The following is a 55881-nucleotide window of genomic DNA, read 5'->3' on the forward strand; positions in this document are numbered from 1 at the left end:
AGTGGGTCAAGCGACCCAGTTCGGGGCGACGAGGCCCCGATGATCCGGAGGGCGAGGATGCCGATGGCCGAGACGACGAGGATGCCGGCGTTCCCGGCCGGATTCCGCTGGGGCGCGGCCACCGCCGCCTTCCAGATCGAGGGCTCCCCGCACGCCGACGGCCGGGGCGCCTCCATCTGGGACGTCTTCGCCGCCGAACCCGGCCGCATCCTCGACGGCCGCGACGCGAGCACGAGCGCCGACAGCTACCGCCGTTTCCGCGACGACGTCGCGCTCCTCGCCGAGCTCGGCGTCGACGAGTACCGCTTCTCGATCTCCTGGCCCCGCATCCAGGCCGACGGCCGCGGCCCCGCGAACCCGGCCGGCCTCGACCACTACGCGCGCGTCGTCGACGCGCTCGCCGAAGCCGGCATCAGCCCGCTCGTCACGCTCTACCACTGGGACCTGCCGCAGGCGCTCGAGGACGAGGGCGGATGGCTCGCCCGCGACACCGCGGCGCGCTTCGCCGAGTACGCGGCGCTCGTCGTCGACGCGCTCGACGACCGGGTCGGCCGCTGGATCACCCTGAACGAACCGGCCATGACGACCCTGCAGGGCTACGCCCTCGGCGAGCTCGCGCCCGGCCGCACGCTCATGCTCGGCGCGCTGCCCACGGTGCACCACCAGCTGCTCGGCCACGGCCTCGCCGTGCAGGCGATCCGCGCCGCGCGCCCCGGCGCCGAGCTCGGCATCACGAACAACCACACCCTCGTCGAACCCGCCTCCGAAGCCGAGGGCGACCTCGCCGCGGCCGGCGCCTTCGACGCGATCTACAACCGCATCTTCGCCGAGCCGGTGCTGCTCGGCCGGTACCCGGATCTCGCGCCGCTCGGGCTCGAGGCGTTCCCCGGCGTCGAGGACGGCGACCTCGAGCTCGTCTCGGCCCCGCTCGACTTCTACGGCGTGAACTTCTACAACCCCACCCGGGTGGCGGAGGCCGCGCCCGACTCGCCCTTCGCCGAGGCCGGGCTGCCGTTCGAGCCCGTCGAGATCCCGGGCGTGCCGGTCACGGGCTTCGGCTGGCCCGTGGTGCCGGAGGCCTTCGAACACCTGCTCGTCGGCCTGCGCGACGCCTACGGCGACGCGCTGCCGCCGCTCGCCATCACCGAGAACGGGGCGTCCTACCCCGACGAGGTGGTCGGCGGCCGGGTCGCGGATGCCGAGCGCATCGCCTACCTCGACGGCCATGTGCGCGCGGTGCACCGGGCGATCGAGGCGGGGGTGGACGTGCGCGGCTACGACGTGTGGTCGCTCATCGACAACTTCGAGTGGGCCGACGGCTACACGCAGCGCTTCGGGCTCGTGCACCTCGACCTCGACACCGGCGAGCGCACCCGCAAGGACTCCTTCGACTGGTACCGCCGGCTGATCGCCGAGCAGCGCGCGGGCTGACGCGCGGTACGGCGGCCGCGCCGCCGGCCCCGCCGGCCCTATTCGACCGCGAGCAGCGCCGCCCAGAGGTCGGCGCGCGCGTGGAAGCCCGAGAGGTCCCGGCCGAGCAGCCGTTCGGCGAGCCCGACCCGGCTGCGCACGGTATGCCGGTGCACGCCGAGCGCCTGCGCGGTGGCGTCGAACTGGCCGCCGTTCTCGAGCCAGGTCCGCGTCGTCGCGACGAGCGTGCTGCCGTTCTCGCGGTCGTACTCGGTGAGCGGGGCGAGCGTGGCCCGCGCCACCGCCCTCGCGTCGGTGCGGGCGAGGAAGGCGAGCACGCCCTGCCGGCTGATGTCGTCGAACCACGCGACGCCCGAGCCCGCCTCGCGGGCGCGCTCGTAGCCGCGCACGGCCTCCTCCTGCGCGTCGGCGAGCTGCGCGAGCGAACTCGGATCGCTGACGCCCACGGCGAGCTCGAACTCGGCGGCGAGCTCCTCGGCGAGCTCGGCGGCGTCGGGCTCCTCGGCGAGCACGACGACGTGCTCGGCCTCCCGGCCGAAGAAGAGGCGGCCGCCGCGCTCGTCCACCCGCAGCTCGAGGAGCTCGACGAGCCGGTCGATGCCGTCCTCCGGCGCGCTCGTCACGAGCACCCGGAGCGGCGCCTCGGGCAGCGGCCCCCACATCTCGCCCGCGACGTCCGCCGCGAGGCCGACGTCGCCCGCGAGCAGCGAGCGCAGCAGGCCGGAGCGCAGGTGCCCGCGGGCGCGGTCGAGGTCGCGGTTCTGCTCGAGCGCGAGCCCGGCGAGCGCGATCACCGAGGTGACGACCTCGCGGCCGGCCTGGTCGAGCTCGGGGGAGTCGCCGATGGCGAGCACGCCGCGCAGGGCGCCGCCGGAGCCGAGGGTCTGCAGCGTCATCCGCTGCGGCCGCCCCACCGTGCCGCCGGCCTCGACCGCGCGGCTCGCCCGCTGCCCGCGGCGCAGCATGGTGCGCGCCTCGCCGACGACCTCGCCGAGCGCGGGCTGGCCGAGTCCGCCGAGCGGGAACTCGCGGTCGAGGCCGCCCGTCGAGTCGATGAGGCCCACCCAGGCGCCGAGCCGCTTGGAGAGTTCGGCGAGCGTCGCCGAGAGCCCGTCGGGGCGGAGTGCGGCGAGCGAGATGGCGCGCTGCGCCTGCAGGGCCCAGGCCTGCCTGGCGTAGGCGTCCTCGGCGATGAGGTCGGCGACGGTGCGCGCGATCGCGATGAACGGGGTGCGGTAGGGCACCTCGAAGAGCGGCAGTCCGGAGGCCAGGCACGCCTCGACGAGGGCGGCGGGCGTGCCGGCGCGGGTGACCTCCGTGCCGAAGCCGAGCGCGGCGATGCCGGCGTCGCGGAGCCGGGTCACGTAGGCGCCGACGTCGGCGGCGCCGCCGGGCCGCGGTTCGCGCTCCTCGCCGAGCCAGGTGCCGGTGGTGAGCAGCACCTGCCCCGCGTCGAGGAACGGGGTGGGGTCGACGAGGTCGGAGCTGTGCGCCCAGGTCACCGGGGCGGCGAGCGCGCCCTCGGGCAGCGAGTCCGCCGGGGTGAGCAGGCGGAGCATCAGCTCGGGGCGGTCGAGCAGGGTCTGCACGGTGGGCTTCACGGCGGCTCCTCGGAGGGCTCCTCCGTCGACGGCGCGAGCTCGGGCGGGGGCACGAGCTGGTGTACGCCGCGTCGAACGGATCAGCCCCGAGTGTACAGCCGGGCCCTGCGTGCTCGGCCTACGTGACGAGACCCCGGCGGGCGAAGCGCGGCTCGCGCCAGCGCCCGCTCGCGAGCACGTCCTCGAGGGCGTCGACCGCGTCGCAGACGTCGGCGTGCGAGACGTAGAGCGGCGCGAAGCCGAAGCGGACGAGGTCCGGCGCGCGGAAGTCACCGATCACGCCGCCGTCGATGAGGGCCTGCATCACGGCGTAGCCGTCGGCCGCGCCGATGCGCAGCGACACCTGGCTGCCGCGCCGGGCCGATTGCCTCGGCGTCACGACCTCGACGTCCCAGGCGCCGAGCCGGGCATCGACGAGGGAGATGAACAGCTCGGTGAGCCGCAGGCTCTTCTCCCGCAGCGCCTCGAGGTCGACCTCGGCCCAGAGCTCGAGGCTCGCCTCGAGGCCCGCGAGCGCGAGCAGCTGCGGCGTGCCGACGCGGAACCGGCCGATGCCCTCGGCCGGGGCGTAGCCGAGCTCGAAGGCGAACGGCCGGGCGTGGCCGTGCCAGCCGGTCAGCGCGGGCCGCGCCTCGGCCTGGTGCCGTGCGGCGACCCAGATGAAGGAGGGCGAGCCGGGCCCGCCGTTCAGGTACTTGTAGGTGCAGCCGACCGCGAAGTCCGCACCGGCGGCGTTCAGCTCGACGGGCACCGCGCCGACCGAGTGGCAGAGGTCCCAGACGACGATCGCGCCCGCCTCGTGCACCTGCCGGGTCACCTCGGCGAGGTCGTGCATCCGCCCCGTGCGGTAGTCGACGTGGGTCAGCACGACGACCGCGACGTCCTCGTCGAGCACCTCGGCGAGGGTCGGCCCGTCGTCGGCGATCAGCCGGCGCTCGAGCGGCGCGTCGCCGCCGAGCAGCTCCTGCACCGACTCGAGCACGTACAGATCGGTCGGGAAGTTGCCCCGCTCGGCGACGATCGCCCGTCGCCCCGGCCGCAGCCGCGCCGCCGCGACCACGGCCTGGAACAGGCTCGCCGACGTCGAGTCGCCGAGCGTCACCTCGCCGGGCGCCCCGCCGATGAGCGGCGCGATCCGGTCGCCGAGCACGAGCGGCTTCTCGAACCATCCCGCGTCGTTCCAGCTGCGGATGAGCCCCTGCCCCCACTCCTCGGTGACCACCCGGGCGACGTGGGACGCCGTCGCCCGGGGGAGCGCACCGAGGGAGTTGCCGTCGAGGTAGACGACCCCGTCCGGCAGGACGAAGCGCTCGCGGAAGTGCGCGAGCGGGTCGGCGGCATCGAGCGCCGAGCAGGTGCTGCGGTCGATCGGCTGGCGGGCCTGGGTGTCGAGGGTCATGCGCTGCTCCGGAGCTCTCGGTGGGACGTGCGGGGTCGGTGGGTGGATGGATGGCGCGGCGGCTTCCGCTCAGCGGCCGAGGAAGCGGCGCGCGTTGCCGTGCAGGATGGCGGCCTTCTGCGCCTCGTCGAGGAAGTCGGACCGCTCGACGACCGACCCGACCGGCCGCTCGCCGAGCGGGTACGGGTAGTCGCTGCCGACCATGACGCGCTCGGCGCCGAGCGTGTCGACGAGCAGCCGCAGCGCGGCCGGATCGAACACGACGGAGTCGACGCTGAAGCGGTCGAGGTACGCCGAGGGCGGCCGCTCGCTCACTCCGACGAGGTCGGGGCGCTGCTGCCAGGCGTTCTCGAAGCGGCCGAGCCAGAAGGCGAAGGAGCCGCCGCCGTGGGCGAAGGCGATCCGCAGCGACGGCGGCACCCGGTCGAACACGCCGCCGAGGATCATCGCGATGATCGACAGGTGCGTCTCGGCGGGCATCCCGGTGAGCCAGCGCGCCATCCAGCGCTCCAGCCGCGGCGAGCTCGGCATGTCCCAGGGGTGCACGAAGACGGGGATGCCCCGCTCGGCGCAGTGCTGCAGGAACGTGACGGTGCCCGCGTCGTCGAGGTCGCGGTCGCCCACGTGGTTGCCGATCTCGACGCCCGCGTGGCCCGAGGCCATCGCGCGGTCGGCCTCGGCGCACGCGGCGTCCGGGTCCTGCAGCGGCACCTGCGCGAACGGGATCAGCCGTCCGCCGCCGGGCGCGCAGATCTCCAGCGTCAGCTCGTTGAAGATGCGGGCGACCTTCGCGGCCTGGTCGCCGGTCTTGTCGTAGGAGAAGAAGACCGGCGTCGGCGAGACGACCTGCAGCTCGACGCCGTCGGCGTCCATGTCCGCGAGCCTCGTCTCGGCATCCCAGGCCTCGGCGCCCACGCGACGGAACTCGACGTCCCCGAGCAGGATCATCGCCTCGCGCTCCGAGTCGACCCGCAGCGACGGCCAGACCCCCGGCCCGGCCTGCGTCCGCAGGTCGGGCCAGGCGCTCGGCACGGAGTGCGTGTGGACGTCGATGGTTCCCAAGGGGCTCAGCCCTTGCCCGGGTGGACCGTGCCGCACTGCGGGCAGGTGCGCCCCTCCTCGCTCTCGTAGAACTCGCGGAAGACGGGCGGCAGGTCCTCGACGATGTCGCGCACCTGCAGCTCCACCTCGTGCACCTTCGTGTTGCAGTTCGGGCAGAACCAGGCGAACTTCTCGAGCGTGCCCTCCTCGCGGATGCGCTCGATGACGATGCCGATCGAGCCGGGCTCGGGCCGCTGCGGCGAGTGGAAGACGTTGCCGGGCAGCAGCCACATCTCGCCCTCGCGGATGTCGATCCGCTTGGGGCCGTCCTCCGTCTGGATGTTCACGTGCATGTTGCCGCGGTACTGGTAGAACCACTCCTCGTAGGGGTCGAAGTGGAAGTCGGTGCGCTGGTTCGGGCCGCCGACGACCTGGACGATGAAGTCGCCCATGGGCTCCCAGGCCTGCTTGTTGTTCACCGGCGGCTGGAGCAGGTGCTCGTGCTCCTTGATCCACGCGGCGAAATCGATGACGGGTGGGATGGTGCTCATTTCTCCTCCTCGAGAGTGGCGGTCGTGCTTCGGTCGGTGGTCGGGCGCAACGCGATCCCCTGGATCTCGAGGCGCAGGTGTGGGTGCGGCAGGGCGTGCACCGCGACGGTGGTGCGCGCGGGCCCCTGCTCGTCGAAGTACTCGGCCCACACCGCGTTGTACGCGGCGAAGTCGTTCATGTCGACGAGGTAGCTCGTCGCCTGCACGAGGTCGGAGAGCTCGCAGCCGGCTGCGGCGAGCACCGCACGGAGATTCTCGATCACGGCGCGCGTCTGCACCGCGATGTCGAGGCGCGTCGCCCCGAACTCGTCGGCGTCGGCTCCTGCGATGGTGTTGTCGGGGCGGCGGCTCGAGGTGCCCGAGACGAACACGTAGTCGCCGGCGACCCGCGCGTGCGGGAAGCGGCCGCGCGGCACCGCGCGCCCCTCGGCCAGGATGCCCCGGTCGTCGTCGGTCATGCGGTCTCCTCCTTCGCTGCGGACGTCGTCGTGCCGATGCGGACCGAGACCCGGCCGAGCCCGGTGACGGATGCCTCGACGAGTCCCCGAGCGGGCACTGGCACGGCCGCGGTCGCGGCGCCCGCGAGCAGCACGGTGCCGGCGCGCAGCGCGAAGCCGTGCGCGGCGGCGAGCCGGGCGGCCGCAGTGAGCGCGCGCCTCGGGTCGCCCAGGATCGCGCCCGTCGAGCCGATGGCGGTCTGCCGGCCGTCGAACTCGAGTGTCACGGCCCGGTTGTCGAGGCCGTCGCCGAGCGCCGCGGGCGAGGTCCACGGGCCGATCACGAAGCCGGCGGCCGAGGCGTTGTCGGCGACGACGTCGTCGAGGCTGAAGCGGAAGTCGCGGAAACGGGAGTCGATGAGCTCGAGCGCCGGGGCGACCCCCGCGACGGCGGCCATCGGGTCGCCCGCGGCCGAGGCATCCAATTCGGCGCCGAGCAGGAAGGCGAGCTCCGGCTCGACCCTGGCGTGGATCGCGCGGCTCGGGTCGAAGACCCCGCCGTCCTCGATCCGCATCGCATCGGTCAGGGTGCCGATGATGACGTCGTCGACGCCCATCTGCACGGCCTTCGCGCGGCTCGTGAAGCCGAGCTTCACACCGACGGCGCGCTCGCCGCGGCCGAGCCGGCGGGCGATGAGGGCGTGCTGGGTGGCGTAGGCGCGGTCGAGCCCGATGGGCGCGTCGCCGGCGAGCTGCGAGATGGGCGAGACGGTGCGCTGCGCCTGGTCGAGCGCCGCCGCGAAGGCGGACGCGGCGGTCACGCCGCGCCTCCGCCCGAGGCGGCGTCGCGCGCGGCGACGAGGTCGAGGGCGACGTCGACGATCATGTCCTCCTGGCCGCCCACCATGCGCCGTCGGCCGAGTTCGACGAGGATGTCGCGGGGGTCGAGGCCGTGCCGCTCGGCGGCGCGCTCGGCGTGCAGCAGGAAGGACGAGTACACGCCGGCGTAGCCGAGGGCGAGGGTCTCCCGGTCGACGCGGACGGGTCGGCGCTGCAGCGGCCGCACGAGGTCCTCGGCGGCGTCCTGCAGGGCGAACAGCTCGCAGCCGTGCTGCCAGCCGAGCAGCTCTGCGACGGCGACGAACGCCTCGATCGGCGTGTTGCCGGCGCCCGCGCCCATGCCGGCGAGGGAGGCGTCGACGCGGGTGGCGCCGTGCTCGACGGCGGTCACGCTGTTGGCGACGCTCAGCGAGAGGTTCTCGTGCGCGTGGATGCCGATGCCGGTGCCCGGCTCGAGCACCTCGCGGTACGCGTCGATCCGCTCGGCCACGTCGTGCATCGTCAGCCGGCCGCCGGAGTCGGTGACGTAGACGCAGTGCGCCCCGTACGACTCCATGAGCTTCGCCTGCCGGGCGAGCCCGGCCGGGTCGTTCAGGTGGCTCATCATGAGGAAGCCCGACACGTCCATGCCGTGCTCGCGCGCCCAGCCGATGTGCTGGGCGGCGACGTCGGCCTCGGTGCAGTGCGTCGCGACGCGCACGCTCTGCACGCCGAGGTCGCGGGCCCGGGCGAGGTCGTCGATCGTGCCGATGCCCGGCAGGATCAGCGTCGTCAGGCGCGCCCGCTCGAGCACCGAGGCGGCCGCCTCGATCCAGTCCCAATCGCTGTGCGCGCCCTGCCCGTAGGCGACGCTCGAGCCGCCGAGGCCGTCGCCGTGGGCGACCTCGATGGCGTCGACGCCGGCCGCCTCGAGGGCCGCGGCGATCGTGCGCACCTCCTCGACGGTGTAGCGGTGGGCGACGGCGTGCATGCCGTCGCGGAGGGTCACGTCCTGCACGTAGACCCGGGGCGCGTCCGCGGTCATGCCGGCACCTCCGTCAGCTGGGCCCGGCGCCGCTCGGCGACGAGCCGCTCGGCGGTGCGCAGGGCGGCCGAGGTCATGATGTCGAGATTGCCCGCGTACTCGGGCAGGTAGTGCCCGGCGCCGGCGACCTCGAGGAGGATCGTCACCCGGGTGCCGCGGAAGGGCCGGTCGAGCGCGGGCACGTAGGCCTCGTCGACGGCGTCGAACTGCACCCGTTGCTTCAACCGGTAGCCGCCGACGTAGCCTGAGACCGCCGCGACCATGTCCTCGACCGAGCGGCGCACGGCGTCCTCGTCGAGCGGGCCGTCGGCCCCGTCGACGAGGCAGTAGACCGTGTCCCGCATCATGAGGGGCGGCTCCGCGGGGTTCAGCACGATGATCGCCTTGCCCCGTTCGGCGCCGCCGATCTGCTCGATCGCGCGGGCCGTGGTCTGCGTGAACTCGTCGATGTTGGCGCGCGTGCCGGGGCCCGCCGACTTCGAGGCGATCGAGGCCACGATCTCGGCGTAGGCGACGGTGGCGACCCGGGAGACGGCGGCCACCATCGGCACGGTTGCCTGGCCGCCGCAGGTCACGAGGTTCACGTTCGTCGCCGCGAGCTGCTGTTCGAGGTTCACGACCGGCACGACGTACGGGCCGATCGCGGCGGGGGTGAGGTCGACCATCAGCCGGCCGTGCGCGCGGACGACCTCGTCGTTGCGCACGTGCGCCCCGGCGGAGGTCGCGTCGAAGACGAGCGCGACGTCGGCGAACTCGGGGAGGGCGACGAGCCCGTCGACGCCCTCGTGGGTGGTCGCGACGCCGAGCCGGCGCGCCCTGGCGAGGCCGTCGGAGTCGGGGTCGATGCCCGCCATCGCCGCGACGTGCAGCTCGGCGGACAGCCGCTTCACCTTGATCATCAGATCGGTGCCGATGTTGCCGGAGCCGATGATGGCGATGCCGACGGTGCCGCCGGTCGCGGTGCCGCCCGTCCCGGTGTCGTCCGTGCTCATGCCGCCGCCTCCGTCTCGTCGAGGGGTGCGAGGAAGTCGGCGCGCACCTCGCCGAGCCCGTCGAGCCGGGCGTGGAAGACGCCCGGCGTCGCGGCGACCATGGGGCCGAGCGCGCCGGACAGCACGATCTCGCCCGCGCGCAGCGGCCGGCCGTGCCGGGCGACCGCCCGCGCGAGCCAGGCCACGGCGATCACCGGGCTGCCGAGGCAGGCGCTGCCCGCGCCCGTCGAGACGGGGTCGCCGTCGACGTCGAGCCGCATCCCGGCCGCCGCGAGGTCGAGCCCGTCGAGCTTGCGGGGCACGGTGCCGAGCACGACCGCCCCGCTCGAGGCGTTGTCGGCGATCGTGTCGGCGATGCGGATGCTCCAGTCGGCGATGCGCGAGTCGACGACCTCGATCGCGGGCAGCACGAACTCGGTGGCCCGCAGCACGTCGGCGACGTGCGTCGTGGGGGAGTCGAGGTCGCGGCCGAGCACGAAGGCGACCTCGGCCTCGACCCGCGGCTGCAGGAAGCGGTCGAGCGGCATCGGCTCGCGGTCGGCGACGACCATGTCGTCGAGGAGCACGCCGTAGTCGGGGGAGTGCACGCCGAACTGGGCCTGCACGGCCGGCGAGGTCAGGCCGATCTTGCGGCCGACGAGCCGCCGGCCCTCCGCGATCCGCCGCTCGATGCCGAGCGATTGCACGGCGTACGCGGCATCCTGGTCCTCCGCGCCGATGAGCTCGCGCACGGGCGCGCACGCCGTGCGCGACGCGGCCGCCTCGCGCAGCCGCGCGTCGGCCGCGCGGATCGCCTCGTCCGTCGCGCTCACAGCTGCACGCACACGTTCGTCGGCTCGGTGTAGAACTCGAGCGAGTGGTGGCCGCCCTCGCGGCCGATGCCGGAGAGGCCGACGCCGCCGAAGGGGCTGCGGAGGTCGCGCAGGTACCAGGTGTTCACCCAGGACATGCCGACCCGCATGCGCTGCGCCACCCGGTGGCCGCGGGCGAGGTCGCTCGTCCAGGTGACGGCGGCGAGCCCGTAGTCGGTGTCGTTCGCGAGCGCGATCGCCTGCTCCTCGGTGTCGAAGGGGATGAGCGCCGCCGCCGGTCCGAAGATCTCCTCGCGCACGGTGCGGTGCGAGTGGTCGAGCCCGGTCCAGAGGGTCGGCTCGATCCACGCGCCGCCGTCGAGCTCCGCGCCGAGCGACGGGACGCCGCCGCCGGCGAGCACCGTCGCGCCCTCCTCGAGCGCGAGCTCGAAGTAGGAACGCACCTTCTCGCGGTGCGCCTGCGAGATGAGCGGCCCGGTCGTCGTCGCCGGGTCCTCCGGGCGGCCGAGCCGCAGCCGGCGGGACTGCTCGGCGAGGCCCGCGGCCACCTCGTCGAACACGGCGCGCTCGACGTAGATGCGCTCGGTGCAGAGGCAGACCTGGCCCGTGTTCAGGTACGTGGAGCGGGCGAGGCCCGCGATCGCGTGGTCGAGGTCGGCGTCGGCGAAGACGACCGCCGCGTTCTTGCCGCCGAGCTCGAAGGAGACGGGGCGCACCCGCGGGGCGACGGCCCGCATGATCGCCGAGCCCGTCGAGGACTCGCCGGTGAAGGTCACGCCGTCGATGCCGGGATGCCGGGTCAGCGCCTCGCCCGCCGAGCCCGCGCCGAAGCCGTGCACGACGTTCACGACGCCGGCGGGCACGCCCGCCTCGACGAGGATCTCGGCGAGGAGCGTGGCCGAGGACGGCGTCTCCTCCGAGGGCTTCACGACGACGGCGTTGCCGGTCGCGAGGGCGGGGGCGAGCTTCCAGGTGAGCAGCAGCAGCGGCAGGTTCCACGGCACGATCACGGCGACGACGCCGAGGGGCTTGCGCACCGCGTAGTTCAGGGCGCTGCGGCCGTCGGGCAGCTCGGTGAGGTACGAGTCGAGGCCCGCGGCCGAGACGGTGTCGGCGAAGGAGCGGAAGTTCGCGGCGGCCCGGGCGACGTCGAGCTCGCGGGCGAGGGTCTCCGGCTTGCCGGTGTCGCCCACCTCGGTCGCGACGAGCTCCTCGGCGCGGCGGTCGATGACGTCGGCGACGCGGCGGAGGAGGCGGGCGCGCTCGGCGACCGACATCCGCCCCCAGGGGCCGTCGAGCGCGGCGCGCGCCGCGGCGACCGCGCGGTCGACCTGCTCGGCGCCGGCCTCGTGCACGAGCGCGATGCGGCTGCCGTCCACCGGGTCGAACTTGTCGAAGCCCGCCACGCCGTCGACCGGCACGCCGCCGATGAAGTTGCGGATCGTGCGCGGCGCGGGCCCCGCCTCGGGGGTCGCGGCGGTCGGCAGCGACGTCGTCTGAGCTGGCATGGCCTCAGGCTAGGAAGGACCAGGGATGCCGACAAATACTCTCTTGCTGCGCTGCCATGCCCATCCGGCTATAGTTCCCCGCATGGTCACCGATCGACTCCTGGACGGCCGGCTGAAGATCCGGCATCTCGTGCTCGTCACCGCCATCGCCGACGAGGGCACGCTCGTCCGCGCGGCCGAGTCGCTGCACATCACCCAGCCCGTCGTCACCCGCGGCCTCCGCGAGGTCGAGGAGGTGCTCGCCGCCCCGCTGTTCGAGCGCCTGCCGCGCGGCGTCACCCCGACGCCCTACGGGCAGGCCTTCATCGAACGGGCGCGCTCGGTGCTCGCCGAGCTCCGCGCCGCGGGCGAGGAGGTGCGCCTGCTGCGCGCCGGCCAGCTCGGCACCGTGACGGTCGGCACCCACCTCGCCGGCTCGAACCTCCTGCTGCCGCGCGCGATCGCCGGGCTCAAGGCGGAGCATCCGAAGCTCACCGTCGTCGTGCGGGAGGGCACGCCCGACGCGCTGCAGCAGTGGCTGCTCGCGGGCGACCTCGACCTCACCGTGGGCCGGCTCTCACCGACGGTGCCCGTGCGGCTCGAGCAGGAGCGGCTGCACCAGGAGCCCATCCGGCTCGTGGCGCGGGCGGGCCATCCGGTGCACGGCGGCCGCGGCACCGCGCTCGCCGAGCTGCTCGCCTACCCGTGGATCTTCCCCGTCGCGCAGACCGCGCTCCGGGCCGAGCTCGAGGCGGTGTTCTTCCAGGAGGGGCTGCCGCTGCCGGCCGATCGCGTGGAGTGCACCTCGATGCTGACGCTGCGCAACCTCCTCGTCTCGACCGACGTCATCGCCGCGCTGCCGATGTTCATCGCGGTCGACGACCGGGAGCTGCGCATCCTGCCGACGGCGCTGAGCTCCATCCGGCGCTCGGTGGGCGTCACGCTGCCGAAGGACCGCGCCCCGTCACCGGCCGCGGCCGCGCTGCTCGGGCACCTCCGCGAGGAGGGCGCGAAGCTCGCCGAGCTCGAGGAGGCGTTCGCGCGGGGCGAGGCCGGGCCGCGCGGCTGATATGCCCTCCCGGTCATAGCTCGAAGCCGAAAGGATATTGGACAGCATCGCTCGGGCTGGCGACGCTGAAGGGGACGGCGCATCGAGGCGCCGCAGTTCCCAGCCGATTCTGGAGGCGACATGGCCGGCTCTCCCTACGTTCCCGACGCGAAGAAGTACCGCCCGGAGGATTTCCAGCGCGTCCCGGGCGAACCGGCCGATCCCGACCCCGCCAGCTGGGGCATGCAGCCCGACGGCACCTTCCTGCCGCCGGCGCACACGCCCTCGGTGCCGCGCGACGTGTTCGTCGACTGGCCCGGCCAGCTCGACTACCGCGACCCCGAGGCCTACGCGCTCAACGCCACCGCGGAGGCGTTCTACCCGATCGTCGTGAACACGAGCCACTCCTGGCAGTGCATCTACGACTGGGACGGCGTCCGCTACATGCTGCACTACGGCGGCGGCAACCACTGGAAGCTCTACGACATCACCGACCCGCGCAACCTCACGATCGTCGACGAGGAGCAGTGGGGCTGGGGCGACCCCCGCCCGCAGTTCGGCGCGACCACCGTGCAGTGGAACGAGCGGCTCGGCAAGTACCTGGCGATCCAGGCGAGCGAGACGCCCCGCTACTTCCTCAAGGGCCGCGTCGCCAACAAGTGGATCGACGACACCGTCGAGGGCCAGCTGAAGGAGTGGGAGGGCCTGCGCGGCTTCCGCACCTTCGAGATGCACGGGCCGAGCCCGCGCGACTGGACCATCATCAACGAGACCTCCACCGACCCGAACCACGGGCCCGACGAGATCCAGGAGGGCAACGGCGTCCTCGACCTCCCGGTCTACTACGGCGAGAAGTACCTCTTCGTGGCGACCGCGCCCGACAACACCTTCACCAACCAGCCGTACAAGACCACCCTCTGGGCCGCGGGTCACGCCGCCTACGACGTGAGCGACCCGGCGAAGCCCGAACTGCTCTCCACCTGGTGGGTGCCGGGCACGCGCGCCGGCGAGGAGGACGACTCCGAGTACCTCGCGAACAACGAGCGCTGGAACAACAAGACCTCGTGGTTCGGCTCGCGCATGGGCATCTTCCTGCCCCGCTCGGTCGAGTCGGGCTGGAAGTACGGCTACGCCGCCCAGGGCGGTCAGGGCTTCTTCGTGCTCGACGTCTCCGACCCGTCGAACATCCACCACGTCGGCTGGTGCGAGCTCCCGTCGAGCGTCGCCGGCACCGAGGGCGACAACGTCGACACCACGCAGGTCGAGGAGACCGGCTACGTCTACGTCTCGGGCTACCCGATGAACACCGACTGCTACGAGCCGGCCAAGGAGATCTACCAGATCGACGTCAGCGACCCGACGAACCCCCGGCTCGTGCGCACGCTGCCCCGCCCGGTGCCGCCCGCCGAGGCGAAGTTCACCGACTGGGCGCAGCGGCGCGGCTCCTTCGGGCCGAAGCGCTCGGGCTACTTCACGAACACGGGCACGCCGCACGGCGGCGTGATCCCCTACGCCTTCTACGCCGCGGGCCTGCAGATCTTCGACGTGCGCGACCCGGAGGACCCGAAGGTCGGCGCCTACTTCGTGCCGCCGATGGGCCTGAAGGACGACGACGACCTCGCGGCGCCCGTGCACGGCGTGTTCGTCGAGTGGGACCGCAACCTCATCTGGCTGTTCGCGAACCATGGCATCTACGCGGTGTCGACGCCGCTGCTCGGCGAGCCGGTGGTGGGGCTGCCGCCCGCCTGAGCGGCGCGCCGCCGCGGCCGCTCGGCCCGGAGGTGGTTCGCTGTCCAGCATTCCGATCGCAGATCGGATCCAGAATACAAAATCCGAAGGAGGGGCGTCATGGACGACGTCGCAGCCCGCAACAAGGAGATCGCCCTCGAGGTCTGGGGCAACGACCTCGACTCGCACAAGACCTCGCCCGACGACCCCTCGTTCCGCGAGCACTTCGAGCGGTACTACACCGAGGACTACTGGAACCACGCCTCGCAGCCCGGCAAGGACCGCGGCTTCCAGAACGCGTACTACGTGCGCAAGGCGTTCCTCGAGCTGTTCACCGACCCGAACTTCGTGATCGACAAGGTCGCGGCCGACGGCGACCTCGTCTTCCTCGAGGGCGTGTTCACCGCGAAGCACACGGGCCTCACGCTCTACGGCGTCCCGGCGACGGGCGTCGAGGTGAGCCAGCCGCAGGTGCACATCCTGCGCTTCCGCGACTTCAAGATCAGCGAGCACTTCGTCGTGCGCGACGACTACGAGATGTACCGCCAGGTCGTCCCGCTCGACCAGGACGGCGGCATCCTGCGCTTCGTCGACACCGACAAGTACGACGCCGAGCGCGAGGACGCCGCATCGGTGGAGGCCGGGAGATGACCGTCTCCGACTTCCAGATCGAGGACAAGCTCATCGAGCGCGAGCTCGACCCGAGCTACCACGAGTTCTCCGTCGAGCCGACGGGCCGGCAGGTGACCGTCGTGCTCGGCGGCGTGGTCGTCGCGCGCAGCCGGCGGGTCGCGCTCCTGCACGAGTCGAAGCACATGCCCGTCTACTACTTCCCGGTCGAGGACGTGCGGATGGATCTGCTGAGCCCGTCCGGCCGCACGAAGGACACGCCGATCAAGGGGGTCGCCCGCTACCTCGACGTCGACACCGGCACGAAGCGGGTGGCCGACGGCGCGTGGATCCACGAGGCGCCGACCTCGCCCGCGGCCGAGCTGCTGCGCGGCATGGTCGCCTTCTACTGGGCGAAGATGGACCGCTGGTTCGAGGAGGACGACGAGGTCTACAAGCACCCGCGCGACCCGTACCACCGGGTGGACGTGCTGAACTCCTCCCGCCACGTGCAGATCGTCGTGCTCGGGGAGGTCGTCGCCGAGTCGCGCCGCCCGAGGCTGCTCTTCGAGACGCGCCTGCCCACCCGGTACTACCTGCCCTGGGCCGATGTGCGCTCGGAGCTCCTCGTGCCGTCCACGACCCGCTCGACCTGCCCCTACAAGGGCGACGCCGAGTACTGGTCGGTGCAGATCGGCGACCAGCTCGTGAAGGACCTCGCCTGGTCGTACCGCCATCCCATCGCCGAGTGCCCGAAGATCGAGAACCTCGTCTGCTTCTACGACGAGCAGGTGGACGCCGTCATCGTCGACGGCGTCGAGCAGGAGCGGCCGCGCACCGCCTGGTCGAAGGCCAGGGCCGTGCGCACCGTCGCCCCCACGGAGAGCTGAGACCCGCATGACCACCCAGACCACGGACGCGCAGCGCGGCGGGGGACTCCTCGTCGTCGAGAACCTGCAGAAGCACTACGAGCTCGACGGCGCCGAGGTGCCCGTCGTGAAGGGCGTCGACTTCACGATCGAGCCCGGCACCTTCTACTCCCTGCTCGGCCCCTCCGGCTGCGGCAAGACGACCACGCTCCGCTGCGTCGCCGGCCTCGAGACGAGCAACGGGGGCAGCATCCGCCTCGACGGCGACGTGCTGTCGACGGGCGACCGCCACGTGCCGCCGAACAAGCGCGACGTCGGCATGGTCTTCCAGAACTACGCGATCTGGCCGCACATGACCGTGTTCCAGAACGCGGTCTTCCCGCTCCAGGTCTCCGGCGGCCGGCTGCCCAAGGCGCAGGCCAGGAAGCGCGCCATGGAGGCGCTCGAGCTCGTGCAGCTCGACCACCTCGCCGAGCGGCCCGCGACCGCCCTCTCCGGCGGCCAGCAGCAGCGGCTCGCGCTCGCCCGTGCGCTCGCGCACCGCCCACGGCTGCTGCTCCTCGACGAGCCGCTGTCGAATCTCGACGCGAAGCTGCGCGACACCATGCGCACCGAGCTGCGGAGTCTGCAGCGCAGCCTCGGCATCAGCGCCCTCTACGTCACGCACGACCAGTCCGAGGCGCTCTCGATGTCCGACCGCGTCGCCGTCATGAACGGCGGGCGGATCGTGCAGGAGGCCTCGCCGCGCGAGCTCTACGACCGCCCGGCTGACCGCTTCGTGGCGGACTTCGTCGGCCGGGTGAACATGATCCCCGCGGTCGTCCGCGACCGCGACGAGCACGGCGACGCCGTGGTCGAGGCCTTCGGCACGCGGATGGTGACGCCCTGCCCGGGCGGCGTCGTCCGCGGCGAGGAGGTCACGATCACCTTCCGGCCCGAGAGCATCCGCTGGCACGAGACCGCGCCGGCGGACCGGCCGAACGTGCTGCCGGCTCGGGTCGTCCGCGTCGAGTTCCTCGGCGAGATCGTCGAGTACGAGGCCGAGGTCCTGCACGGCGGCACCACGGTCGGCCGGCTCACCGCGCGCGGCGCCCCCATGGCGTCGCCCCGCGAGGGCGCCGAGGTCTTCCTCGAGCTCGCCCCGCACGCCTGCCGCGTGCTTGTCGACGATCCCGTCGGCTGAGCGGCGCGGCATCCGTCCGGCCCCCGGCCCCCAGATCGCACCACCGCACGACCAAGGCACCACCTGCACGACCGCACGACCAGCACCACTGAACCAGAACCCCCGATCCAGGTCAGAGAGGACATGAGGATCATGCGCACACGGATGGGATACGTCGCAGTCGCGGCAGCAGGCATGCTGCTGCTGAGCTCCTGCGCCACCAGCAGCGGCGAGGCCGCGCCGACCGCGGCAGCCGGCGAGGGCGCGGACATCGCGCCCTGCGAGGCCGTCGAGGTCGGCGCGATCACGCGCTGCGAGAACTTCTACGAGGACAACTGGCCCGAGATCGACCGGCAGCTCGACGCGCTCTACGAGCAGGCGAAGGAGACCGACGGCGGCCGCCTCGTCATCTGGGACTGGTACGAGCTCGGCCCCGAGGTCATCGCGGCGTTCAACGAGCGCTTCCCCGACCTCACGATCGAGACCCGCGGCCTCACCTACAACCTGTCGTCCGCGATCATCTCGGCGAAGGCCACCGGCTCGCGGAACACCGACGTCGTCTCGGGCTCGATCACCTCGATGGCCGCGATGTACGACGAGGGCTTCTGGGAGAAGGTCGACTGGTCCTCGTTCGGCGTGCCGAAGGAGTACCTCGAGCTCGGCGCCCCCGAGCTGCTGCCCGACAGCATCAACGGTTCGCTCATGCAGGTGAACACCGACAAGATCGAGGCGCCCGACTCGCTCGACGGTCTCCTCGCCCCGGAGTACACGGGCAAGGTCTCGGTCGCCGCGTACAACGCCGTCGTCTTCGCCGGCTACGGCAAGGCGCTCGGCGAGGACGCGATGGTCGACCTGATCGGCGAGCTGAAGTCGAGCGGCACGCTGTCGCTGCTCGAGGACCAGAACACCCCGCTGTCGAGCGGCGACGTGCCGATCGCGCTCAACCAGACGCTGTTCAACCCGAACCCGAGCCTCGCGGCGCAGCCCTTCGAGCACTCGGGCGTGTGGGCGCAGTTCTCCGGCGTGAACACCGACGCGAAGAACAAGCCCGGCGCCATGCTCTGGGTGCTCTGGAACGCCTACGATCCGGACTGGCTGAAGCTCCGGATGACGGACGAGCGCTTCGCCACCACGCAGGTGCCGTACGCCGGCCTCCCCTCCTCGCTCTTCGACGAGGCCACCGGTCTCATGAAGACGAACGCCGACGCACTGCTCACGGGCCTCGAGTCCGGCGCGGAGACGGAGACGCAGGACACCCGCGATGAGTGGAACGCGCTCATCAACGCCGCCGACGCCGCACTGAACGGCTGATCGATGTCGACGGCAGGACGGGCCCGGCGGCCGGGCGGAGCGAGGCCGGGGCGGCAGCGCCCCACGACCATGACCGCGGCGATGATCGTCGCGGGGGTCGTCATCTTCCTCCTCCTCGCGGTGCCGCTGATCGTTCAGGTGATCACGGCGTTCCGCGGCCCGTTCCTGCCGTTCGGCGTCGCCTCCGCGCAGTGGGGCGTCTCGAACTTCGTCACCCTCTGGGAGCTCCGGGAGGACTTCTGGTCGGTGCTCGGCGCCACGGGCGCCTTCGTCGGCGGCTCGACGCTGCTGTCGCTGCTCATGGCCTTCGGCCTGGCCTGGGTGACGGTGCGCACCGACTTCCCGTTCCGCCGGGTGATCGGCGTGCTCGTGATCGTGCCGTACATCATCCCGCCGATCGTGAAGGCGCAGGCGTACCTGCTCATGGTCTCGCCCGAGACGGGCGTGCTGAACCAGCTGCTGCGGCTCCTGCCGTGGACGGGCGACGTGCCGATCGACCCCTACGCCTTCGGCACCCTCATCCTGATCCAGGCCCTCACGAACGTGACGTTCCCGTACCTGATGATCGTGCCGATCCTCACGAACATGGACGGCTCGCTCGAGGAGTCGGCCCGCGCCTCGGGCGCGAGCTGGGGCGAGACGCTCCGCCGGGTCACCCTGCCGATGCTCTGGCCGGGCCTCCTCGGCGTCGCCGTGCTCACCTTCATCCTCGGCCTCGGCAGCCTCGAGGTGCCGCTGCTGTTCGGCCAGGAGTCCGGCCGCTCGATCTTCGCGCTGAAACTCTGGACGCTGATCAGCTCGAACGCGGGCGAGCTGCCGCAGTACGGGCTCGCGGCGGCCTGGGGCCTCGTCTTCCTCGTCATCACGACGATCGCCTTCGCGGTGTACCTGCGGGCGACGCGGAACGCCGAGCGGCGCGCCTCGGTCTCCGGCAAGGGCTTCCGGCCCACGACGATGAAGCTCGGCGCGTGGCGCATCCCCGTCGCGATCGGCGTCGCGATCTTCATCCTGCTGACCGCGGTGCTGCCGCTCTTCGCCCTGTTCTGGGCGGCGATCACGCCGTACCCGATCGCGTTCAGCTTCACCGCGCTCGTCGAGCAGACCCAGTTCGGCTCCTTCGCCGCGGTGCTCGCCGACGGCGAGTTCTGGGCCTCGCTCGGCCGCACCCTCGTGATCGCGGGCGGCAGCGCCACGATCGCCTGCGTCGCGGCGACCGTGCTCGCCTACGGCATCGCCCGCAGCACCTCGACGTGGTGGACCCGCGCGGTCGACCTCTTCGCCTCCTCCTCGGTGGCGATCCCGGCGACGATCGCGGGCTTCGCGATGTTCCTGCTGTTCATGGTCATCAACCCGGTCATCCCGATCGCGGGCACCGTGCTCGCGCTCGTCATCGCGTACTCGTACCGGGTGTCGATCGCGTACCGGGCCTCGTACAGCGCGACGCTGCAGATCCGCACCGAGCTGGAGGAGGCGGCGCTCACGAGCGGCGCGAGCCGGCTCGCGACGTTCCGCCGGGTGATCGCCCCGCTGCTGCTGCCGACGGTGCTCGCGGTGTGGATCCAGGTGTTCATCCTCGGCACGAACGAGTTCACACTGCCCGCCTTCCTCGCGACGCCCGAGTCGCGACCGCTGTCGATGTACGTCTACGCGATGATCAACCCGCGCTCGGCGCAGCTCTACGCGCCCGACCAGGGCGCGGCGATGGCGCTGGTCTTCACGCTGCTCGTGTTCCTCATCGGCTACGGGCTGCAGTGGGCCGTGTCGCTCCGGGCGATCGGCCGCGCCAAGCGTCGGCCGGGCCTGCCCGGCCTCGGCTCGCGGAGCGGCAAGCCCCCGGTCGCGCCCGCGCCCGACACGATCTCCATCGCCGCGCAGGAGCACCAGGAGCACCGCGCGCGTACGAAGCTCCGCACGCCGGACGCAGCCGGCAGCGAGCGCTCGGTCAGTCGCAGCTGACCGGGCGGCGCCGGGGCGGCGGGCGGTGGGATGCCGGCCGCCCCGGCGCTTGACACCGCGCTGTACACCGCGTCCAGTGCGGTGGCATCCGATGTACATCAGGGCGTCGCGGGACGCGGGGGAGCCGACCTAGCATTGCGGTCATCCTCCCCCGTCGTCACTTGCATCGGAGCAACCAATGACCCTCGTCGACACCCCGGCCACCGCCACCGGAGGCCCCGCGCTCGCACAGGAGCGCCGCCTCGTCACCGCCATCCCCGGCCCCCGCTCGCAGGAGCTGCTGGCCCGCAAGGCGAGCGCCGTCGCCGCGGGCGTCGGCCACACCCTGCCGATCTCGGTCGTCGCTGCCGGCGGCGGCGTCGTCGTCGACGCCGACGGCAACTCGCTCATCGACCTCGGCTCCGGCATCGCGGTCACCGGCGTCGGCAACTCGGCCCCCCGCGTCGTCGAGGCCGTCACGGCCCAGCTGAACGCCTTCACGCACACCTGCTTCACCGTCTCGCCCTACGAGGGCTACGTCGCCGTCGCCGAGAAGCTCAACGAGCTCACCCCCGGCGACCACGTCAAGCGCACCGCCCTGTTCAACTCGGGCGCCGAGGCCGTCGAGAACGCCGTGAAGATCGCGCGTCACTACACGAAGAAGCAGGCCGTCGTCGCCTTCGACCACGCCTACCACGGCCGCACCAACCTCACCATGGGCCTCACGGCGAAGAACCAGCCGTACAAGAACGGCTTCGGCCCCTTCGCCCCCGAGATCTACCGCGCCCCGCTCAGCTACCCCTTCCGCGACGGCGGCCTCGACGGCCGCGAGGCGGCGGCCCGCGCCATCCTCGGCATCGAGAAGCAGATCGGCGCCGAGAACCTCGCCGCGATCATCATCGAGCCCATCCAGGGCGAGGGCGGCTTCATCGTCCCGGCCCCGGGCTTCCTCGCCGCGCTCGTCGAGTGGGCGACGGCGAACGACGTCGTCTTCATCGCCGACGAGGTGCAGACCGGCTTCGCCCGCACCGGCGCCTGGTTCGCGAGCGAGCACGAGGGCATCGTGCCCGACCTCATCGTCACCGCGAAGGGCATCGCCGGCGGCCTCCCGCTCTCGGCCGTCACCGGCCGCGCCGAGATCATGGACGCCGCCCAGGTCGGCGGCCTCGGCGGCACCTACACCGGCAGCCCGCTCGCCTGCGCCGCGGCGCTCGCGACGATCGAGACCTACGCCGAGGACGGCCTCGTCGAGCGCGCCAAGGAGATCGGCTCGGTGCTCATCGGCCGCCTGAACGCCCTGCGCACCGCCGACGCCCGCATCGGCGACGTCCGCGGCCGCGGCGCCATGGTCGCGATCGAGCTCGTCGACCCCGAGACCGGGGCCCCCGACGCCGCCCTCACCGGCAAGGTCGCGAAGTACGCCCACGAGCAGGGCGTCATCCTGCTCACCTGCGGCACCTACGGCAACGTGATCCGCTTCCTCCCGCCGCTCACGATCTCCGACGAGCTCCTCATCGAGGGCCTCGGCGTCGTGGCCGAGGGGCTCAAGCAGGCATGAGCACCGTGATCGACGGGGCGGCGACCCTCGCCGCCCCCGTCGCGACGCCCCTCGAGGACGCCCGAGCCCAGCTCGCCGAGGCCATCGCGCTGCTCGGCTACAGCGACGGCACCCGGCAGATGCTCGCGACCCCGCGCCGCGAGCTCACCGTCGCCGTGCCGCTGCGCACCGACGCCGGCGAGACCCGCCTGTTCACCGGCTACCGGGTGCAGCACAACTTCAGCCGCGGCCCCGCCAAGGGCGGCCTCCGCTACGCGCCGAACGTGAACCTCGACGAGGTCCGCGCGCTCGCGATGTGGATGACCTGGAAGTGCGCGCTGCTCGACGTGCCGTACGGCGGCGCGAAGGGCGGCATCGCGATCGACCCGCGCGAGCACTCGCAGGCGGAGCTCGAGCGCGTGACCCGCCGCTACACGAGCGAGATCCTGCCGATCATCGGGCCGGAGCGCGACATCCCCGCGCCCGACATCGGCACCGACGAGCGCACGATGGCGTGGATCATGGACACCTACTCGGTGAACTCCGGGTACACCGTGCCCGGCATCGTGACCGGCAAGCCGATCGCGCTCGGCGGCTCGCAGGGGCGCGCGAGCGCCACCTCGCGCGGCGTCACCCACATCGCGCTCGCCGCGCTCCGCCACGCCGGCATCACCCAGAGGCAGGCCACCGCGGCGGTGCAGGGCTTCGGCAAGGTCGGCGCCGACGCGGCCCGCTTCCTCGCCGAGGCCGGCGTCACCGTGCAGGCCGTCAGCGACCAGTACGGCGCCGTGTTCAACGCCGCGGGCCTCGACATCGAGGCGCTCGGCGACCACGTGCAGCGCACCGGCGCGGTCGTCGGCTTCGCCGGCGGCGAGGCGCTCGACGGCGCCGCCCTGCTCGAGCTCGAGGTCGACCTGCTCGTGCCGGCCGCCGTCGAGGGCGTGCTGCACGAGGGCAACGCCGGCCGGGTCGGCGCGAAGGTCATCGTCGAGGGCGCGAACGGCCCGACGACGCCCGACGCCGACCGGATCCTGCGCGAGCGGGGCATCCTCGTCGTCCCGGACATCCTCGCGAACGCCGGCGGCGTGATCGTCTCCTACTTCGAGTGGGTGCAGGCGAACCAGGCTTACTGGTGGCGCGCCGACGAGGTGGAGTCCAGACTGGAGGAGCGGATGCTGAGCGCCTGGGAGCACGTGCTGGGCTATGCCCGGTCGCGCGACCTCTCGCTCCGCACCGCCGCCACGGCGCTCGCGGTCGAACGCGTCGCCGAGGCGCACAAGCTGCGCGGCCTGTACCCCTGATCAGGCCCGCTCCCTCCCGACTCGCCCGACGTCGATCGACGTCGGGCACGTCGGGGGTGCACCGCACGAACATCCATCGAAACGGAAGTCACACATGACGAACGCAACGCTTGAATCCTCGGTGCTCGACAAGGTCGAGGGCCGGCTGTTCATCGGGGGAGCCTGGGTCGACGCCGAGGGCGGCAAGACCCTCGAGGTCGCCGACCCCTCGACGGGCGACACCATCAAGGTCATCGCCGACGCCTCCCCGGCCGACGGCATCAAGGCGCTCGACGCGGCCGTCGCCGCGCAGGACGAGTGGGCCAAGGTCGCCCCGCGCCAGCGCGGCGAGCTGCTGCGCCGCGCCTTCGACCTGCTCACCGAGCGCAAGGAGGAGTTCGCGCTCCTCATGACCCTCGAGATGGGCAAGCCGATCGCCGAGGCCCGCGGCGAGGTCGTCTACGGCGGCGAGTTCCTCCGCTGGTTCAGCGAGGAGGCCGTGCGCATCTCCGGCCGCTACGGCCTGAACCCCGAGGGCACCGGCCACATGGTCGTCTCGCAGCGCCCCGTCGGCCCCTCGTTCTTCATCACCCCGTGGAACTTCCCGCTCGCGATGGCGACCCGCAAGATCGCCCCCGCGCTCGCGGCCGGCTGCACCGTCGTCATCAAGCCCCCGGCCCTCACGCCGCTCACGACGATCGCGTTCGTGCAGCTGCTCGAGGAGGTCGGCCTGCCCAAGGGCGTCGTGAACGTCATCCCGACCTCGACCTCGTCGAAGGTCTCCGGCCCGATCATCGAGGACCCGCGCCTGCGCAAGCTCAGCTTCACGGGCTCGACCGAGGTCGGCCGCGCCCTCATGAAGCAGGCCGCCACCGGCATCCTGCGCACCTCGATGGAGCTCGGCGGCAACGCCCCCTTCGTCGTGTTCGAGGACGCCGACCTCGACAAGGCGGTCGACGGCGCGATGCTCGCGAAGTTCCGCAACATCGGCCAGGCCTGCACGGCGGCGAACCGCTTCATCGTGCACGAGAAGGTCGCCGCCGAGTTCTCGAAGCGCGTCGCCGAGCGCGTCGCCTCGTTCAAGGTCGGCCGCGGCACCGCGGACGACGTGAACATCGGGCCGCTCATCGACGACAAGGCCGTGGCCTCGACCGACGAGCTCGTGCAGGACGCCGTGTCCAAGGGCGCCAAGGTGCTCACCGGCGGCACCGTCATCGACGGCGCCGGCTCGTTCTACGCGCCGACCGTGCTCGGCGACGTGTCGGCCGACGCGCGCCTGCTCCGCGAGGAGATCTTCGGGCCGGTGCTCGGCATCACCACCTTCGCCGACGAGGACGAGGCCGTGCGCCTCGCCAACGACACCGAGTACGGGCTCGTCTCGTACGTCTTCACCGAGGACCTGGCGCGCGGCCACCGCATGATCGAGCGCCTCGCCACGGGCATGATGGGCCTGAACACCGGCCTCGTCTCGAACGCGGCGGCGCCCTTCGGCGGCATCAAGCAGTCCGGCATCGGCCGCGAGGGCGGCGCAGAGGGCATCCACGAGTACCTCGACACCAAGTACACGCTCATCCCGGTGAGCTGAGCGCGCGGGCGGATGCCGCGGGCGCACGCCTGCGGCATCCGCCTTCGTGTTTCTCCGAACGAACAGAAGCAGGAACCAGGAACCATGGAACGCATCGAAACCGACGTCGTCGTGATCGGAGCCGGCGCCGCCGGCCTCACCGCCGCGACCGAGCTGAAGGCCGCGGGCAAGCGCGTCGTCGTGCTCGAGGCGCGTGACCGCGTCGGCGGCCGCCTCTGGAACGGCGACTTCGACGGGCACCTGCTCGAGATCGGCGGCCAGTGGGTCTCGCCCGACCAGGACGCCCTGATCGAGACCCTCGCCGAGCTCGGCCTCGAGACCTACTCGCGCTACCGCGAGGGCGAGAACGTCTACATCGCGGAGGACGGCGAGCGCCGCCTCTTCGAGGGCGAGATCTTCCCGGTCCCCGCCAAGACGGAGGGCGAGATCCTCGGCCTCATCGAGAAGCTCGACGCGCTCGTCGCCGAGATCGACCCCGAGGCCCCCTGGGCGCACCCGCGCGCCAAGGAGCTCGACGAGATCTCCTTCGCCGAGTGGCTCGGCACCCAGACCGACGACGAGGAGGCGAAGCTCAACATCGGCATGTTCATCGCCGGCGCGATGCTGACGAAGCCGACGCACGCCTTCTCGGCCCTGCAGGCGCTGCTGATGGCCGCCTCGGCCGGCTCGTTCTCGCACCTCGTCGACGCGGACTTCATCCTCGACCAGCGCGTCGTCGGCGGCCTGCAGCAGGTGCCGCTCCGCCTCGCCGAGCGTCTCGGCGACGACGTCGTCAAGCTCGAGCAGCCCGTGCGCACCATCCGCTGGTCGCCGGAGGACCCGGCCGCGGGCGTCACCGTCGTGACCGACTCGCTCGAGGTCGCCGCCGAGCGCGTCATCCTCGCGCTCGCGCCGATCCTGTACTCGCGGATCAGCTACGACCCGCCGCTGCCGCGCCGCCAGCACCAGCTGCACCAGCACCTCTCGATGGGCTTCGTGATCAAGGTGCACGCCGTCTACGAGACGCCGTTCTGGCGCGAGCAGGGCCTCTCGGGCACCGCGTTCAGCCCGTACGAGCTCTGCCACGAGGCGTACGACAACACGAACCACGGCGACACCCGCGGCACGCTCGTCGGCTTCGTCTCCGACGAGGAGGCCGACGGCGTCTTCTCGCTCTCCGCCGAGGAGCGCCAGGCGAAGATCCTCGAATCGCTCTCGCACTACTACGGCGAGCAGGCGAAGAACCCGGTGCTCTACTACGAGAGCGACTGGGGCAGCGAGGAGTGGACCCGCGGCGCCTACGCCGCGAGCTTCGACATGGGCGGCCTCGCCCGCTACGGCGCCGACCTGCGCGAGCCGGTGGGCCCGATCTCCTTCGCCTGCTCCGACATGGCGGGCAAGGGCTATCAGCACGTCGACGGCGCGATCCGCATGGGCCGCCTCGCCGCCGCCAACATCCTCCAGGGCTGAGCGCCGCCGATGACTGCGAACACCGAGCCGGGCTACCGGATCGTCGTCGGCTACACCGCGGATGACTCGGGGGCCGACGCGCTCGCGCTGGGCGCCCGGATCGCCGGCGCCACGGAGGCCTCGCTCGAGGTCGTCATGGTGCTGCCGATCGAGGCGCGCGGCGGCGTCGTGCCCCGCGACCCGGGGCACGAGCGCCGGGTCAAGGAGCAGGCGCAGGCGTGGCTCGCCGAGGCCTCCGCCGGCCTCGGCGGCGCCGTCGACCAGGCGCTGCACATCCGCTACGCCGACTCCTTCGCCGGGGGCCTCGTGGCCGCGGCGCACGAGTTCGGCGCGCGCCTCGTCGTCGTCGGGCCCGCCCGCGGCGGGCTGTTCGGCCGCACCCGCATCGGCTCGGTGGCGTCCGAACTGCTGCACTCGGCCGACGTGCCCGTCGCGCTCGCGCCCGTCGGCGCCCGCAAGCTGCCGGTCGCGGCGGGGCTCACCCGGGTCACCGCCGCCGTCGGCGGCACGCCCGGCGTCGTGCTCGAGGCATCCGTCGCGCTCGCCCGCCGGGCGCACGCGCCGCTGCGGCTGCTCTCCCTCGTGCCCATCGACCTGCCCGCGGGCGTCGACACCGGGCTCGTGAACCTCACGAGCACGGTCGCCGCCGAGCAGGCGCTCGAGGGCGCTCGCCGCGAGCTGCCCGCCGGCGTCGAGGCGAGCGCCGTCGTCGCCACCGGCCAGACGATCGAGGAGTCCGTCGGCGCGCTCGACTGGGAGCCGGGCGAGCTCGTGCTCGTCGGCTCGAGCCGGCTCGCGGCGCCGTCGCGCCTCTTCCTCGGCGGCACCGCGACCAAGATGCTCCGCGAGCTGCCGGTGCCCCTGATCGTGGTGCCCCGCGCCGCCCAGACCTCCTGACCCCACCCGAAAGACCTTCTGCAATGACGCACGACCCCGCGAACCAGCACCCGGCCCACGAGGCCCACACCCTGCCGCACGCCCCGCTCACCACCGCGAGCGCGACGGTCGACGGCGGCGACCCCGGCCTCTCGAAGAAGGGCCTCTCGGCCGGATCGGTCGGGCTCATCGGCGCGATCGTCATCGGCATCTCCTGCATCGCCCCGGCGTACACGCTCACGGGCGCGCTCGGCCCGACCGTCGCGGAGGTCGGCACGCAGCTGCCGGCGATCTTCCTGCTCGGCTTCATCCCCATGCTGCTCGTCGCCTTCGGCTACCGCGAGCTGAACAGCGCGATGCCGGACTCGGGCACCTCCTTCACCTGGGCGACGCGGGCCTTCGGCCCGTGGGTCGGCTGGATGGCCGGCTGGGGGCTCATCGCCGCGACCGTCGTGGTGCTGTCGAATCTCGCGGGCATCGCGGTGGAGTTCTTCTACCTCGCGCTCGCGCAGGCCTTCAACAACCCCGACATCGCGAACCTCGTCGGCAACCCCTTCGTGAACGTCGCGACGTGCCTGGTGTTCATCCTCGGGGCGACGTTCATCTCGTACCGCGACATGCAGACGACGCAGAAGCTGCAGTACTGGCTCGTCGGCTTCCAGCTGCTCGTGATGATCGGCTTCGGCGTCGCCGCGTTCTGGCACGTGGCGAACGGCACCGCCTTCGACCCGACGCAGATCGAGCTGAGCTGGTTCAACCCGCTCGAGGTCGGCTCGTTCTCGGCGATCGTCGCCGGGCTCTCGGTGTCGCTCTTCGTGTTCTGGGGCTGGGATGTGACCCTCACCATGAACGAGGAGACGAAGGGCTCGAACTCGACGCCGGGCCGGGCGGCGACGCTCACCGTCACGATCGTCGTCGCGATCTACCTCTTCGTCGCGATGGGCGCGCTCGCCTTCGCGGGCACGGGCGAGGCGGGCGTCGGCCTCGGCAACCCGGCGATCCAGGAGAACGCGTTCTTCTACCTCGCCGGTCCGATCCTCGGGCCGCTCGCGATCCTCATGTCGATCGCGGTGCTGTCGAGCTCGGCGGCCTCGCTGCAGTCGACCTTCGTCTCACCCGCGCGCACCCTGCTCGCGATGGGCCACTACGGCGCGCTGCCGAAGCAGTTCTCGAAGGTGAGCCCGCGCTTCTTCACGCCCGGCTACGCCACCGTCGTCTCGGCGATCGTCGCGGCGGTGTTCTACACCGTGATGCGCTTCGTCAGCGAGGACGTGCTCTGGGACACGATCACGACGCTCGGCATGATGATCTGCTTCTACTACGGGCTGACCGCGTTCGCGTGCGTCTGGTACTTCCGCAAGACGTGGTTCCGCAGCGGCCGCAACGTGTTCTTCCGGCTCGTCGCGCCGCTCGTCGGTGGTCTCATCCTCGCGGTGCTGTTCTTCACCACGCTCATCGACAGCATGGACCCGGCGTACGGCTCGGGCTCGAACATCGGCGGCGTGGGCCTCGTGTTCATCCTCGGGGTGGTCATCCTGCTCGCGGGCGTCGTCGTGATGATCTGGCAGCGCGTCAAGCGGCCGGAGTTCTTCCGCAGCGAGCACCTCGCCCGCGGCGTCGCCGACCGCGACAGCTAGGCCGCACAGACTGGAGCCGCCCCGCCGACGACACTCGGCGGGGCGGCTCCGTTCGTGCCGGCTCGGGAACGCCGGCGCTCAGGCCTCGAACTCGGTGCGGCCGGCGACGACCGTGCGCACGACGCGCGCCTCGAGCAGCGACTCCTCGCCGAGGGCGAAGGGATCGCGGTCGACGACGGCGAAGTCGGCGGCGAGGCCGGCGGCCAGACTGCCCCGGCGGTGCTCCTCGAGGCAGGAGGCCGCGGCGTCGCGGGTGGCGTGCACGATCGCCTCGTCGAGGGGGACCGCGAACTCCGGATGGTTCGGCGGGAACGAGTCGTCGAGGGCCGAGCGACGGGTCGCCGCGATGAACATGTTCGGCAGCGCCTCGTACGGCGCGGTCGGCGCGTCGGTCGAGAACGCCAGGCGCACGCCGGCCTCGGTGTACTCGGGCCAGGCGCAGCCGCGGTCGGCGCGCTCGTCGCCGAGCATCGCCGCCCAGTTGTCCCAGATCGCCGGGTCGGTGTGCACGGGCTGCATCGAGGCGGTCACGCCGAGGCGGGCCATCCGCGCCGGGGTCTCGGGCGCGGCGTACTCCAGGTGCTCGATGCGGTGCCGACGGGGGCGCTCGCCGTTCACGGCGACGGCGTGCTCGATCGCGTCGAGGGCGAGGTCGCTCGCGGCATCCCCGATCGCGTGCAGCGCGATCTGCAGGCCGGCCGCGTCCGCGGCGGCGACGACCGGCTTCGCCCGCTCGAGCGGCCAGATCGGCTCGGCGTTGGAGCCGTCGGCGTAGGGCAGGCGCAGCGCCGCCGTGCACGCGTCGATGACGCCGTCGAGCACGAGCTTGATGCCGCCGACCCGCAGCGTCGGGTTCCCGGCCCGCGCGGCGAGTTCGGCGGCGCGCGCCACCTGGGCGAGGTTCTGCTCGTCGTCGCCGGTGTTCTCGATGAACCAGTGCCCGATGACCGTGAGCGGGAGCGTGCCGCCGCGTCGGGCGGCGGCGCGCTCGAACGCGGCGAGGCCGAGCTCGTCGAAGGCCATGTCGACGACGGCGGTGACGCCGGCGGCGAGGTAGGCGGCGATCGTGCGCTCGACGGCGGCGTCGCGGTCGGCGTCCGTCGTGGCCGCGGCGAGGAAGGACCAGACGTGCTGCTGCGCGGCCGTCTCGTAGAGCATGCCGTTGGGTTCGCCGTCGGCGTCGCGGCCGATGCGCCCGCCGATCGGGTCGGGGGTGTCGCGGGTGATGCCGAGCTCGGCGAGCGCGGCGCTGTTCACCCAGCAGGAGTGGTAGTCGTTCGCGTCGAGGTAGACGGGCACCTCGGCGACGGCGGCGTCGATCATCGCGGCGGTCGGCTTGCCGTCGGGCACGGAGTCGAAGAGCCAGCCGCGGCCGAGCAGCCGCGGCGCGTCGGGGGCCGCGGCGCGGGCGGCGCGCAGCCGCTCCTGGATGCTCGCGACGCTCCGGGCGTCGGTGAGGCCGACCCGGCCGAGCGCGTCGCCCATCATGACGAGGTGGGTGTGCGCGTCGACGAAGCCGGGGACGACGAGGCCGCCGCCGAGGTCGATGCGTGTCGCGGCATCACCGGCCGCTTCGTGCGCCGTCTCGGCGTCGCCGACGTAGGCGAGGGTGTCGCCGTCGACGACGATGGCCTCGGCCCAGGCCGGACCGCCCTCCGCAGCGGTGAAGATGCGGCCGTTGGTGTAGAGCGTGCGGGTCACGCGGGGACCTCCTCGGTGGTGGTGGACGTGGCGGCGCGCTCCTCGCGCTGCAGCCGGGTGGACAGGCGGGCGACGGCGACGGTCGGCACGGCGAGCACGAAGCTCGCGACGCCGAGCGCGATCGCGAAGCCCTGGAAGCCGAGCACCTCGACGAGCGCGGCGCCGATCACGGGCGTGAGGCTCGAGCCGACGAGGTAGACGGCCAGCAGCGGGCCCGACCAGCGGCCGTCGGCGTCGAGCGCGGCGGAGGTCGAGACGAAGTACATGAAGGCGAGCGCGTAGATCGTGTTCCAGGCGACGAAGATCACGATGAAGGTCGTCGGGTCCGCGGCGAAGCCCTCGACGATCTTCAGCGCGCCGCCGGCGACGAGCAGGATGCCGAGGGGAGCCGCGCGGCCGAGGCGGTCGCCGACGATCGTGAGCACGAGCGAGCCGAGCAGGCCGCCGGCGGTCGCGCCGCTCAGGGCGATGCCGAGGCCCTCGGGCGTGAGCCCGGCCTGCTCGGTGCCCATGACGCCGGCCATCGCCCAGAGCGAGTCCTCGCTCGCCGCCCAGAGTGCGAAGGTGACGAGCAGGGTGAAGCCCGCGATGGTGACCGCGCGGGTGGTCGCGGCGCTGCGCACCGGGATCTGACGGATGTGCCCGGTCGGCGGGATCTCCACGGGCACGGCCTCGGCGACGGCGGCCCCGGCCTGGGGCCCGTGCACCGGCGCGGCGGGCAGCCAGGCGCTGAGCAGGAGGCCGATGAGCGAGAACAGGGCGAGCGCGCCGAACACCTCGAGCGGGGCGAGTCCGATCACCGGCAGCACGGCCAGCACGACGGTGATGATGCCGCGGTTCGCGAGGCCGTTGAAGCCGGCGACCCGGTCTGGGTTGCGGAAGGCGGCGAGGGCCGCGCCGGCCGCGGCGACCGCCCCGCCGGCGCCGGCTCCGCCGAGCAGGAGCCCGCCGACGACGACGCCCGGGAGGGGGAGCAGTGCGGCGGCGCCGAATCCGACGACCCCGAGCGCGAGTCCGGCCCGGGCGACGAGCCGCCGCCGCGGTCCCGCGCAGAGCGGGGCGATGGCGAGGCCGACGATGGCGGTGGCGAGGAGGGCGCCCGTGACGATCCAGCTCGCGGTGAGCACGTCGGCGCCGAGCGCGGATTGCAGCGCGCCGATCATGTACGGCGAGAGGTTCACGCCGAGGTACCCGGCGATGGCGATGGCGAAGGTCGCGCTGGCGCTGGGCAGGCGGAGCGGGACTCGCGAGGCGAGATCGGAGTTCGACATTGGGTCTCCGGGGGAGTCTGGCACGGCGGCGTGCAGGGCGGGGGAGCGGCTCGGCCGCGACCATAAATGAATGGCGTTCGTTTATTATGCAGACGGATGCCCTGGATGGGAAGAGGGAGCCGTCGATCCGAGCGTGTAGCCTCGTTCGGATCGCCCGCGACGCCGAGAGGAGGGGCGGATGCCGCGCCCCAGAGTGCCGCTGCTGTCCGAGGACCGCATCGCCGACGCCGCGATCGAGCTCATCGACTCGGGCGACGGCTTCGGGGTGAACGCGCTCGCCCGCCGGCTCGGGGTGACGCCGTCGTCGCTCTACAACCACGTCGACGGCAAGGACGCGATCGTCGAGCTCGTCCGGGACCGGCTCACCGTGCGCTACCTCGCCGAACCGCCGGAGGGCGGCTGGGAGGACGTCGTCGTCTCGGTCATGCGCGCCCAGCGCCGCATGTACGCGGCGCACCCCCTCATCGTGCCGTTGCTCGTCGGCAAGACGATCACCTCCGACCGGGTGATCGCCTCCTACGACCGGGTGGCGACGGCGCTGCTCGAGGCGGGCTTCCCCGAGGACGAGGTGCTCACGATCGTCGCCGTGCTCGACGGCTTCGCGCTCGGCTTCGGCCTCGACCTCGCCGGGCCGGACGTCGTCTGGCTGCCGCAGCAGCCCACGCGCACCCTCGGCCGGCTGGTGGAGAGCGGGCCGACCGGCGCCGCGCGCAGCGACCGCGTCTTCGAGGTCGGGCTCGAGCTCCTGATGGATTCGCTGCACGTCCGGCTCGCCCGCATCGCCGGCCGCTGACCGGGCGCGTCGCCGCGCTTTGGCCCCTTCCGTCGGCGGCATCCGTCCAGCTAGCGTGAACGCGGGACGCCCCGGACGCGGGCGCCAGAAGGAGACGCACCAATGGCAGCACTCGACGAGCTCATGAGCAGCCTTCCCATCGGCGACATCGCGAAGAAGCTCGGCGTCGACGAGGCGACCGCGAGCCAGGCGGTCGAGCAGGCGCTCCCCGCCCTCCTCGCCGGCATGGGCGCCAACGCCCAGGACGAGGCGGGCGCCGCCTCGCTGCAGAAGGCCGTCTCGAAGCACGACCCCTCGCTCGTCGAGGGCGGCGTGAACCTCGCCGACGTCGACGAGGAGGACGGCAAGAAGATCGTGAAGAACGTCTTCGGCCAGAACACCGACCAGGTCGTGCAGGCCCTCGACCAGAAGCAGGGCGGCGGCGCCGGCGACCTCATCGGCAAGCTGCTGCCGATCCTCGCCCCGATCGTGCTGAGCTTCCTCGCACAGCAGTTCACCAAGAAGTCCGCGGGCGGCGAGGCGCAGGGCGGCGGCATCGGCGATCTGCTCGGCGGCCTCCTCGGCGGCGGCGGATCCGGCTCCGGCGGTTCGGCCGGCGGCGTCGACCTCGGTGGCCTCCTCGGGGGCCTGTTCGGCGGCGGATCCGGCGGCGGCTCGCAGGCGCAGGGCGGCGGGCTCGGTGATCTGCTCGGCGGCCTCGGCGGCCTCCTCGGCGGCGGCAAGCGCTGATCCTGCGGACACCCCGCCCGTCTAGACTGGCGGGGTGTCCGTGAATCCCGAACTCGTCGGCCGGGAGTTCCCGCCGACCGCGCCGTACCTCGTCGGCCGCGAGAAGGTGCGCGAGTTCGCCCGCGCCGTGCTCGCCTCCACGCCGATCTCGCTCGACCCCGAGGCCGCTCGGGCGGCCGGGTACGCCGACGTCGTCGCTCCGCCGACCTTCGCCGTCGTCATCCAGGAGCAGACGCTCGCGCAGCTGCTCGCCGAGCCCGACGCGGGCATCGACTTCTCGCGCGTCGTGCACGGCAGCCAGCAGTTCGTGCAGAGCCGGCCGATCGTCGCCGGCGACCTGCTCACCGCGGCGCTCGCCGTCACGAGCGTGAAGTCGCTCGGTGCGCACGCCATGGTGACCGCCGAGTCCACGATCACCGACGCCGACGGTGCGCACGTCGTCACCGCGATCTCGACGCTCGTCGTGCGAGGGGAGGACTGATGGCCGCGCCGCAGACCCCGGAGTTCGCCTCGCTCGCGGTGGGCGACGTCGTCGCCGAGCAGAGCTTCGCGCTCACCCGCGACACGCTCGTCCGCTACGCGGGCGCCTCGGGCGACTTCAACCCGATCCACTACCGCGACGACGTCGCCAAGGCGGTCGGCCTGCCGGGCGTGCTCGCCCACGGCATGCTCACGATGGGCTTCGCCGTGCAGCCGGTCGTCGACTGGGCGGTCGACCCCGGCCGCGTCGTCGACTACCAGGTGCGCTTCACCCGGCCCGTGGTCGTCGACCCCGAGCTGGGCGCCGTCGTGCAGGTCGTCGCGAAGGTCGGTCAGCTGGATGCCGAGGCCGCCGTCGCCCGCATCGATCTCACCGTGAAGGTGGGCGACGAGACCGTGCTCGGCAAGGCGCAGGTGCGCGTCGAGCTCGGCGACCGCGGCGGACGATGACGGGCGCGAGCTTCGCCGAGCTCACGACGCTCCGCCTCGGCGGGCCGATCGCCCGGCTCGTGACGGCGACCACGCAGCGCGACCTCGTCGACCTGCTGCACGGCGTCTGGGGATCGGGCGAGCCCTGGCTCGTGCTCGGCGGCGGCTCGAACCTCGTCGCGGGCGACGAGGGCTTCGACGGCACGGTCGTGCGCATCGCGACGAACGGCATCGAGGTGCTGCCCGACGCCCCCGAGGGCTCGGTGCGGCTGCGCGTGCAGGCGGGCGAGAACTGGGACGGCTTCATCGCCTGGACCGTCGCGCACGGCTACTCGGGGCTCGAGGCGCTCTCGGGCATCCCCGGCTCCGTCGGCGCCGCCCCGGTGCAGAACATCGGCGCCTACGGACAGGAGCTGTCGGAGGCGCTGCTCGGGGTCTGGCTCCTCGACGAGGGCGCGGACGCCCCGCGCTGGATGCCGGCCGACGAGCTCGAGCTCGGCTACCGCACCTCGGTGCTGAAGCAGGGGCTCGCCGGCGTCGTCGTCGCCGTCGAGGTGCAGCTGCACGACACGGCCGCCGAGCGCGCCGTGCTCGGCGAGGCGATCGGCCGGCCCATCGCCTACGCCCAGCTCGCCGCCGCACTCGGCGTGCAGCCGGGCGACCGCGCGCCGGTCGCGAAGGTGCGCGAGACCGTGCTGGCCCTGCGCGGCTCGAAGGGCATGGTGCTCGATCCCGACGACCCCGACTCGGTGAGCGCCGGCTCCTTCTTCACGAACCCGATCGTCACCGAGCGGGTGGCGCGCACGCTGCCCGCCGACGCCCCGCGCTGGTACCTCGAGCCCGAGCAGCCCGACGAGGTGGTGCCGCTCTCGCGGCTCGCCTCGCACTCGCCGCTCGACGCCTTCCTCGAGCTGCAGGCCGAGCTCGCCGCCGCCGACGAGGAGCCGGCCGCCGACGCCGCGCCGGCCGAGCCGCTCGTGAAGCTCTCGGCCGCGTGGCTCATCGAGCAGTCCGGCATCCGCCGCGGCTTCGCACTGCCCGGCTCGCGCGCCGCGGTCTCCTCGAAGCACACCCTCGCACTCACGAACCGGGGCGGGGCCACGGCCGCCGAGCTCGCCGAGCTCGCGCGCTACGTGCGCCACCGCGTGCAGGCCGAGTTCGGCATCGTGCTGCACCCGGAGCCCGTGCTCGTCGGCGTCGAGATCTAGCCGTCTCGATCGCGGCGCTCGACGACGGCTCGCGACTCAGCCGGTCTCGCCGCCGAAGGCGCGGCGGGTGAGCGCCTGCACGTCGCGGTCGATCGTCGCGAGCTCCGTGCGGAGTTCGGCGGTGGCCCGCCCGATCTCGGCGCGGAACAGCGAACTCAGGTGCACGGTCTGCCAGCTCGTCATGCCGATGACGACGCTCGCGAACACCCCGATGAGCACCCAGCTCTGCACCTCGGTCATCGCACCCTCCTCCTGTCTCGGCCCCCGGTGTTTCGACCCTATGCGATCCGTCGGGCGCCGTCGGGTTCGGGCCTGAAGCTGTGGAGCGTTCCGTCACAGGCGGCAGTGGGGAGGAGCAGGCGGGCTAGGCTCGGCGGGTGGACCGCAGCGACTTCATCGAACACCGCCGCCCGGACGGCGAGCTCGTCGGCTGGCTGCGCCCCGAGGGCGAGGGCTTCGTGCCCGTCGACCTGCTCGGGCGCGAGCACGGCGGCGCCGTCGACTGGCTCGACGGCGAGACGCTGCTCGAGGATCTCGGCATCCGCTACCTCGCCGACCCCTACGTGCTGCGCCTCGAGAACGGCACCGAGCTGCGCGTGCGGATCACCGAGGTGAGCACCCGCGGCATCGTCGTGAAGAAGGACGACTTCGGGGCGATCGACGCGCCGCTCGTGCGCTACGAGCTCGCCTGGCCGATGCCGCCGGAGCTGACGCCGCTCGGAGACCGGGAGCTGCCCGCCGCCTGGTGACCGCGCCGGGCGCGTTCGCCGCGGCGGATGAGCCCGACGATGCCGAAGAGGGCGATCACGACGCCGACGGCGATCACGCCGGAGAGCACGAGCACGAGCGGATGCACCGAGCCGAGCCAGTCGCCCACGGCGTCGCGCCGCTCCGGCGAGACGAGCAGCCACATCGTCGTGCCGGCGATCGCCAGGAAGAGCAGCGCCCAGACGAGCGCGCCCCAGCGGATCGTCGGACCCTCGACGGGCGCGGGCGCGGGCGCGGGGGCGGGCAGGGGAGCGGTCGCGGACACGGGCATGGCCTCCGCCTCGACGACCGGTTCGGGAGCGGGCGCGAGCACCTCGGTCACGGCGGTCTCCTCGGGCTCGGCGTTCGTCTCGGCCTCGCGGTCCGGGGTGGGCTTCGTCATCCCTGCATCTCCGATCGGATCTCGACGTACACGGACCCCGTCCACTGCCGCAGCACGAGGCGGGCGTCCACCGGGCCCTCGTCGCTCGCGAGGCCGTCCGGGCCGCCGACGACGAAGGGTCGCCGGGTGTCGGGCCCGATGGCCGACATCCCGCCGTTCTCGTCGGTGACCCAGATCGTGACGCCGCCGGCGTCCGAGGCGTCCAGCTGCAGCCGGTCGCCGTCGTCGATCGTGATCCAGGCCTGCCCGATGCCCTGCGAGAGCTCGACCGTCGCCGGCCCCTCCGCCGCCGAGCCGGGCGTCGTGTACAGGCTCAGGTAGGCGTCGCCGAGCGGCTGCACGAGGCGCTGCGGCGTCGAGAGCGAGATCGAGGCGTTCGGCCCGATCAGCCGGCCCTCGGGCAGCACCGCCGCGATCGCGGTCGCCGCGAGCATCACGAGGGTCGTGGCCGAGGCGAAGAAGGCGAGCCAGCCGCTGCGGCGCCGGCGCAGCGCGGCGATCACCATCGCCACGGCGAATACGCAGACGGCGGTCGCGAGCGCGAGCGGGACGGCGAAGCCGTCGGTGCTCGCGCTCGACATCGCGGCGATGGCGGCGACCGCGCCGCCGACGATCGCGAGGCCGAGCGCGGTGAACACGAACGCGGCGCTCGCCCGAGGACGGCTCGCCCGGCGGGCGGCGCGGGCGGCGTCGGCCCGCGCCATGAGCTCGCGGGCCTGCGCGCGGTTCTCCTCGGCCGCGGCGGCGCGGGCGCGGCGGTCGGCCTCGGCCTGACCGGCGCGCCACTCGGCGTGCTCGGCGCGCCACGCATCGTGGCTCTGGCGCCAGGCGCCGAGCTCTTCGCCCGAGGCGTCCGGGCCCGGCTCGAGCGGCGGCGGGGGCGGCGGGGCGGGCGCGGGCGGCGCCTCCCCGGCGAAGGCAGCGGTGGTCGCGGTGGTCGCGGCGGATGCCTCGGGGGCGCCGGATGCCTCGGGCGCAGTCGCGGACCCGGACCCCGCCCCGGTCTCGGCGGGAGCCGACTGCGGGGCGGCCTGCGCCGGGGCCGGCCGGGCCGAGGCATCCACGCCGCCGGTGGCGCTCGCGCGCCGGACGAGCCACACCACGAGCGCGGCGAGGCCGCCGAGCAGCAGCAGCACCCAGAACAGTCGCAGCGGCACCGAGAGATCGAAGCCGAACAGCGGGTCGGGCAGCGTCGGCAGATCGGGCCACCAGCGCCAGCCGAGCCAGCCGCCCTGCACGAGCGGGATGATCCCGACGACCGTCAGCACGGCGATGCCGGCGAGGGCCGGGTCGACGACCCCGCGGAAGAGCTGCTCGAGGTGGATGCGCCCCTCGAGGTCGGGCAGCAGCAGCCAGGCGGCCGCGTAGATCAGCAGGAACGGCGCACCGAGCACGGCCAGCACCACGACGATGCCGCGCACGAGGATCGGGTCGAGGCCGATCCGCGCGGCCACGCCGGCGCAGACGCCGCCGATCCAGCCCTCGCGGCGCGGCACCCCGGCCCGGCGCAGATCGGCGAAGAAGCCGCTGCCCGGGCCGCCGTTCGGAGCCGAACCGCCCGCTCCGCCACCGGTGCCCCGGCCGTCGGTCGTGCGTTCCCCCTGCTCGTCCCGCGGCGCCTCGGCGTCGTGGGGAGCGGTGCGATTCGTCTCCATGCCTCGATGCTGGCGCACCCGGGCTCCCGCCCGCGATGGGGTGAACCCCTGATTCGACCCTGAACGAGGCCCGGGGGCGGTCGGGGCGACGGCCCGGTCTGCTTGGATGGCAGGCATGAGCACCGCCCCCGCGACGGGCGACGACCGCGTCGTGCCCCGCCTCGCCCGCCCGCGCGACTGCGTGGCGACGGGCGTCGCCGCAGGCCTCGCCGAGCACCTCGGCTGGCCCGTCGCGCTCGTGCGGCTCGGCTTCGCGCTGACGAGCCTCGTCGGTGGGGCGGGCCTGCTGCTCTACCTCTGGCTCTGGGCGCTCACGCCCTGGCAGCCGGGCGAGCAGGCGCCGAAGCGTCGCGCCCCCGTCGCCTGGATCCTCCTCGCGGCCGCCGCCGTGCCGCTCGGCCTCGCCGCGGTCTCGGGCGGACCGCCCACGGGCGGGCCCGCCTGGTTCTGGCCGGCGCTCGCGGGCGTCGGGCTCATCGTGGCGGCGTCCGCCTGGGCGGGCTTCCTCGACCGGCCCGACGCCGACCGCGGCCCGCGGCACGAGTTCGCCGTGCGGATCGTCGCGACGGTCGTCCTCGCCCTCGTCGCCGTCGTGATCGTGTTCGGACCGGCCGCGAGCGAGGCGCCGCGGCCCGCCTTCGCGGTCGCCCTCGCCGCGGTGGCCGGCATCGCCCTCGTCTACGCCCCGACCCTCGTGACCCGGTTCCGGGAGCTGAGCGAGGAGCGCACCCGCCGCATCCGCGAGGAGCAGCGCAGCGAGATCGCGGCGCACCTGCATGACTCCGTGCTGCAGACGCTCGCCCTCATCCAGAACCGGGCCGGCGCGACGAGCGAGGTCGCCCGCATCGCCAGGGCGCAGGAGCGGGAGCTGCGCGAATGGCTCTTCGCCGGCGACGCCGTGCCCGACCGCGACCTCGGCGCCGAGCTGCGCGAGGTCGCCGCCGTGCTCGAGATCGAGTACCCGGTGAGCGTCGACGTGGTCGTCGTCGGCGAGCAGCGCGAACGCGCCTCCGGCGAGCTCGCCGCCGCGAGCCGGGAGGCGATGCTGAACGCCGCGCGGCACGCGGGCGGAGAGGTCTCCGTCTACGTGGAGGGCCGCCCGGACGCCGTCGAGGTCTTCGTCCGCGACCGCGGCGAGGGCTTCTCGCTCGAGGACGTGCCCGCCGACCGGCTCGGCGTGCGGCAGTCGATCGTCGGCCGGATGCGCCGCGCGGGCGGCGAGGCCGAGGTCGGCCCCGGGGTCGGCGGCGTCGGCACCCAGGTGCGGCTGCGGATGCCGGCGGCGGCGCCGGGCGAAGGGGGAACGCGTGGCTGAGGCATCCGTCCGGGTCGTCGTCGTCGACGACCACTCGATCTTCCGCTCCGGGCTGAAGGCCGACCTCGACGCCTCGATCGACGTCGTCGGCGAGGCGCACGACGTCGAGTCGGCGCTCGCCGTCGTCGTCGAGACCGCGCCCGACGTCGTGCTGCTCGACGTGCACCTGCCCGGGCTCGCGGTGCCCGCCGGCAGCACCGGCGGCGCCGAGGTGATCCGGCGGGCGGCGCCCGAGCTGCCCGCGACGCGCTTCCTCGCGCTCAGCGTCTCGGACAAGGCGGAGGACGTCGTCGGCGTCATCCGCGCCGGCGCCCGCGGCTACATCACGAAGGGCTCCTCCGGCGGCGAGGTGAGCCGGGCGGTGCACGCCGTGGCCACCGGCGACGCGGTCTTCTCGCCGAAGCTCGCGGGCTTCGTGCTCGACGCCTTCGGTGCGGCGGTCGGCGAGACGGCGGTCGCGGGCGACGAGCTCGACCGGCTCTCGGCGCGCGAGCAGGAGGTGATGCGGCTGATCGCCCGCGGCTACGCGTACAAGGAGGTCGCGGCCGAGCTCTTCATCTCGGTGAAGACGGTGGAGACGCACGTCTCGGCGGTGCTCCGGAAGCTCCAGCTCTCCAGCCGCCACGAGCTCACCGCCTGGGCGACCGCGCGCCGCCTGCTCTGACCAGCCCCCACCCCGACTTGCCCGACTTTCATGAAAGTCGGGCAACTCGGGATCACGGCCGCGGGTCGCGGAATGTGACGTGACGAAATGTGACCGTCACGCGAATCCGGGTACGGTCGCAGGGTGACCAGCTCCGCCTTCCCATCAGAGCCCGCCGCAGCCCACCACGACCCCAGCGCCCGTGGGGCCGTCAGCGACCGCATCGACCACGAGCTCCGCGCCGAGGTGCGCCTGCTCGGCAGCCTCCTCGGCACCGTGCTCGCCGAGGCCGGCGGCCCCGCCCTCCTCGACGACGTCGAACGCCTCCGCGCGCTCACGATCGCCGCGTACGAGGGCGAAGGCGCCTCCCTCGAGGACGCCGAGGCCCTCGTGGCCGCCTTCACGCCCGCCCGCGCCGAGGAGGTGGCGCGCGCGTTCACGGTGTACTTCCACCTCGCGAACCTCGCCGAGGAGCACCACCGCGTGCGCGTGCTCCGAGCCCGCGACGGCGCCGACCGCGACGCCCCGGCCGAGTCGCTCGGCGCGGCCTACGACCACCTCGTCGCCGAGATCGGCGAGGATGCCGCGGCCGAGCGTCTGCGCCGGCTGCGCTTCCACCCCGTGCTCACGGCCCACCCTACCGAGGCCCGGCGCCGCGCCGTCGCCTCCGCGATCCGCCGCGTCGGCGAGCTGCTCGCCGAGCGCGAGGAGCTGCTCCGGCTCGCCCCGGCCGCCGACCCCGCCGAGCTCGACCGCCGCCTCGCCGAGCAGATCGACGTGCTCTGGCGCACCTCGCCGATCCGCACCACCCGGCCCACCCCGCTCGACGAGGTGCGCAGTGCGATGAACGTCTTCGACCAGACGCTCTTCGAGGTCGTGCCGCGGGTGTACCGCCAGCTCGACGACCGCCTGCAGGGCCGCGAGGCCGGGCTCGCCCCCGCCGTCGCGCCCGCCTTCGTGCGCCTCGGCAGCTGGATCGCGGGCGACCGCGACGGCAATCCCTTCGTCACCGCCGAGACGACGGCCGCCGCCGCCGGGATCGCCGCCGAGCACGTGCTGCTCGGGCTCGAGCGCGCCGCCACCCGCGTGGGCCGCAGCCTCACCCTCGCCGAGGACGGCACGCCCGCTTCGCCCGAGGTGCGGGAGCTCTGGGCCGCCCAGCAGCGGCTCGCCCCCGAGGTGACCGCCGGCATCGGCACGCGCGCGCCCGACGAGCCGCACCGCCGGGTGCTGCTCGTCATCGCCGCCCGGCTCCGCGCCACCCGCGAGGGCGACGCGACGCTCGCTTACGCCTCGCCCGAGGAGCTGCTCGCCGAGCTCCGCCTCGTGCAGGCCTCGCTCGCCGCGGCCGGCGCCCACCGCAGCGCGAACGGCGAGCTGCAGGGGCTCGTCTGGCAGGTGGAGACCTTCGGCTTCCACCTCGCCGAGCTCGAGGTGCGCCAGCACTCCGAGGTGCACCGGCGCGTGCTCGCCGAGCTCGCCGAGGCCGAGCCCGGGGCCGAGCGCAGCGAGCTCGCCGCCGAGGTGCTCGCCGTGTTCCGCACGATCGCCGAGCTGCAGCGACGCGGCGGGCTGCGCGCCGCCCGCCGCTACATCGTCTCCTTCACGCAGAGCGCCGACGACCTCGCGAACGTCTTCCGGCTCGCCGAGGCCGCGCTCGGCGACGAGGCCCCCGTGCTCGATGTCATCCCGCTGTTCGAGACCTTCGCCGACCTCGAGGCGTCCACCGACATCCTCGACGGCATGCTGCAGCTGCCCGAGGTGCAGCGCCGCCTCGCCGAGACGGGCCGGGCGGTCGAGGTCATGCTCGGCTACTCCGACTCCTCGAAGGACGTCGGCCCGGTCGCCGCGACGCTCGCCCTCGACGCCGCGCAGGCGCGCATCGCCGCCTGGGCGGAGCGCAACGACATCGAGCTCACTCTCTTCCACGGCCGCGGCGGCGCCCTCGGCCGCGGCGGCGGGCGCACGAACGAGGCCGTGCTCGCGCAGCCGCCGGGCTCGGTCGACGGCCGCTTCAAGGTCACCGAGCAGGGCGAGGTGATCTTCGCCCGCTACGGCGACCCCGACATCGCCGCCCGCCACCTCGAACAGATGGCCGCGGCCACGCTGCTCGCCGGCAGCCCCGAGAACGAGCAGCGCAACCGCGAGGCCGCCGCCCGCTTCGCCGGGCTCGCGGCGCGGCTCGACGAGGCCTCCCGCGCCCGCTTCTTCGCGCTCGTGAAGGCGGAGGGCTTCGCGCCCTGGTTCGCCAGGGTCACGCCGATGGAGGAGGTCGGGCTGCTCGCCCTCGGCTCCCGGCCCGCGCGGCGCGGGCTCTCGGTGTCCTCGCTCGAGGACCTGCGGGCCATCCCGTGGGTGTTCGCCTGGACACAGGCGCGGATCAACCTCACCGGCTGGTTCGGGCTCGGCACCGCGCTCGCCGCGGTCGGCGAGGAGGAGCTGCTGCGCCGGGCGTACCGGGAGTGGCCGCTGTTCGCCTCGATGATCGACAACGTCGAGATGTCGCTCGCGAAGGCCGACGACCGGCTCGCCGAGCGCTACCTCGCCCTCGGCGATCGGGACGAGCTCGCCGCCCTCGTGCTCGACGAGCTCGCCCTCACCCGCGAGTGGGTGCTGCGGGCGAGCGGGCACGACGAGCTGCTGGCCGAGCAGCCGGTGCTGCAGCGCGCGGTGCGGCTGCGGAGCCCCTACGTGGACGCGCTGTCGCTGCTGCAGCTGCGGGCGCTCCGTGCGGTCCGCGAGGAGCAGAGCGCCGGCGCGACGCCCGACGAGCACGAGCTGCGGCTGCTGCTGCTCGCCGTGAACGGGATCGCCGCCGGCCTGCAGAACACGGGCTGAGCCGGCGCCACCCGGGGCTCGGGCTCAGAGCAGCCCGAGCTCCATCGCGCGGGTCACGGCGCGGGTGCGGTCGTTCACGCCGAGCTTCTCGAACACGTGCGCGAGGTGCGTCTTCACCGTCGCCTCGCCGATCACGAGCGTGCGGGCGATCTCGGGGTTCGAGCTGCCGGCCGCGACGAGCCGCAGCACGTCGAGCTCCCGCGGCGAGAGGGCCTGCGGCGGGGCCGTCGCGCCGCCGGCATCCGCCCGCATCCGCCGCACGAGCTGGGCCGCGACCGAGGGCGCGAGCACCGTCTCGCCCGCGACGACGGCGCGGATGCCGGCGAGGATCTCGTCCTGCGGCGCCGCCTTCAGCAGGTACCCGGCGGCGCCCGCCTCGATCGCCTCGACGATGTGCTCGTCGGTGTCGTAGGTGGTGAGCACGAGCACCCGCACGCCGCCGCCCTCGGCGAGGATGCGCGCGGTCGCCCGGGCGCCGTCGAGGCCGGGCATGCGCAGGTCCATCAGCACGAGGGCGGGGGACAGCTCGGCCGCGAGCGCGACGGCCTCGAGCCCGTCGGCGGCGACGCCGACGACCTCGATCCCCTCGGCGCTCTCGAGCAGGCCGACGATGCCGGCGCGCACGATGGGGTGGTCGTCGGCGACGACGACGCGGATCGGCGCGGTCATGCGCTGCTCCCCTCGCTCGGAACGCGGTCGGATGCCTCGACGGGCAGCTCGACGCGGAGTTCGGCCCCGCCGCCGGGGGCTGGGCCGAACGTCACCCGCCCGCCGGCGAGGGCGACGCGGTCGCGGAGCCCGGCGAGCCCGAAGCCGGGCGGATCGTCGGGGCCCGGACCGACGCCGTCGTCGCGCACGACGAGCCGGGCCATCCCGTCCGCCGCGTCGACGCTGAGGGCCGCGTGCGCCGCCCTGGCGTGCTTCCGCACGTTCGCGAGCCCCTCCTGGGAGGCGCGCAGCAGCACGACCTCGAGCTCCCGGTCGAGGCCCGGCGCGCGCACGTCGAGCGCCACGGCGACGCCGGTCTCCCGCTCGAAGCCGGCGGCGAGCCGGCCGAGCGCGTCGGCGAGGCTCGTGTCGAGCGCGATGGGGGAGACCGCGGCGACGAGCCCGCGCGCCTCGGTCAGCGCCTCGCGCGCCATCTCCTCGATGAGGCCGAGGTCGCCGCGCGCGGCCGGCACGTCGGGCGACGGGGCGTCGAGCCGCCGCTCCGCGCGCTGGGCGAGCATGACGAGCCCGGTGAGGCTCTGCGCGATGGTGTCGTGGATCTCCCGGGCGAGCCGCGCCCGCTCCTCGGTCACGCCCGTCTCACGGTGCATCGCCGCGAGCTGCCCCTGGGCGGCCTGCAGCTCGGCGAGCAGACGGGCCCGCTCCTCGCCGACCTCGGCGATTCGGGTGATCCACAGGCCGAGCGCGAGGCTGAACGCGAGCGAGAGCGCGCCGACGCCGAGGCCCGCGAGCACGCCCGTCGGGCCGAGCCCGACCGCGTAGCCGGCGGCGACCGCGATCCCGAGCAGCACGTTGCCGATGATCGCGCGCTTCGTCGACGGCGCGGTGATCCAGAGGAACGGGTAGGCGAAGGCCTGCAGCGTCGCGGCGCCGGAGTCGAACGCGGTGCCGGCGAAGACCAGGGCGACGAGGATGGCGGTGATCGCGACGTGGTGCCGCGGGTCCTCCGAGCCGATCCGCCACCTGAGGTAGCCGGCGTAGACCAGGAGGAACCCCGCGACGACGGCCCAGGTGCCCCAGTCCCGCGGGCCGTACGGCGGGAAGACGAGGCCGAAGGTGACGACGACGGCCGACACCGCGACGGCGGCGAGGTCCCACCAGCGGCGGTTCAGCATTCCGTCATGCTCTCACGTGGCTCAGGCGTCGCGCCGGATCCAGCGGAACGTGAGCCGGCTCGCGACGAGCCCGATCACGAGCCAGACGAGCAGCCACAGCGCGACCCAGCCGAGGTCCCAGCTGCCGTGCTGCTCCATGACGGCGAAGTCCTCCGGCAGGAACGCGGCGCGCATGCCCTGCGCCATCCACTTCAGGGGGAACAGGCTCGCGAGGTTTTGCATCCACTCCGGCAGGGCGGAGAACTGCAGGTACACGCCCGAGATGAACTGCAGCACGAGCACGATCGGCACGACGACGGCGGTGGCCGAGCGGGCGCTGCGAGGCACCGCGGAGAGCGCGATGCCGAGCAGGGCCGAGGCGACCGTGCCGAGCACGAAGACCCAGGCGAAGGTCAGCCAGGCCTCGCCGCTCGTCGGCAGCTCGACGCCGAAGACGGTGGCCGCGACGAGCAGCAGCAGCCCCGCCTGCAGCACGCCGGTCGTGAACACCTGGCCGAGCTTGCCGATGAAGTACGACACGGGCGACAGCGGGGTGCCGCCGAGTCGCTTCAGCGTGCCGTCGCCCTTCTCGCCGGCGATGTCGACGGCGAGGTTCTGCACCCCCGAGAGCAGCACGCCCGCCGCGAGCATGCCGGGCAGGTAGTACGCGCCGACGCTGACGCCCGCGGTGCCGGGACCGGGCGAGATGTCCCCGGCCGAGCTGAACGCGGCGGTGAAGATGCCGAGCATGATGAGCGGGAACAGGAAGGTGAAGAACACCGTGTCCGGGCTGCGGAAGTAGCCGCGCACCTCGTAGCCGATGCGGCTGAGCCCCGAGGCGATGACGCCCGGCAGGCGGGCGGCGCCTGAGCGGCCGGCGGTGGACGGGGTGGTGACGGCGCTCATGCGCGGGCCTCCTCGGGGGTCGCGACGGTGGGGGAGACGGCGGATGCCTCGGCGGCGCCCACGAGCTCGAGGTACACGTCCTCGAGGCTCGGGCGGATGACCTCGAGCTCGGCGGGCTCGCCGCCGCGCCCGTCGGCGGTCACGGACCCGGCCTCGGCCGCGAGGGCCGCGACGAGTTCGGCGGGCCGTTCGGTGCGTCGCTCGCGGCGGACGCCCGAGGCATCCCGCCAGCGCACGATCGGGACCCTGGCGGCCGGGCCGCCGAGCTCGGCGATGGCGCCCTCGGCGACGATCCGGCCGCCCAGGATCACCGCGGCGCGGTCGCCGAGCTGCGCGGCCTCGTCGAGGTAGTGGGTGGTCAGCAGGATCGTGGTGCCCTCGGCCTTCAGCCGTTCGATGAGGCCCCAGAACTCGCGCCGGGCCTCGGGGTCGAAGCCCGTCGTCGGCTCGTCCAGGAACAGCAGCTGCGGGCGGCCGACGATGCCGAGCGCCACGTCGACGCGACGGCGCTGCCCGCCGGAGAGCTTCGAGATTCGGGTGCCGGCCTTCTGCTCGAGTCCGACGGCGGCGATGACCTCGTCGACGTCGCGCGGGTTCGGGTAGTAGCCGGCGAACTGGCGCAACTGCTCGCGGACCGTGTACAGCCCGGCCTCGGGGGCGGACTGCAGCACGATGCCGAGGCGGGAGCGCCACGCGCGGCCGCCCGTCGCCGGGTCGGCGCCGAGCACCGACACCTCGCCCGAGCTGCGCCGGCGGTAGCCCTCGAGGATCTCGATCGTGGTCGACTTGCCGGCGCCGTTCGGGCCGAGCAGTGCGAACGTCTCGCCGCGGGCGATGTCGAGATCGATGCCGTCGACGGCGGTCACCCCGCCGTACGCCTTGCGGAGGCCGCGCACGCGGACGGCGGGGCTCTGAATCTGGTCCATACTGCGATGCTCCCGCGCCCGGGGCGGTCGCGGGCACCCCCGAACTGGCGATTCCGGCATCCCCCGATCGGTGGATGCCGCGAGGACCCGACCGGGCGTCTCCGGCTCAGCGGGGCAGCACGAGCGATACCGCGAGGGCGAGCATCACGACGGCGATGACGCCGTCGAGGATGCGCCAGGCCCGCGGCGTCGAGAGCACCCGGCCGAGCAGCCGGGCCCCGTAGGCCAGGCCGAAGAACCAGAGCACCGAGCCGAGTGCGGCCCCGAGGGCGAACCACCAGCGGCCCTCGCCGTGCCCATTGGCGACCGAGCCGAGCAGGAACACGGTGTCGAGGTAGACGTGCGGGTTCAGCCAGGTGAGCGCGAGGCAGGTGCCGAGCGTCGCGAGGAGGGTCGTGCGGGCGCCCGCGCCGGTCTCGCGCGTCGGCCGGGCGGGCGCCGCCGTGAGCGTGCCGGCCGCCGCGGTCGTGGCGGCCGGGCCGGAGGCGGAGGGTGCGGCGCCGTCCGGTGTCCCGTCGGACGGCGCCGCGGTCGATGCGCCGGCGCCGAGCGTCGCGCCGCTCGGGCGGATCGCGCGCTTCGCGGCGAGCACGGCGTAGCCGGCGAGGAAGGCGGCGCCCGCCCAGCGCACGACGTCGACGAGCCACGGCACCGCGGTGAGCACGGCCCCGATGCCCGACACCCCGGCGAGGATGAGCACGGCGTCCGACACCGCGCAGACCGCCGCGACCGCGAAGACGTGCTCGCGGCGGATGCCCTGGCGCAGCACGAACACGTTCTGCGCGCCGATGGCGACGATGAGCGAGAGGCCGAGGCCGAGGCCGGCGAGGGTCGAGCTGAGATCCACGCCTCGACGCTAGGACTCAGGATGCCTGAAGTACAGTTCAGGATTCTTCATCAGCATTAGCATGGCTACAGATGGAGATCCCCGCCGAGCTCGCCCGCACCCTCGCGACCGTCGTCGCCGAGGGCACCTTCGACGCCGCGTCGCGGGTGCTGCAGATCACGCCCTCGGCCGTCTCGCAGCGCATCAAGGCGCTCGAGCAGCACCTCGGCCGCGTGCTCCTCGTGCGGCAGAAGCCCGTGCGGGCGACCGAGGCCGGGCAGGCCGTGGTGCGCTACGCCCGGCAGCTCGCGCTGCTCGAGCACGACGCCCTCGCGGGCTTCGCGCTCGGTCGTACGGACGGCGAGGCCGACCGCCGCCCCATCGCGGTGCCGCTCGCGGTGAACGCCGACACGCTCGGCACGTGGATCCTGCCCACCCTCGCCGGGCTCGCGGCGAGGCATCCGGTCGTCTTCGACCTGCACCGCGACGACCAGGATTTCACCGCCGAGCTGCTCGAGTCGGGCACCGTGATGGCGGCGATCACCTCGCAGGCGACGCCGGTCGCCGGCTGCGTCGCGCGGCCGCTCGGCGTGATGCGCTACCGCGCGGTCGCGACGCCCGAGTACGTGGCGCGCTGGCTGCCCGGCGGGATGACGCCCGCGGCGCTGTCGGGCGCGCCGCTCGTGGACTTCGACCGGCGCGACGACCTGCAGACCGGCTTCCTGCGCTTCGTCGGGGCCGACGCCGCCGGGCCGCCCAGGCACTACGTGCCCGCGTCGAACGACTTCGCCGTCGCGGTGAAGCTCGGGCTCGGCTGGGGCATGCTGCCCGGCTTCCAGAGCGAGGAGGAGCTCGCCGACGGGCGGCTCGTGCCGCTCGGCGGCCCGCCGATCGACGTGCCGCTGCACTGGCAGCAGTGGAACCTGCGCTCGCCGCTGCTCGACACGATCGCCGACGCCGTGGTGGCCGAGGCCCGCCGCGCCTTCAGCTGACGCGGCGGCCCGCCCTCCGGGGAGTGTCGTCAGTATTTGCGGGTGCGCGGCGCCCGGCACCCGCAAATACTGACGTCAAGCTGGGGGAGTGCGCGGCGCGATGCCGCCGCTCAGCCGAAGAGGCGCTGCAGGCGCTGCACGCCCTCGAGCAGCGGCTCGTCGCCGAGCGCGTAGCTGAAGCGCAGGAAGCCGCTCGGCCCGAACGCCTCGCCGGGCACCGCGGCCACCTCGGCGCGCTCGAGGATGAGGTCGGCGAGCTCGAGCGAGGTGGTCGGCGTGACGCCGCCCCACTCGCGGCCGAGCAGGCCCGTCACGTCGGGGTACACGTAGAACGCGCCCTCGGGCACCGGCACGCGCAGCCCCTCGATCTTCGACAGCTCGGCGACGATCGTGCGGCGGCGGCGGTCGAAGGCGCGGCGCATCTGCTCCACCGGCTCCTGGGGGCCGGTGAGGGCGGCGATCGCGGCCCGCTGCGAGATGTTCGACACGTTCGAGGTGAGGTGCGACTGCAGGTTGGCGGCGCCCTTGATGACGTCGGCCGGGCCGACCATCCAGCCGAGCCGCCAGCCGGTCATCGCGTAGGTCTTCGCGACGCCGTTCACGAGGATCGCCTGCTCGGCGAGCCCCGGCACCGCCTCGACGATCGACAGCGCGCGCGGCGCGGGCGCGCCCACCTCGGTGTCGAGGCCCGCGTACGTCAGGTTCTGGTAGATCTCGTCGGCGATCACCCAGATGCCGTGCTCGAGCGCCCACTCGCCGATCGCCCGCACCTGCTCGGGCGGGTAGACCGCGCCCGTGGGGTTCGAGGGCGAGACGAAGAGCAGCGCCTTGGTGCGCTCGGTGCGCGCGGCCTCGAGCTGCTCGACCGTGACGAGGTAGCCCTGCTCGCTGCCCGCGAAGACGTCGACCTGGCGCCCGCCGGCGAGCTTGATCGCCTCGGGGTAGGTGGTCCAGTAGGGCGTGGGCACGAGCACCTCGTCGCCCTCGTCGAGGAGCACCTGGAACGCCTGGTAGACGGCCTGCTTGCCGCCGTTCGTGACGACGACCTGCGAGGCGGGCACGTCGAGCCCGGAGTCCCGCCGCGTCTTGTCGGCGATCGCCTCGCGGAGCTCGGGCAGCCCGGCGGCCGGCGTGTAGCGGTAGTTCTTGGGGTCGTGCGTGGCGGCGAGCGCCGCCTCGACGATGTGCTCGGGCGTCGCGAAGTCGGGTTCGCCGGCCGCGTAGGAGATGACCGGGCGCCCCTCGGCCTGGAGGGCCTTCGCCTTCGCGTCGACCTTCAGGGTCGCGGACTCGGCGATGGCGGCGATGCGGGCGGACAGGCGCGGCTTCTCGGTCACACCGCGAGTCTACCGAGCGACTGCGCGCTGAGCATGTCGAAGGGGGCCCGCCGGACCGTCGATCCGACCGGCATCCGGTGCCGATTCAGAGGTTCTGACCGATGTCCCAGAGCCGGTCCGGCCGGCCGTCGATCGCCTCGGACACCGCGAGCGCCTGGTCGTCCGAGAGCGAGGCGACGTAGTCGACGACGCCGCGGCCGACGCCGAGCCGGGCGAGCTCGCCGACCTCGGGCACCGGCACGCCCTCCGGGCGGGTGCGCCGCAGCAGGGCGTAGCCGTCGGTCGCGATCTCGATGAGCTCGCGCAGCCGCTGCGGCACCCGGTGCCGGTCGTACTCGTCGCTCGCCCAGGCGGTGAGCCCCTTCACCGCGCGGGTCAGCACGCGGCTGAGCCCGCGCTGGTACATCGCGATGTCGGCCCGGTCGAGGATGAAGTGCCGGTGCACGAACTTCAGGATCTCGACCTCGTGCCAGGCCGCCCGGTCGAGGGTGACGAGGCCCGTGCGGGCGACCCCGGGCGGCGCGGGCACCACGGAGGTCTGCAGGTGCCCGATCCAGCCGTTCGTGAAGGCGGAGAGCGCCCGCTCGGACGCGATCGAGCCGTCGAAGGGGGAGGCGAGCAGTCCGTCGACGAGGTCGTCGGCGACGGCGTCGACCGCGGCGGCGAAGGCGTCGTCGTCGGCGATCCAGCCGTCGGAGCGGCGGAGCTTGCGGCGGAGCGACTCGAGGGCGGCGCCGGGCGGCGCGGTGCGGGCGGCGAGCTCCTCGTCGGCGAGCTCGCGCAGCTCGGTCGCGGCCTGCGTCCAGCCGCGGAACTCCCGGGCCACGGCGCCCTGGCTGAGCAGCCCGGCCCGGTAGAAGTCGTCGACGTCGTGGATGGAGTAGGCGATGTCGTCGGCGGTGTCCATGATCGAGCACTCGAGCGACTGCACCATGGGCGGCAGCCCGGTGCGCGCGGCGGCGAGGTCGGCGGCGTCGAGGTCGTACGCCGAGAACTTGCCGGCCTCGACGGCGCCGTCGACGAGCCGGAGCCCGCGCGGCAGGCCGCCGTCGGAGAACGGCACCGGGCGGGCGAACCGCGTCCACGGGTACTTCGCCACGGCGGCGCGAACCGCGGAGGTGAGGTTCAGCCCGTGCGGGGCGGCGGCGCTGACGTCGAGGGTCGCGAGGATGCGATAGCTCTGCGCGTTGCCCTCGAAGCCGTCGGCGAGGCCGAGCGTCTCCCGGGCGAGCCGGTCGAGCACGCGCTCGCCGAGGTGGCCGAAGGGCGGGTGGCCGAGGTCGTGCGCGCTCGCGGCGGCCTGCACGACGACGGCGTCGCAGCCGTGCTCGCGGGCGAGCGCGTTGCCGGGCGAGGCGGGGTCGGCGAAGCCGACGGCGATCGCGCGGGCGACGGCGGTCACCTTGATCGAGTGGGTGAGCCGGTTGTGGATGAGGGGTCCCGCGCCGGGCTGCGCGATCACCTGCGTGACGGCGGAGAGGCGCGAGAAGTAGGGCGAGAAGCGGATCCGCTCGAGGTCGAGCCGGAACTGGGAGTGCTCGCCGGTGACCTCGACGCTCGAGCTCGGTTCAGGCGTGCGGCGGGCGGCGCGGTCCGGGGTCATGGTCCCAATGTAGGCGTCGGTTCGCGCCAGCCGCTCGCGTCGCATAGACTGGGTGAGGTTGCTCGTTCCGGCAATGCTTCACTGCGCCCGAAATCCGTTTCGGACGCGGTCGGCTGCGGCGAGACTGGCAGCCTCCTCGGCCCCAGCAACGGGGGCCTAGGGCGGTGGCTCAATTGGTAGAGCAGCGGTCTCCAAAACCGCAGGTTGCAGGTTCGAGTCCTGTCCGCCCTGCGAGCCGGCAGTGAATGCCGGCCCACGAAAGGTGTACAGGTGGCCCGGAAGATCATCGACGAACCCAGCGAGGATGTCGTCGCCAACGCCAAGCGCGACCGCGCTGCGCGTCGGAATCCGTTCGCCCGGATCGCCCTGTTCATCCGTCAGGTCATCGCAGAACTGAAGAAGGTCGTCTCCCCGACCCGCAAGGAGCTCGTCAATTTCACGATCGTCGTGCTCGTCTTCGTCATCATCATGATGGCGCTCGTCTGGGGCCTCGACCAGCTGTTCGGTCTGCTGGTGGTGTACGTCTTCGGGCAACCGGGAGTCTGATCGGGGCTTCGGGCCCGCGTCGACCGAGACTCGCCGAGTGGCGGTCGGGACTCACGAAGTAAGGATCAGAAGTGTCAAGGACTGAGCGCGACGACGTCGACTGGGCCACGGCTGCCGAGCAGTCTGCCGAGGACGACGAGGCGCAGACGGGCAACGTCAACCAGCACGAGGAGGACTCCTCCGAGGCGGCCGAGCACGTCGCCGTCCACGTGGTGGACGACGAGGGCAACGAGGTCGACCTCGACGCCGTCCTCGACTCCCTCGCCGAGGCGAGCGACCCCGAGGCCGACGCGGTCGTCGACGACGCCCTCGACATCGACTCCGCCGACGAGGCCGAGGCGGCCGCGGAGGCCGTCGAAGAAGAGGCCGAGACCGAGGCCGAAGACGAGTTCGACCCGTACGAGGAGTTCCGCGCCGAGCTGCGCTTCCTGCCGGGCAAGTGGTACGTCATCCACTCCTACGCGGGCTTCGAGCGTCGCGTGAAGGCGAACATCGAGCAGCGCCGCGAGTCGATGGCGATGGCCGACTACATCTACCAGGTCGAAGTGCCGATGGAAGACGTCGTCGAGATCAAGAACGGCCAGCGCAAGATGGTCACCCGCGTGCGCATCCCCGGCTACGTGCTCGTGCGCATGGAGCTCAACGAGGACTCGTGGTCGGTCATCCGCCACACCCCGGGCGTCACCGGCTTCGTGGGCAACGCCCACAACCCGACGCCGCTGCGCTTCGAAGAGGCCTTCGGCATGCTGAAGAGCCTCGTCGCCCCCGCCGACGTGCCCGCCGCGAAGGGCTCGAAGGCCGCCGCGGCCTCCGGCGCCGCGCGTCAGGTGCAGGCCGAGGTCGACTTCGAGGTCGGCGAGACCATCACCATCAAGGACGGCTCCTTCGCCGGCCTGCCCGGCACGATCAGCGAGATCAAGCCCGAGAGCGGCAAGCTCACGGTCCTCGTCTCGCTCTTCGAGCGCGAGACCCCGGTCGAGCTCAGCTTCGACCAGGTCACGAAGCTCTAGCAGGCTTCCCACCGCGCGTCCAGCCGACCCTCCGGTATACTCGGAGGGTTGTGCTGCGTTCGGGCCAGCCCGAACCACACGATCCACCGCCACCCGGAACCGCCGGAGTGACGGGAGAGTGCCCCGCCGGGGCGTTCGAACAGAAAGAGAGAAATCATGGCACCGAAGAAGAAGGTCACTGGTCTGATCAAGCTTCAGATCAACGCCGGCGCCGCCAACCCCGCCCCGCCGATCGGTCCGGCGCTGGGTCAGCACGGCGTGAACATCATGGAGTTCTGCAAGGCCTACAACGCGGCCACCGAGTCGCAGCGCGGCAACGTGATCCCCGTCGAGATCACCGTCTACGAGGACCGCAGCTTCACCTTCATCCTGAAGACCCCGCCCGCCGCGGAGCTCATCAAGAAGGCCGCCGGCGTCGCCAAGGGTTCCGGCGTCCCGCACACCACCAAGGTCGGCAAGATCAGCCCCGACCAGGTCCGTGCGATCGCCGAGCAGAAGATGTCCGACCTGAACGCGAACGACCTCGACGCCGCGTCGAAGATCATCGCCGGCACCGCCCGGTCGATGGGCATCACGGTCGAGTAATCGCCTCGCGGGCTCATTCGCTGAGCCCGTCGGATGGATGCCTCGAGGCATCCGCCTTCAGAACTCTCATTCGTGGCAGCGCCCGCCAGGCGCGATGACCACATTCTCGCAAGGAGAAGCAACATGGCACAGAAGTCCAAGGCCTACCGGGCCGCGGCCGAGAAGATCGAGGCCGGCAAGTACTACACCCCGAGCGAGGCCGTCGCCCTCGCCAAGGAGACCGGCTCGGCGAAGTTCGACTCGACCGTCGAGGTCGCGCTGAAGCTCGGCGTCGACCCCCGCAAGGCCGACCAGATGGTGCGCGGCACCGTCATCCTCCCGCACGGCACCGGCAAGACCGCCCGCGTCATCGTGTTCGCGACCGGCCCCGCCGCCGAGGCCGCGATCGCGGCCGGCGCCGACGAGGTCGGCGGCGCCGAGCTCATCGAGAAGGTCGCCGCGGGCTACACCGCCTTCGACTCGGCCGTCTCGACGCCCGAGCTCATGGGCCAGGTCGGCCGTCTCGGCAAGGTGCTCGGTCCGCGCGGCCTCATGCCGAACCCGAAGACCGGCACCGTGACCCCGAACGTCGGCCAGGCCGTCTCCGACATCAAGGGCGGCAAGATCGAGTTCCGCGTCGACAAGCACGCCAACGTGCACTTCGTCGTCGGCAAGGCCTCCTTCTCGACCGAGCAGCTCGAGGAGAACGCCAAGGCTGCGCTCGAAGAGGTCCTGCGCCTCAAGCCGTCGAGCTCGAAGGGCCGCTACATCCAGAAGGGCGCCGTGTCGACCACCTTCGGCCCCGGCATCCCGCTGGACGTCAACGCCATCTGAGCCAGCTCAGACCAGAGAACGGCCCGCCGGTGATCCGGCGGGCCGTTCTGCGTGTTCCGGCCGCTGCGCCTCAGCGCAGGATCTGGAAGCGCGCGGCGCCCTCGGCCGGCTCGGCGAGCGGCCGCTCGGCGACCTCGAGGCCGGTCACCCGGGACCCGGGCGGACCGGCCTCGAGCCGGCGCAGCATCGTCTCGACCGCAGCGTCCTCACCCTCGATCTCGGCCTCGACGCGCCCGTCGGGGAGGTTCCGCACCCAGCCCGCGATGCCGAGCCGATCGGCGTGCTTGCGGGCGAGGTAGCGGTAGCCGACCCCCTGCACGTGGCCGGAGACGAGGACGTGGCGGCGGATCATCCCGCCACGCTATCCCACCCTCCGCCCCGCCCCGCCCCGCCCCCCCGCACCATCGAGGGGGTCGTTTTGCGACATCCGCATGGGTGTCCGACGCAGCATCCGTCGGAATTCGACCCCCTCGCGGTGGAGAGCGGTGGAGAGCGGGCGGGAGCGGGCAGGGAGGGAGCTGGTGAGGAGGGCGGGCTACCGCCTGACGGGCGTCGCGCCGGTGCGGGTGCGGATCGCCTCGGCCACGGCGATGGCGTCGCCCTCGGGGGCGCTCGACTTGCGGTCGGGGCGGGCGATGAAGAGGTACGCGAGCCCCGTGACGAGCACGATGCCGAGGCCGATCAGCACGACCCAGTCGGCGAACACGTCGCCGGACTCCCCGGGCCGCGCGATGAGCACGATCGCGAAGACGCCGTACGCGAGCGCGAGGATGTTCACGACGACGCCCGCGCCGCGGAGCGAGAACGGTCCGGCCGGGCGCCAGCCCTTCGCCCGCTGCCGGAGCGAGGCCAGCACGACCATCTGGAACGCGAGGTAGATGCCGAGCACCGCGAAGGAGGTGATCGGCACGAGCAGGTTGCCGTTCAGGAAGATCAGCACGCTGATGATCGCGGGCACCGTGCAGGCGACGATGAGGGCGTTCGTGGGCACCTTGTTTCGCGGCGAGACCTTGGCGAGCCAGGTGTGCCCGGGGATCATCCCGTCGCGGGCGAAGGAGAACAGCAGCCGGCTCGCCGCCGCCTGCAGGCTCAGCACGCAGGAGATGAACGCGGTGATCGCGACGAGGAGGAAGATCTTCGCGCCGACGGGGCCGAGGGTGTCGGCCAGGATGCCGGGGATCGGGTCCGCGTCCTCGCCGGAGACGATCGCCTCGAGGTTCGGGGCGGCGAGCACGTAGCCGCCGAAGGAGAACAGCGCGGAGACCCCGCCCACGAGGATCGTCATCATCATCGCCCGGGGGATGCGCTTCGCGGGGTTCGAGACCTCCTCGGCGACGTCGCCGCAGGCCTCGAAGCCGTAGAAGAGGAAGAGCCCGGCGAGCGCGGCGCCGAGGAAGGCCACCGCGTAGCTGCCGTCGCCCTCGACGCCCATCGTGTCGAAGAAGATGCCGAAGTCGTGCTTGCGCTGGAAGATCAGCAGGTAGAGGCCGAGGCCGATGACGCCGATGAGTTCGGCGGCGAGGCCGATCTGGGCGACCCGGGCGAGCGTCTTCGTGCCCGAGAAGTTGAACACGAAGGCGAGCAGCAGCAGGCCGAGCGTGATCGCGAGGTTCACCCCGGGGGTGAGTTCGAGGTCGAAGAGGCTCGCGACGAAGCCGGCG

52 protein-coding genes and 1 tRNA gene (1 of these 53 running past the window's edge) are annotated in these 55881 nt (G+C 73.2%); 29 read left to right on the plus strand and 24 right to left on the minus strand.

Annotation, left to right across the window (positions count from 1 at the left end; all coding sequences use genetic code 11):
• Window positions 1–63: 63 nt before the first annotated feature.
• The gene (locus IEY71_RS12140) at window positions 64–1431 is read left to right on the plus strand and encodes a GH1 family beta-glucosidase (protein ID WP_229781717.1); all 1368 of its coding nucleotides are present in this window, start codon (window positions 64–66) and stop codon (window positions 1429–1431) included.
• A gap of 38 nt (window positions 1432–1469) precedes the next feature.
• On the opposite strand, the gene IEY71_RS12145 is transcribed toward IEY71_RS12140, so the two are convergent.
• The 10 genes from IEY71_RS12145 to IEY71_RS12190 form a co-directional block, all read right to left on the minus strand.
• Entirely contained in the window at window positions 1470–3032 is a 1563-nt protein-coding gene (locus IEY71_RS12145; RefSeq protein WP_229781718.1) for a PucR family transcriptional regulator, read from the minus strand.
• Between the two features lie 118 nt (window positions 3033–3150).
• Window positions 3151–4431 carry a kynureninase gene (gene kynU, locus IEY71_RS12150; RefSeq protein WP_189085583.1) on the minus strand — a complete coding sequence of 427 codons (1281 nt, stop codon included), beginning with the start codon at window positions 4429–4431 and terminating at the stop codon, window positions 3151–3153.
• A gap of 69 nt (window positions 4432–4500) precedes the next feature.
• Window positions 4501–5493 (minus strand): amidohydrolase family protein, encoded by a 993-nt coding sequence (locus IEY71_RS12155; protein ID WP_189085584.1) that lies wholly within the window; start codon window positions 5491–5493, stop codon window positions 4501–4503.
• A gap of 5 nt (window positions 5494–5498) precedes the next feature.
• On the minus strand, window positions 5499–6023 hold the full coding sequence (locus IEY71_RS12160; RefSeq protein ID WP_189085585.1) for a 3-hydroxyanthranilate 3,4-dioxygenase: 525 nt from the start codon (window positions 6021–6023) through the stop codon (window positions 5499–5501).
• Window positions 6020–6481 carry a RidA family protein gene (locus IEY71_RS12165; protein WP_189085586.1) on the minus strand — a complete coding sequence of 154 codons (462 nt, stop codon included), beginning with the start codon at window positions 6479–6481 and terminating at the stop codon, window positions 6020–6022. Before IEY71_RS12165 ends, IEY71_RS12160 begins: the two co-directional genes overlap by 4 nt.
• Window positions 6478–7281: a 2-keto-4-pentenoate hydratase gene (locus tag IEY71_RS12170; protein ID WP_189085587.1), complete on the minus strand. Its 804-nt coding sequence runs from the start codon at window positions 7279–7281 to the stop codon at window positions 6478–6480. Before IEY71_RS12170 ends, IEY71_RS12165 begins: the two co-directional genes overlap by 4 nt.
• A complete protein-coding gene (dmpG, locus tag IEY71_RS12175; protein ID WP_189085588.1) occupies window positions 7278–8324 on the minus strand; it encodes a 4-hydroxy-2-oxovalerate aldolase in 1047 nt (348 codons plus the stop codon). The genes IEY71_RS12170 and dmpG overlap by 4 nt, the downstream gene beginning before the upstream one ends.
• A complete protein-coding gene (locus IEY71_RS12180) occupies window positions 8321–9316 on the minus strand; it encodes an acetaldehyde dehydrogenase (acetylating) (RefSeq protein WP_189085589.1) in 996 nt (331 codons plus the stop codon). The genes dmpG and IEY71_RS12180 overlap by 4 nt, the downstream gene beginning before the upstream one ends.
• Window positions 9313–10128, minus strand: coding sequence for a 2-keto-4-pentenoate hydratase (locus tag IEY71_RS12185; RefSeq protein ID WP_189085590.1), 816 nt, complete (start codon window positions 10126–10128; stop codon window positions 9313–9315). Before IEY71_RS12185 ends, IEY71_RS12180 begins: the two co-directional genes overlap by 4 nt.
• Window positions 10125–11636, minus strand: coding sequence for a 2-hydroxymuconic semialdehyde dehydrogenase (locus tag IEY71_RS12190; RefSeq protein ID WP_189085591.1), 1512 nt, complete (start codon window positions 11634–11636; stop codon window positions 10125–10127). The genes IEY71_RS12185 and IEY71_RS12190 overlap by 4 nt, the downstream gene beginning before the upstream one ends.
• An 82-nt stretch (window positions 11637–11718) precedes the next feature.
• Between IEY71_RS12190 and IEY71_RS12195 the strand changes: the two genes are divergently transcribed.
• The 13 genes from IEY71_RS12195 to IEY71_RS12255 all read left to right on the plus strand — a co-directional run bounded on the left by IEY71_RS12195 (window position 11719) and on the right by IEY71_RS12255 (window position 28641).
• A complete protein-coding gene (locus IEY71_RS12195) occupies window positions 11719–12684 on the plus strand; it encodes a LysR substrate-binding domain-containing protein (RefSeq protein ID WP_189085592.1) in 966 nt (321 codons plus the stop codon).
• A gap of 120 nt (window positions 12685–12804) precedes the next feature.
• On the plus strand, window positions 12805–14412 hold the full coding sequence (locus IEY71_RS12200) for an LVIVD repeat-containing protein (RefSeq protein ID WP_189085593.1): 1608 nt from the start codon (window positions 12805–12807) through the stop codon (window positions 14410–14412).
• Window positions 14413–14511: 99 nt separating this feature from the next.
• Window positions 14512–15042, plus strand: a complete 531-nt coding sequence (locus tag IEY71_RS12205; RefSeq protein WP_189085594.1) for an ester cyclase — start codon at window positions 14512–14514, stop codon at window positions 15040–15042.
• Window positions 15039–15890 (plus strand): DUF427 domain-containing protein, encoded by an 852-nt coding sequence (locus IEY71_RS12210; RefSeq protein ID WP_189085595.1) that lies wholly within the window; start codon window positions 15039–15041, stop codon window positions 15888–15890. The genes IEY71_RS12205 and IEY71_RS12210 overlap by 4 nt, the downstream gene beginning before the upstream one ends.
• Before the next feature lie 7 nt (window positions 15891–15897).
• Window positions 15898–17052, plus strand: a complete 1155-nt coding sequence (locus IEY71_RS12215; protein ID WP_189085596.1) for an ABC transporter ATP-binding protein — start codon at window positions 15898–15900, stop codon at window positions 17050–17052.
• Window positions 17053–17196: 144 nt separating this feature from the next.
• Window positions 17197–18342: an ABC transporter substrate-binding protein gene (locus IEY71_RS12220; RefSeq protein WP_189085597.1), complete on the plus strand. Its 1146-nt coding sequence runs from the start codon at window positions 17197–17199 to the stop codon at window positions 18340–18342.
• Between the two features lie 69 nt (window positions 18343–18411).
• Window positions 18412–20298 carry an ABC transporter permease gene (locus tag IEY71_RS12225; protein ID WP_189085598.1) on the plus strand — a complete coding sequence of 629 codons (1887 nt, stop codon included), beginning with the start codon at window positions 18412–18414 and terminating at the stop codon, window positions 20296–20298.
• 178 nt (window positions 20299–20476) lie between these two features.
• The gene (gabT, locus tag IEY71_RS12230) at window positions 20477–21835 is read left to right on the plus strand and encodes a 4-aminobutyrate--2-oxoglutarate transaminase (RefSeq protein ID WP_189085599.1); all 1359 of its coding nucleotides are present in this window, start codon (window positions 20477–20479) and stop codon (window positions 21833–21835) included.
• Window positions 21832–23115 carry a Glu/Leu/Phe/Val family dehydrogenase gene (locus tag IEY71_RS12235; protein WP_189085600.1) on the plus strand — a complete coding sequence of 428 codons (1284 nt, stop codon included), beginning with the start codon at window positions 21832–21834 and terminating at the stop codon, window positions 23113–23115. Before gabT ends, IEY71_RS12235 begins: the two co-directional genes overlap by 4 nt.
• Before the next feature lie 94 nt (window positions 23116–23209).
• Window positions 23210–24679: an NAD-dependent succinate-semialdehyde dehydrogenase gene (locus IEY71_RS12240; RefSeq protein ID WP_189085601.1), complete on the plus strand. Its 1470-nt coding sequence runs from the start codon at window positions 23210–23212 to the stop codon at window positions 24677–24679.
• 84 nt (window positions 24680–24763) lie between these two features.
• Entirely contained in the window at window positions 24764–26128 is a 1365-nt protein-coding gene (locus IEY71_RS12245; RefSeq protein WP_189085602.1) for a flavin monoamine oxidase family protein, read from the plus strand.
• A gap of 9 nt (window positions 26129–26137) precedes the next feature.
• Window positions 26138–27025 carry a universal stress protein gene (locus IEY71_RS12250; RefSeq protein ID WP_189085603.1) on the plus strand — a complete coding sequence of 296 codons (888 nt, stop codon included), beginning with the start codon at window positions 26138–26140 and terminating at the stop codon, window positions 27023–27025.
• 23 nt (window positions 27026–27048) lie between these two features.
• Complete coding sequence (locus tag IEY71_RS12255; RefSeq protein WP_189085604.1) at window positions 27049–28641, plus strand: APC family permease; 1593 nt, start codon at window positions 27049–27051, stop codon at window positions 28639–28641.
• Between the two features lie 78 nt (window positions 28642–28719).
• On the opposite strand, the gene IEY71_RS12260 is transcribed toward IEY71_RS12255, so the two are convergent.
• Together IEY71_RS12260 and IEY71_RS12265 are read right to left on the minus strand one after the other, a co-directional pair.
• Complete coding sequence (locus IEY71_RS12260; RefSeq protein ID WP_189085605.1) at window positions 28720–30342, minus strand: amidohydrolase; 1623 nt, start codon at window positions 30340–30342, stop codon at window positions 28720–28722.
• A complete protein-coding gene (locus tag IEY71_RS12265) occupies window positions 30339–31613 on the minus strand; it encodes an MFS transporter (RefSeq protein WP_189085606.1) in 1275 nt (424 codons plus the stop codon). The genes IEY71_RS12260 and IEY71_RS12265 overlap by 4 nt, the downstream gene beginning before the upstream one ends.
• A gap of 178 nt (window positions 31614–31791) precedes the next feature.
• Between IEY71_RS12265 and IEY71_RS12270 the strand changes: the two genes are divergently transcribed.
• The 5 genes from IEY71_RS12270 (at window position 31792) to IEY71_RS12290 (ending at window position 35252) form a co-directional block, all read left to right on the plus strand.
• The gene (locus IEY71_RS12270) at window positions 31792–32406 is read left to right on the plus strand and encodes a TetR/AcrR family transcriptional regulator (RefSeq protein WP_189085607.1); all 615 of its coding nucleotides are present in this window, start codon (window positions 31792–31794) and stop codon (window positions 32404–32406) included.
• Window positions 32407–32508: 102 nt separating this feature from the next.
• Window positions 32509–33135 (plus strand): DUF937 domain-containing protein, encoded by a 627-nt coding sequence (locus tag IEY71_RS12275; RefSeq protein WP_189085608.1) that lies wholly within the window; start codon window positions 32509–32511, stop codon window positions 33133–33135.
• Between the two features lie 34 nt (window positions 33136–33169).
• Entirely contained in the window at window positions 33170–33616 is a 447-nt protein-coding gene (locus IEY71_RS12280) for an FAS1-like dehydratase domain-containing protein (protein WP_189085609.1), read from the plus strand.
• On the plus strand, window positions 33616–34065 hold the full coding sequence (locus tag IEY71_RS12285) for a MaoC family dehydratase (protein WP_189085610.1): 450 nt from the start codon (window positions 33616–33618) through the stop codon (window positions 34063–34065). The genes IEY71_RS12280 and IEY71_RS12285 overlap by 1 nt, the downstream gene beginning before the upstream one ends.
• Window positions 34062–35252, plus strand: coding sequence for a UDP-N-acetylmuramate dehydrogenase (locus tag IEY71_RS12290; RefSeq protein WP_189085611.1), 1191 nt, complete (start codon window positions 34062–34064; stop codon window positions 35250–35252). The genes IEY71_RS12285 and IEY71_RS12290 overlap by 4 nt, the downstream gene beginning before the upstream one ends.
• Before the next feature lie 36 nt (window positions 35253–35288).
• Here IEY71_RS12290 and IEY71_RS12295 read toward each other — a convergent pair whose 3' ends face one another.
• Window positions 35289–35492, minus strand: coding sequence for a hypothetical protein (locus IEY71_RS12295; protein ID WP_189085612.1), 204 nt, complete (start codon window positions 35490–35492; stop codon window positions 35289–35291).
• Between the two features lie 137 nt (window positions 35493–35629).
• On the opposite strand from IEY71_RS12295, the gene IEY71_RS12300 reads away from it, so the two are divergent.
• Window positions 35630–36001 carry a hypothetical protein gene (locus IEY71_RS12300; RefSeq protein WP_189085613.1) on the plus strand — a complete coding sequence of 124 codons (372 nt, stop codon included), beginning with the start codon at window positions 35630–35632 and terminating at the stop codon, window positions 35999–36001.
• On the opposite strand, the gene IEY71_RS12305 is transcribed toward IEY71_RS12300, so the two are convergent.
• Both IEY71_RS12305 and IEY71_RS12310 read right to left on the minus strand, forming a co-directional pair.
• Window positions 35929–36402: a tetraspanin family protein gene (locus tag IEY71_RS12305; RefSeq protein WP_189085614.1), complete on the minus strand. Its 474-nt coding sequence runs from the start codon at window positions 36400–36402 to the stop codon at window positions 35929–35931. The genes IEY71_RS12300 and IEY71_RS12305 overlap by 73 nt on opposite strands.
• Complete coding sequence (locus tag IEY71_RS12310) at window positions 36399–38057, minus strand: PspC domain-containing protein (protein ID WP_189085615.1); 1659 nt, start codon at window positions 38055–38057, stop codon at window positions 36399–36401. The genes IEY71_RS12305 and IEY71_RS12310 overlap by 4 nt, the downstream gene beginning before the upstream one ends.
• 115 nt (window positions 38058–38172) lie before the next feature.
• Here IEY71_RS12310 and IEY71_RS12315 point away from each other — a divergent pair, with 115 nt between their 5' ends.
• From IEY71_RS12315 to IEY71_RS12325, 3 genes are all read left to right on the plus strand, one after another.
• Window positions 38173–39372: an ATP-binding protein gene (locus tag IEY71_RS12315; RefSeq protein WP_229781719.1), complete on the plus strand. Its 1200-nt coding sequence runs from the start codon at window positions 38173–38175 to the stop codon at window positions 39370–39372.
• The gene (locus tag IEY71_RS12320; protein WP_189085617.1) at window positions 39365–40036 is read left to right on the plus strand and encodes a LuxR C-terminal-related transcriptional regulator; all 672 of its coding nucleotides are present in this window, start codon (window positions 39365–39367) and stop codon (window positions 40034–40036) included. The genes IEY71_RS12315 and IEY71_RS12320 overlap by 8 nt, the downstream gene beginning before the upstream one ends.
• Window positions 40037–40159: 123 nt before the next feature.
• Window positions 40160–42853 (plus strand): phosphoenolpyruvate carboxylase, encoded by a 2694-nt coding sequence (locus IEY71_RS12325; RefSeq protein WP_189085618.1) that lies wholly within the window; start codon window positions 40160–40162, stop codon window positions 42851–42853.
• A 24-nt stretch (window positions 42854–42877) separates the two neighbouring features.
• On the opposite strand, the gene IEY71_RS12330 is transcribed toward IEY71_RS12325, so the two are convergent.
• From IEY71_RS12330 to IEY71_RS12350, 5 genes are all read right to left on the minus strand, one after another.
• Entirely contained in the window at window positions 42878–43522 is a 645-nt protein-coding gene (locus IEY71_RS12330) for a response regulator (protein ID WP_189085619.1), read from the minus strand.
• Window positions 43519–44697: a sensor histidine kinase gene (locus IEY71_RS12335; RefSeq protein ID WP_189085620.1), complete on the minus strand. Its 1179-nt coding sequence runs from the start codon at window positions 44695–44697 to the stop codon at window positions 43519–43521. Before IEY71_RS12335 ends, IEY71_RS12330 begins: the two co-directional genes overlap by 4 nt.
• Before the next feature lie 21 nt (window positions 44698–44718).
• A complete protein-coding gene (locus tag IEY71_RS12340; RefSeq protein ID WP_189085621.1) occupies window positions 44719–45582 on the minus strand; it encodes an ABC transporter permease in 864 nt (287 codons plus the stop codon).
• Entirely contained in the window at window positions 45579–46508 is a 930-nt protein-coding gene (locus IEY71_RS12345) for an ABC transporter ATP-binding protein (RefSeq protein WP_189085622.1), read from the minus strand. Before IEY71_RS12345 ends, IEY71_RS12340 begins: the two co-directional genes overlap by 4 nt.
• A gap of 106 nt (window positions 46509–46614) precedes the next feature.
• On the minus strand, window positions 46615–47355 hold the full coding sequence (locus IEY71_RS12350; RefSeq protein ID WP_189085623.1) for a LysE/ArgO family amino acid transporter: 741 nt from the start codon (window positions 47353–47355) through the stop codon (window positions 46615–46617).
• A gap of 71 nt (window positions 47356–47426) precedes the next feature.
• Between IEY71_RS12350 and IEY71_RS12355 the strand changes: the two genes are divergently transcribed.
• Window positions 47427–48326 (plus strand): LysR family transcriptional regulator ArgP, encoded by a 900-nt coding sequence (locus tag IEY71_RS12355; protein WP_189085624.1) that lies wholly within the window; start codon window positions 47427–47429, stop codon window positions 48324–48326.
• Between the two features lie 110 nt (window positions 48327–48436).
• Here IEY71_RS12355 and IEY71_RS12360 read toward each other — a convergent pair whose 3' ends face one another.
• Both IEY71_RS12360 and dgt read right to left on the minus strand, forming a co-directional pair.
• The gene (locus IEY71_RS12360) at window positions 48437–49663 is read right to left on the minus strand and encodes a pyridoxal phosphate-dependent aminotransferase (RefSeq protein ID WP_189085625.1); all 1227 of its coding nucleotides are present in this window, start codon (window positions 49661–49663) and stop codon (window positions 48437–48439) included.
• 85 nt (window positions 49664–49748) lie between these two features.
• A complete protein-coding gene (gene dgt, locus IEY71_RS12365) occupies window positions 49749–51266 on the minus strand; it encodes a dGTP triphosphohydrolase (protein WP_229781720.1) in 1518 nt (505 codons plus the stop codon).
• Between the two features lie 158 nt (window positions 51267–51424).
• Here dgt and IEY71_RS12370 point away from each other — a divergent pair.
• The 5 genes from IEY71_RS12370 to rplA all read left to right on the plus strand — a co-directional run bounded on the left by IEY71_RS12370 (window position 51425) and on the right by rplA (window position 54220).
• Window positions 51425–51497: transfer RNA gene (locus IEY71_RS12370), tRNA-Trp, on the plus strand.
• 39 nt (window positions 51498–51536) lie between these two features.
• Window positions 51537–51812 carry a preprotein translocase subunit SecE gene (gene secE, locus IEY71_RS12375; RefSeq protein WP_189085627.1) on the plus strand — a complete coding sequence of 92 codons (276 nt, stop codon included), beginning with the start codon at window positions 51537–51539 and terminating at the stop codon, window positions 51810–51812.
• Between the two features lie 71 nt (window positions 51813–51883).
• Window positions 51884–52822 (plus strand): transcription termination/antitermination protein NusG, encoded by a 939-nt coding sequence (gene nusG / locus IEY71_RS12380; RefSeq protein WP_189085628.1) that lies wholly within the window; start codon window positions 51884–51886, stop codon window positions 52820–52822.
• A gap of 156 nt (window positions 52823–52978) precedes the next feature.
• Window positions 52979–53407 carry a 50S ribosomal protein L11 gene (rplK, locus tag IEY71_RS12385; protein WP_189085629.1) on the plus strand — a complete coding sequence of 143 codons (429 nt, stop codon included), beginning with the start codon at window positions 52979–52981 and terminating at the stop codon, window positions 53405–53407.
• Window positions 53408–53530: 123 nt separating this feature from the next.
• The gene (gene rplA / locus IEY71_RS12390; RefSeq protein ID WP_189085630.1) at window positions 53531–54220 is read left to right on the plus strand and encodes a 50S ribosomal protein L1; all 690 of its coding nucleotides are present in this window, start codon (window positions 53531–53533) and stop codon (window positions 54218–54220) included.
• 70 nt (window positions 54221–54290) lie between these two features.
• Here rplA and IEY71_RS12395 read toward each other — a convergent pair whose 3' ends face one another.
• Together IEY71_RS12395 and IEY71_RS12400 are read right to left on the minus strand one after the other, a co-directional pair.
• Complete coding sequence (locus IEY71_RS12395) at window positions 54291–54572, minus strand: acylphosphatase (protein ID WP_189085631.1); 282 nt, start codon at window positions 54570–54572, stop codon at window positions 54291–54293.
• Between the two features lie 183 nt (window positions 54573–54755).
• Window positions 54756–55881: the 3' portion of an APC family permease gene (locus tag IEY71_RS12400; RefSeq protein WP_189085632.1), read on the minus strand. It continues 386 nt past the right edge of the window; the window shows 1126 of its 1512 coding nt (coding positions 387–1512); its start codon lies beyond the right edge, outside the window; its stop codon occupies window positions 54756–54758.

This window comes from Agromyces mediolanus, from assembly GCF_014648575.1.
GTDB classification, from domain to species: Bacteria; Actinomycetota; Actinomycetes; order Actinomycetales; family Microbacteriaceae; genus Agromyces; species Agromyces mediolanus.

What these genes read in the sequence shown, in the direction of transcription:
- IEY71_RS12140 (WP_229781717.1), top strand. Translation starts at nt 64, where the DNA reads ATGGCCGAGACGACGAGGATGCCGGCGTTCCCGGCCGGATTCCGCTGG.
- kynU (WP_189085583.1), bottom strand. Translation starts at nt 4,431, where the DNA reads ATGACCCTCGACACCCAGGCCCGCCAGCCGATCGACCGCAGCACCTGC.
- IEY71_RS12160 (WP_189085585.1), bottom strand. Translation starts at nt 6,023, where the DNA reads ATGAGCACCATCCCACCCGTCATCGATTTCGCCGCGTGGATCAAGGAG.
- IEY71_RS12165 (WP_189085586.1), bottom strand. Translation starts at nt 6,481, where the DNA reads ATGACCGACGACGACCGGGGCATCCTGGCCGAGGGGCGCGCGGTGCCG.
- dmpG (WP_189085588.1), bottom strand. Translation starts at nt 8,324, where the DNA reads ATGACCGCGGACGCGCCCCGGGTCTACGTGCAGGACGTGACCCTCCGC.
- IEY71_RS12180 (WP_189085589.1), bottom strand. Translation starts at nt 9,316, where the DNA reads ATGAGCACGGACGACACCGGGACGGGCGGCACCGCGACCGGCGGCACC.
- IEY71_RS12190 (WP_189085591.1), bottom strand. Translation starts at nt 11,636, where the DNA reads ATGCCAGCTCAGACGACGTCGCTGCCGACCGCCGCGACCCCCGAGGCG.
- IEY71_RS12195 (WP_189085592.1), top strand. Translation starts at nt 11,719, where the DNA reads ATGGTCACCGATCGACTCCTGGACGGCCGGCTGAAGATCCGGCATCTC.
- IEY71_RS12200 (WP_189085593.1), top strand. Translation starts at nt 12,805, where the DNA reads ATGGCCGGCTCTCCCTACGTTCCCGACGCGAAGAAGTACCGCCCGGAG.
- IEY71_RS12205 (WP_189085594.1), top strand. Translation starts at nt 14,512, where the DNA reads ATGGACGACGTCGCAGCCCGCAACAAGGAGATCGCCCTCGAGGTCTGG.
- IEY71_RS12210 (WP_189085595.1), top strand. Translation starts at nt 15,039, where the DNA reads ATGACCGTCTCCGACTTCCAGATCGAGGACAAGCTCATCGAGCGCGAG.
- IEY71_RS12215 (WP_189085596.1), top strand. Translation starts at nt 15,898, where the DNA reads ATGACCACCCAGACCACGGACGCGCAGCGCGGCGGGGGACTCCTCGTC.
- IEY71_RS12220 (WP_189085597.1), top strand. Translation starts at nt 17,197, where the DNA reads ATGGGATACGTCGCAGTCGCGGCAGCAGGCATGCTGCTGCTGAGCTCC.
- IEY71_RS12225 (WP_189085598.1), top strand. Translation starts at nt 18,412, where the DNA reads ATGACCGCGGCGATGATCGTCGCGGGGGTCGTCATCTTCCTCCTCCTC.
- gabT (WP_189085599.1), top strand. Translation starts at nt 20,477, where the DNA reads ATGACCCTCGTCGACACCCCGGCCACCGCCACCGGAGGCCCCGCGCTC.
- IEY71_RS12235 (WP_189085600.1), top strand. Translation starts at nt 21,832, where the DNA reads ATGAGCACCGTGATCGACGGGGCGGCGACCCTCGCCGCCCCCGTCGCG.
- IEY71_RS12240 (WP_189085601.1), top strand. Translation starts at nt 23,210, where the DNA reads ATGACGAACGCAACGCTTGAATCCTCGGTGCTCGACAAGGTCGAGGGC.
- IEY71_RS12245 (WP_189085602.1), top strand. Translation starts at nt 24,764, where the DNA reads ATGGAACGCATCGAAACCGACGTCGTCGTGATCGGAGCCGGCGCCGCC.
- IEY71_RS12250 (WP_189085603.1), top strand. Translation starts at nt 26,138, where the DNA reads ATGACTGCGAACACCGAGCCGGGCTACCGGATCGTCGTCGGCTACACC.
- IEY71_RS12255 (WP_189085604.1), top strand. Translation starts at nt 27,049, where the DNA reads ATGACGCACGACCCCGCGAACCAGCACCCGGCCCACGAGGCCCACACC.
- IEY71_RS12265 (WP_189085606.1), bottom strand. Translation starts at nt 31,613, where the DNA reads ATGTCGAACTCCGATCTCGCCTCGCGAGTCCCGCTCCGCCTGCCCAGC.
- IEY71_RS12270 (WP_189085607.1), top strand. Translation starts at nt 31,792, where the DNA reads ATGCCGCGCCCCAGAGTGCCGCTGCTGTCCGAGGACCGCATCGCCGAC.
- IEY71_RS12275 (WP_189085608.1), top strand. Translation starts at nt 32,509, where the DNA reads ATGGCAGCACTCGACGAGCTCATGAGCAGCCTTCCCATCGGCGACATC.
- IEY71_RS12285 (WP_189085610.1), top strand. Translation starts at nt 33,616, where the DNA reads ATGGCCGCGCCGCAGACCCCGGAGTTCGCCTCGCTCGCGGTGGGCGAC.
- IEY71_RS12290 (WP_189085611.1), top strand. Translation starts at nt 34,062, where the DNA reads ATGACGGGCGCGAGCTTCGCCGAGCTCACGACGCTCCGCCTCGGCGGG.
- IEY71_RS12295 (WP_189085612.1), bottom strand. Translation starts at nt 35,492, where the DNA reads ATGACCGAGGTGCAGAGCTGGGTGCTCATCGGGGTGTTCGCGAGCGTC.
- IEY71_RS12305 (WP_189085614.1), bottom strand. Translation starts at nt 36,402, where the DNA reads ATGACGAAGCCCACCCCGGACCGCGAGGCCGAGACGAACGCCGAGCCC.
- IEY71_RS12310 (WP_189085615.1), bottom strand. Translation starts at nt 38,057, where the DNA reads ATGGAGACGAATCGCACCGCTCCCCACGACGCCGAGGCGCCGCGGGAC.
- IEY71_RS12315 (WP_229781719.1), top strand. Translation starts at nt 38,173, where the DNA reads ATGAGCACCGCCCCCGCGACGGGCGACGACCGCGTCGTGCCCCGCCTC.
- IEY71_RS12330 (WP_189085619.1), bottom strand. Translation starts at nt 43,522, where the DNA reads ATGACCGCGCCGATCCGCGTCGTCGTCGCCGACGACCACCCCATCGTG.
- IEY71_RS12335 (WP_189085620.1), bottom strand. Translation starts at nt 44,697, where the DNA reads ATGCTGAACCGCCGCTGGTGGGACCTCGCCGCCGTCGCGGTGTCGGCC.
- IEY71_RS12340 (WP_189085621.1), bottom strand. Translation starts at nt 45,582, where the DNA reads ATGAGCGCCGTCACCACCCCGTCCACCGCCGGCCGCTCAGGCGCCGCC.
- IEY71_RS12345 (WP_189085622.1), bottom strand. Translation starts at nt 46,508, where the DNA reads ATGGACCAGATTCAGAGCCCCGCCGTCCGCGTGCGCGGCCTCCGCAAG.
- IEY71_RS12355 (WP_189085624.1), top strand. Translation starts at nt 47,427, where the DNA reads ATGGAGATCCCCGCCGAGCTCGCCCGCACCCTCGCGACCGTCGTCGCC.
- dgt (WP_229781720.1), bottom strand. Translation starts at nt 51,266, where the DNA reads ATGACCCCGGACCGCGCCGCCCGCCGCACGCCTGAACCGAGCTCGAGC.
- rplK (WP_189085629.1), top strand. Translation starts at nt 52,979, where the DNA reads ATGGCACCGAAGAAGAAGGTCACTGGTCTGATCAAGCTTCAGATCAAC.
- rplA (WP_189085630.1), top strand. Translation starts at nt 53,531, where the DNA reads ATGGCACAGAAGTCCAAGGCCTACCGGGCCGCGGCCGAGAAGATCGAG.
- IEY71_RS12395 (WP_189085631.1), bottom strand. Translation starts at nt 54,572, where the DNA reads ATGATCCGCCGCCACGTCCTCGTCTCCGGCCACGTGCAGGGGGTCGGC.